At 70.9% G+C, this 56,043-nt stretch carries 52 protein-coding genes, 1 tRNA gene and 2 pseudogenes (1 of these 55 only partly in view); 32 read left to right on the top strand and 23 right to left on the bottom strand.

All coding sequences use genetic code 11. The annotated features are described in order from the left end of the window. Both AC1DWC_RS20720 and AC1DWC_RS20715 read left to right on the top strand, forming a co-directional pair. Positions 1-113 carry the final stretch of an aspartate kinase gene (locus AC1DWC_RS20720; RefSeq protein WP_072846631.1) on the top strand. The gene continues 1,153 nt to the left of window position 1, outside the view, so only the last 113 of its 1,266 coding nucleotides appear in the window; the start codon falls outside the window, past its left edge; its stop codon occupies positions 111-113. Positions 114-115: 2 nt separating this feature from the next. Further along, the gene (locus AC1DWC_RS20715) at positions 116-1,156 is read left to right on the top strand and encodes an aspartate-semialdehyde dehydrogenase (protein ID WP_477911060.1); all 1,041 of its coding nucleotides are present in this window, start codon (positions 116-118) and stop codon (positions 1,154-1,156) included. A 78-nt stretch (positions 1,157-1,234) separates the two neighbouring features. Here the strand turns inward: AC1DWC_RS20715 and AC1DWC_RS20710 are convergent, their stop codons facing one another. Both AC1DWC_RS20710 and AC1DWC_RS20705 read right to left on the bottom strand, forming a co-directional pair. Next, positions 1,235-2,104: a hypothetical protein gene (locus AC1DWC_RS20710; protein WP_477911088.1), complete on the bottom strand. Its 870-nt coding sequence runs from the start codon at positions 2,102-2,104 to the stop codon at positions 1,235-1,237. Between the two features lie 139 nt (positions 2,105-2,243). Then, complete coding sequence (locus AC1DWC_RS20705) at positions 2,244-2,648, bottom strand: DUF7144 family membrane protein (RefSeq protein WP_477843967.1); 405 nt, start codon at positions 2,646-2,648, stop codon at positions 2,244-2,246. Between the two features lie 304 nt (positions 2,649-2,952). On the opposite strand from AC1DWC_RS20705, the gene AC1DWC_RS20700 reads away from it, so the two are divergent. After that, positions 2,953-4,176: a CaiB/BaiF CoA transferase family protein gene (locus AC1DWC_RS20700; protein WP_477911058.1), complete on the top strand. Its 1,224-nt coding sequence runs from the start codon at positions 2,953-2,955 to the stop codon at positions 4,174-4,176. Position 4,177: 1 nt separating this feature from the next. After that, a complete protein-coding gene (locus AC1DWC_RS20695; RefSeq protein WP_477911056.1) occupies positions 4,178-5,092 on the top strand; it encodes a hydroxymethylglutaryl-CoA lyase in 915 nt (304 codons plus the stop codon). Between the two features lie 18 nt (positions 5,093-5,110). On the opposite strand, the gene AC1DWC_RS20690 is transcribed toward AC1DWC_RS20695, so the two are convergent. Continuing rightward, positions 5,111-5,872: an IclR family transcriptional regulator gene (locus tag AC1DWC_RS20690; RefSeq protein ID WP_477911054.1), complete on the bottom strand. Its 762-nt coding sequence runs from the start codon at positions 5,870-5,872 to the stop codon at positions 5,111-5,113. 68 nt (positions 5,873-5,940) lie between these two features. On the opposite strand from AC1DWC_RS20690, the gene AC1DWC_RS20685 reads away from it, so the two are divergent. The 6 genes from AC1DWC_RS20685 (at position 5,941) to AC1DWC_RS20660 (ending at position 12,698) form a co-directional block, all read left to right on the top strand. Continuing rightward, complete coding sequence (locus AC1DWC_RS20685) at positions 5,941-6,759, top strand: 2-keto-4-pentenoate hydratase (RefSeq protein WP_477911052.1); 819 nt, start codon at positions 5,941-5,943, stop codon at positions 6,757-6,759. Continuing rightward, entirely contained in the window at positions 6,756-7,700 is a 945-nt protein-coding gene (locus tag AC1DWC_RS20680; protein ID WP_477911050.1) for an acetaldehyde dehydrogenase (acetylating), read from the top strand. The genes AC1DWC_RS20685 and AC1DWC_RS20680 overlap by 4 nt, the downstream gene beginning before the upstream one ends. Beyond that, positions 7,697-8,662: a 4-hydroxy-2-oxovalerate aldolase gene (gene dmpG, locus AC1DWC_RS20675; RefSeq protein WP_477911048.1), complete on the top strand. Its 966-nt coding sequence runs from the start codon at positions 7,697-7,699 to the stop codon at positions 8,660-8,662. The genes AC1DWC_RS20680 and dmpG overlap by 4 nt, the downstream gene beginning before the upstream one ends. A gap of 123 nt (positions 8,663-8,785) precedes the next feature. Further along, positions 8,786-10,186 carry a hypothetical protein gene (locus AC1DWC_RS20670; protein ID WP_477911046.1) on the top strand — a complete coding sequence of 467 codons (1,401 nt, stop codon included), beginning with the start codon at positions 8,786-8,788 and terminating at the stop codon, positions 10,184-10,186. A gap of 102 nt (positions 10,187-10,288) precedes the next feature. Continuing rightward, positions 10,289-12,094 (top strand): hypothetical protein, encoded by a 1,806-nt coding sequence (locus tag AC1DWC_RS20665; protein ID WP_477911044.1) that lies wholly within the window; start codon positions 10,289-10,291, stop codon positions 12,092-12,094. Next, positions 12,072-12,698, top strand: a complete 627-nt coding sequence (locus tag AC1DWC_RS20660) for a class F sortase (RefSeq protein ID WP_477911042.1) — start codon at positions 12,072-12,074, stop codon at positions 12,696-12,698. Before AC1DWC_RS20665 ends, AC1DWC_RS20660 begins: the two co-directional genes overlap by 23 nt. Positions 12,699-12,710: 12 nt before the next feature. Here AC1DWC_RS20660 and AC1DWC_RS20655 read toward each other — a convergent pair whose 3' ends face one another. Next, on the bottom strand, positions 12,711-13,070 hold the full coding sequence (locus AC1DWC_RS20655; protein ID WP_477911040.1) for an Rv2640c family ArsR-like transcriptional regulator: 360 nt from the start codon (positions 13,068-13,070) through the stop codon (positions 12,711-12,713). Positions 13,071-13,633: 563 nt separating this feature from the next. On the opposite strand from AC1DWC_RS20655, the gene AC1DWC_RS20650 reads away from it, so the two are divergent. Next, positions 13,634-15,133 (top strand): catalase, encoded by a 1,500-nt coding sequence (locus AC1DWC_RS20650; RefSeq protein WP_477911038.1) that lies wholly within the window; start codon positions 13,634-13,636, stop codon positions 15,131-15,133. Between the two features lie 243 nt (positions 15,134-15,376). Beyond that, complete coding sequence (locus AC1DWC_RS20645) at positions 15,377-15,838, top strand: Fur family transcriptional regulator (RefSeq protein WP_477911036.1); 462 nt, start codon at positions 15,377-15,379, stop codon at positions 15,836-15,838. Positions 15,839-16,003: 165 nt separating this feature from the next. Here AC1DWC_RS20645 and AC1DWC_RS20640 read toward each other — a convergent pair whose 3' ends face one another. The 3 genes from AC1DWC_RS20640 to AC1DWC_RS20630 all read right to left on the bottom strand — a co-directional run bounded on the left by AC1DWC_RS20640 (position 16,004) and on the right by AC1DWC_RS20630 (position 21,865). Beyond that, complete coding sequence (locus AC1DWC_RS20640; protein WP_477911034.1) at positions 16,004-17,470, bottom strand: pyridoxal phosphate-dependent decarboxylase family protein; 1,467 nt, start codon at positions 17,468-17,470, stop codon at positions 16,004-16,006. Further along, entirely contained in the window at positions 17,470-18,813 is a 1,344-nt protein-coding gene (locus AC1DWC_RS20635; RefSeq protein ID WP_477911032.1) for an MFS transporter, read from the bottom strand. The genes AC1DWC_RS20640 and AC1DWC_RS20635 overlap by 1 nt, the downstream gene beginning before the upstream one ends. A 157-nt stretch (positions 18,814-18,970) precedes the next feature. Continuing rightward, positions 18,971-21,865, bottom strand: coding sequence for a beta strand repeat-containing protein (locus AC1DWC_RS20630; RefSeq protein ID WP_477911030.1), 2,895 nt, complete (start codon positions 21,863-21,865; stop codon positions 18,971-18,973). A 352-nt stretch (positions 21,866-22,217) separates the two neighbouring features. On the opposite strand from AC1DWC_RS20630, the gene AC1DWC_RS20625 reads away from it, so the two are divergent. After that, positions 22,218-22,598, top strand: a complete 381-nt coding sequence (locus tag AC1DWC_RS20625; protein ID WP_477842137.1) for a VOC family protein — start codon at positions 22,218-22,220, stop codon at positions 22,596-22,598. A 112-nt stretch (positions 22,599-22,710) separates the two neighbouring features. On the opposite strand, the gene AC1DWC_RS20620 is transcribed toward AC1DWC_RS20625, so the two are convergent. Next, positions 22,711-22,784 (bottom strand) — tRNA-Pro (locus tag AC1DWC_RS20620). Between the two features lie 39 nt (positions 22,785-22,823). Continuing rightward, positions 22,824-23,786, bottom strand: a complete 963-nt coding sequence (locus AC1DWC_RS20615) for a metallophosphoesterase (RefSeq protein ID WP_477911028.1) — start codon at positions 23,784-23,786, stop codon at positions 22,824-22,826. 69 nt (positions 23,787-23,855) lie between these two features. On the opposite strand from AC1DWC_RS20615, the pseudogene AC1DWC_RS20610 reads away from it, so the two are divergent. Next, positions 23,856-24,248, top strand: a pseudogene (locus tag AC1DWC_RS20610) (GatB/YqeY domain-containing protein); the annotation flags it as partial. 60 nt (positions 24,249-24,308) lie between these two features. Here the strand turns inward: AC1DWC_RS20610 and AC1DWC_RS20605 are convergent. Further along, a complete protein-coding gene (locus AC1DWC_RS20605; RefSeq protein WP_477911026.1) occupies positions 24,309-26,693 on the bottom strand; it encodes a penicillin-binding protein in 2,385 nt (794 codons plus the stop codon). A 273-nt stretch (positions 26,694-26,966) separates the two neighbouring features. Between AC1DWC_RS20605 and AC1DWC_RS20600 the strand changes: the two genes are divergently transcribed. Further along, complete coding sequence (locus AC1DWC_RS20600) at positions 26,967-27,290, top strand: WhiB family transcriptional regulator (protein ID WP_092775827.1); 324 nt, start codon at positions 26,967-26,969, stop codon at positions 27,288-27,290. A 92-nt stretch (positions 27,291-27,382) separates the two neighbouring features. Here AC1DWC_RS20600 and AC1DWC_RS20595 read toward each other — a convergent pair whose 3' ends face one another. Next, positions 27,383-27,832 carry a cupin domain-containing protein gene (locus AC1DWC_RS20595; protein WP_477911024.1) on the bottom strand — a complete coding sequence of 150 codons (450 nt, stop codon included), beginning with the start codon at positions 27,830-27,832 and terminating at the stop codon, positions 27,383-27,385. Positions 27,833-27,955: 123 nt separating this feature from the next. Here AC1DWC_RS20595 and AC1DWC_RS20590 point away from each other — a divergent pair, with 123 nt between their 5' ends. Together AC1DWC_RS20590 and AC1DWC_RS20585 are read left to right on the top strand one after the other, a co-directional pair. After that, positions 27,956-28,441, top strand: coding sequence for a MarR family winged helix-turn-helix transcriptional regulator (locus AC1DWC_RS20590; protein ID WP_477911022.1), 486 nt, complete (start codon positions 27,956-27,958; stop codon positions 28,439-28,441). Next, positions 28,438-29,685: an MFS transporter gene (locus AC1DWC_RS20585; RefSeq protein WP_477911020.1), complete on the top strand. Its 1,248-nt coding sequence runs from the start codon at positions 28,438-28,440 to the stop codon at positions 29,683-29,685. Before AC1DWC_RS20590 ends, AC1DWC_RS20585 begins: the two co-directional genes overlap by 4 nt. Positions 29,686-29,704: 19 nt before the next feature. Here the strand turns inward: AC1DWC_RS20585 and bagB are convergent, their stop codons facing one another. Then, entirely contained in the window at positions 29,705-30,817 is a 1,113-nt protein-coding gene (gene bagB / locus AC1DWC_RS20580; RefSeq protein WP_477911018.1) for an ATPase BagB, read from the bottom strand. After that, entirely contained in the window at positions 30,814-31,830 is a 1,017-nt protein-coding gene (bagA, locus tag AC1DWC_RS20575; protein ID WP_477911015.1) for an ATPase BagA, read from the bottom strand. The genes bagB and bagA overlap by 4 nt, the downstream gene beginning before the upstream one ends. Before the next feature lie 104 nt (positions 31,831-31,934). On the opposite strand from bagA, the gene AC1DWC_RS20570 reads away from it, so the two are divergent. From AC1DWC_RS20570 to AC1DWC_RS20555, 4 genes are all read left to right on the top strand, one after another. Continuing rightward, positions 31,935-32,099 (top strand): DUF4177 domain-containing protein, encoded by a 165-nt coding sequence (locus tag AC1DWC_RS20570; RefSeq protein WP_092775768.1) that lies wholly within the window; start codon positions 31,935-31,937, stop codon positions 32,097-32,099. 5 nt (positions 32,100-32,104) lie between these two features. Then, positions 32,105-32,563 carry a RidA family protein gene (locus AC1DWC_RS20565; RefSeq protein WP_072845437.1) on the top strand — a complete coding sequence of 153 codons (459 nt, stop codon included), beginning with the start codon at positions 32,105-32,107 and terminating at the stop codon, positions 32,561-32,563. A gap of 81 nt (positions 32,564-32,644) precedes the next feature. Then, positions 32,645-33,430, top strand: a complete 786-nt coding sequence (locus tag AC1DWC_RS20560; protein ID WP_477911013.1) for an MBL fold metallo-hydrolase — start codon at positions 32,645-32,647, stop codon at positions 33,428-33,430. A 67-nt stretch (positions 33,431-33,497) separates the two neighbouring features. Further along, positions 33,498-34,391, top strand: a complete 894-nt coding sequence (locus AC1DWC_RS20555; RefSeq protein ID WP_477911011.1) for an LLM class flavin-dependent oxidoreductase — start codon at positions 33,498-33,500, stop codon at positions 34,389-34,391. A 76-nt stretch (positions 34,392-34,467) separates the two neighbouring features. Here AC1DWC_RS20555 and AC1DWC_RS20550 read toward each other — a convergent pair whose 3' ends face one another. Beyond that, positions 34,468-35,142 (bottom strand): Crp/Fnr family transcriptional regulator, encoded by a 675-nt coding sequence (locus AC1DWC_RS20550; RefSeq protein WP_072845440.1) that lies wholly within the window; start codon positions 35,140-35,142, stop codon positions 34,468-34,470. A gap of 191 nt (positions 35,143-35,333) precedes the next feature. After that, positions 35,334-35,597 carry a hypothetical protein gene (locus tag AC1DWC_RS20545; protein ID WP_072845441.1) on the bottom strand — a complete coding sequence of 88 codons (264 nt, stop codon included), beginning with the start codon at positions 35,595-35,597 and terminating at the stop codon, positions 35,334-35,336. Positions 35,598-35,783: 186 nt separating this feature from the next. Between AC1DWC_RS20545 and nth the strand changes: the two genes are divergently transcribed. Genes nth through marP form a run of 4 tightly spaced genes read left to right on the top strand, consistent with a single transcriptional unit; the run spans position 35,784 to position 39,058 of the window. Next, complete coding sequence (nth, locus tag AC1DWC_RS20540; protein ID WP_477911086.1) at positions 35,784-36,464, top strand: endonuclease III; 681 nt, start codon at positions 35,784-35,786, stop codon at positions 36,462-36,464. Positions 36,465-36,471: 7 nt separating this feature from the next. Beyond that, a complete protein-coding gene (locus AC1DWC_RS20535) occupies positions 36,472-37,149 on the top strand; it encodes a TlpA family protein disulfide reductase (protein WP_477911009.1) in 678 nt (225 codons plus the stop codon). Continuing rightward, a complete protein-coding gene (locus AC1DWC_RS20530; protein ID WP_477911007.1) occupies positions 37,146-37,871 on the top strand; it encodes an NUDIX hydrolase in 726 nt (241 codons plus the stop codon). The genes AC1DWC_RS20535 and AC1DWC_RS20530 overlap by 4 nt, the downstream gene beginning before the upstream one ends. Then, positions 37,868-39,058, top strand: coding sequence for an acid resistance serine protease MarP (gene marP / locus AC1DWC_RS20525; protein ID WP_477911005.1), 1,191 nt, complete (start codon positions 37,868-37,870; stop codon positions 39,056-39,058). The genes AC1DWC_RS20530 and marP overlap by 4 nt, the downstream gene beginning before the upstream one ends. Before the next feature lie 118 nt (positions 39,059-39,176). Here marP and AC1DWC_RS20520 read toward each other — a convergent pair whose 3' ends face one another. The 3 genes from AC1DWC_RS20520 to nhaA are packed head-to-tail and all read right to left on the bottom strand — an operon-like array spanning position 39,177 to position 41,906. Then, the gene (locus tag AC1DWC_RS20520) at positions 39,177-40,106 is read right to left on the bottom strand and encodes an alpha/beta fold hydrolase (protein WP_477911003.1); all 930 of its coding nucleotides are present in this window, start codon (positions 40,104-40,106) and stop codon (positions 39,177-39,179) included. A 27-nt stretch (positions 40,107-40,133) separates the two neighbouring features. Then, complete coding sequence (locus AC1DWC_RS20515) at positions 40,134-40,670, bottom strand: phage holin family protein (protein WP_477842185.1); 537 nt, start codon at positions 40,668-40,670, stop codon at positions 40,134-40,136. A gap of 33 nt (positions 40,671-40,703) precedes the next feature. After that, complete coding sequence (gene nhaA / locus AC1DWC_RS20510) at positions 40,704-41,906, bottom strand: Na+/H+ antiporter NhaA (RefSeq protein WP_477911084.1); 1,203 nt, start codon at positions 41,904-41,906, stop codon at positions 40,704-40,706. Positions 41,907-42,121: 215 nt separating this feature from the next. On the opposite strand from nhaA, the gene AC1DWC_RS20505 reads away from it, so the two are divergent. After that, positions 42,122-43,501 carry an MFS transporter gene (locus tag AC1DWC_RS20505; protein WP_477911001.1) on the top strand — a complete coding sequence of 460 codons (1,380 nt, stop codon included), beginning with the start codon at positions 42,122-42,124 and terminating at the stop codon, positions 43,499-43,501. Positions 43,502-43,522: 21 nt separating this feature from the next. Here the strand turns inward: AC1DWC_RS20505 and AC1DWC_RS20500 are convergent, their stop codons facing one another. The 4 genes from AC1DWC_RS20500 to acs form a co-directional block, all read right to left on the bottom strand. After that, entirely contained in the window at positions 43,523-44,668 is a 1,146-nt protein-coding gene (locus AC1DWC_RS20500; RefSeq protein WP_477910999.1) for a N(5)-(carboxyethyl)ornithine synthase, read from the bottom strand. A gap of 60 nt (positions 44,669-44,728) precedes the next feature. After that, the gene (locus AC1DWC_RS20495) at positions 44,729-44,863 is read right to left on the bottom strand and encodes a hypothetical protein (protein WP_255312539.1); all 135 of its coding nucleotides are present in this window, start codon (positions 44,861-44,863) and stop codon (positions 44,729-44,731) included. 104 nt (positions 44,864-44,967) lie between these two features. Further along, positions 44,968-47,292: an ATP-binding protein gene (locus AC1DWC_RS20490; protein ID WP_477910997.1), complete on the bottom strand. Its 2,325-nt coding sequence runs from the start codon at positions 47,290-47,292 to the stop codon at positions 44,968-44,970. Positions 47,293-47,485: 193 nt separating this feature from the next. Further along, entirely contained in the window at positions 47,486-49,432 is a 1,947-nt protein-coding gene (acs, locus tag AC1DWC_RS20485; RefSeq protein WP_477910995.1) for an acetate--CoA ligase, read from the bottom strand. A gap of 185 nt (positions 49,433-49,617) precedes the next feature. On the opposite strand from acs, the gene AC1DWC_RS20480 reads away from it, so the two are divergent. Together AC1DWC_RS20480 and AC1DWC_RS20475 are read left to right on the top strand one after the other, a co-directional pair. Continuing rightward, positions 49,618-50,064 carry a VOC family protein gene (locus tag AC1DWC_RS20480; RefSeq protein WP_477910993.1) on the top strand — a complete coding sequence of 149 codons (447 nt, stop codon included), beginning with the start codon at positions 49,618-49,620 and terminating at the stop codon, positions 50,062-50,064. Positions 50,065-50,140: 76 nt separating this feature from the next. Next, positions 50,141-50,890 (top strand): Fic family protein, encoded by a 750-nt coding sequence (locus tag AC1DWC_RS20475; protein ID WP_477842173.1) that lies wholly within the window; start codon positions 50,141-50,143, stop codon positions 50,888-50,890. A gap of 527 nt (positions 50,891-51,417) precedes the next feature. Here the strand turns inward: AC1DWC_RS20475 and AC1DWC_RS20470 are convergent. Beyond that, entirely contained in the window at positions 51,418-52,236 is an 819-nt protein-coding gene (locus AC1DWC_RS20470; RefSeq protein WP_477910991.1) for an HAD-IB family hydrolase, read from the bottom strand. Between the two features lie 407 nt (positions 52,237-52,643). On the opposite strand from AC1DWC_RS20470, the gene ssd reads away from it, so the two are divergent. The 4 genes and pseudogenes from ssd to AC1DWC_RS20450 all read left to right on the top strand — a co-directional run. Further along, on the top strand, positions 52,644-53,741 hold the full coding sequence (ssd, locus tag AC1DWC_RS20465; protein ID WP_477910989.1) for a septum site-determining protein Ssd: 1,098 nt from the start codon (positions 52,644-52,646) through the stop codon (positions 53,739-53,741). Beyond that, a complete protein-coding gene (locus AC1DWC_RS20460; protein WP_477910987.1) occupies positions 53,738-54,922 on the top strand; it encodes a TadA family conjugal transfer-associated ATPase in 1,185 nt (394 codons plus the stop codon). Before ssd ends, AC1DWC_RS20460 begins: the two co-directional genes overlap by 4 nt. Further along, positions 54,919-55,701, top strand: a complete 783-nt coding sequence (locus AC1DWC_RS20455) for a type II secretion system F family protein (protein ID WP_477910985.1) — start codon at positions 54,919-54,921, stop codon at positions 55,699-55,701. Before AC1DWC_RS20460 ends, AC1DWC_RS20455 begins: the two co-directional genes overlap by 4 nt. Further along, a pseudogene (locus AC1DWC_RS20450) lies at positions 55,698-56,043 on the top strand (type II secretion system F family protein); the annotation flags it as partial. The gene AC1DWC_RS20455 and the pseudogene AC1DWC_RS20450, both read left to right, overlap by 4 nt.

The raw sequence follows: 56,043 nt of genomic DNA, 5'->3' as shown, positions 1-56,043 counted from the left end.
TCTCGGTGCTGGTCAAGGACTCGGATCTCGACGACGCGGTGCGCGCGATCCACAAGGCATTCGATCTGGGCGGCGCCGAAGAGGCTGTCGTCCACGCGGGAACGGGACGCTAGACATGGGTCTGACAATTGCAGTGGTCGGCGCCACCGGACAGGTCGGCGCCGTCATGCGCGGCCTGCTCGAGCAGCGGAACTTCCCCGCGGACAAGGTGCGCTTCTTCGCGTCCGCGCGCTCGGCCGGCAGCACGCTGACCTTCCGCGGCGAGGAGATCGTCGTCGAGGACACCGCGGCCACCTCCGACGAGGACCTCGCGGGCATCGACATCGCGCTGTTCTCGGCGGGTGCGACCCTCTCGCGCGCGCAGGCCCCCCGATTCGTCGCCGCCGGCGCCACCGTCATCGACAACTCGTCCGCGTGGCGCAAGGACCCCGAGGTCCCGCTGGTGGTCAGCGAGGTGAACCCGGAGGAGGCGAAGAACCCGACGAAGGGCATCATCGCCAACCCGAACTGCACCACCATGGCCGCGATGCCGGTGCTCAAGGTGCTGCACGACGAGGCAGGCCTGCAGCGGCTGATCGTCAGCAGCTACCAGGCGGTGTCCGGCAGCGGACTCGCCGGCGTCGAGGAACTGGCCTCCCAGGCGCGCGCCGTCATCGACGACGCCGAGAAGCTGGTGCACGACGGCGGCGCCGTCGCGTTCCCCGAGCCCAACGTGTACGTCGCGCCGATCGCGTTCGACGTGATCCCGCTGGCCGGTGCGCTGGTCGAGGACGGCAGCGGCGAGACCGACGAGGACCAGAAGCTGCGCAACGAGAGCCGCAAGATTCTCGGCCTGCCCGACCTGCTGGTCAGCGGCACGTGCGTGCGCGTTCCGGTGTTCACCGGGCACTCCCTGGCGATCAACGCCGAGTTCGGCAACCCGCTGTCCGTCGAGCGCGCCAAGGAACTGCTGGCGGACGCACCGGGCGTCGAGCTCGTCGACGTCCCGACCCCGCTGAAGGCGGCCGGTTCCGACCCGTCGCTGGTCGGCCGGATCCGTCAGGACCCGGGCGTCCCCGGCGGTCGCGGACTGGCGCTGTTCGTCTGCGGCGACAACCTGCGCAAGGGTGCCGCGCTCAACACCATCCAGATCGCCGAGCTGCTCGTCGCGCAGTAGCCAACCGCTTTCCGTTTCTCCCCAATGTCACATCGGGTACTCATGGGGTATCCAATGTGACATTGGGGAGAAGTCGTTTCAGGGTGCGGCCATGAGGGCGGGGCCGCGGAGCAGACGCCCGAGCGGGCCCTCGTCCAGGGCCAGGGCCTTGACGATCGCGGCGGCCGCGACGATCACCCCGGACAGGACGAACATCCAGCTGATGGTGGTGAACACCAGGCCGAGCGCACCGAACTTGCGCTGCGCCGAGTCGGCCGCCAGCGGCAGGTAGATCCGGCCCCCGATCCGGACCAGCGCCAGTCCGGCGGCGGTCAGCGCTGCGGTCGCCCACAGCAACCGCCCGGCCAGCCGACCCTCGGTGAGCAGGTACGGCACCGCGGTCCACAGCGCGAACCAGATGCCCAGTTCCAGGGCGAAGGCCAGTGGCACGTCGAACCAACGAACCCCGGTCAGGTGCTGGGTGCCGCTGATCAGGCCGACGGAGATCGCCACCGCGAACAGCACGGCCACCCAGCGCCAGCCGCGGCGGACCGACAGGGTCGGGATCTCCCAGACCCGGCCGTAGAGCCGGCCCAGCGCGCGGGCGAAGGAGGTGCCGGACAGGATCACCATGAGCAGGCCGAACACGCCGAATGTCGCGAACGTGGGGGCGTCGGCGGTGACGGCGTCGACGGTCGTGGTGGTCAACCCCATCGAATACGGGTCGATACCGAGCTGCTCGGACATGGAGTCCGCGACCGGGTCGAGGTTTGAGATGGTGCCGACCGCGATGATCACCGGCAGCACCGAGATGAACTCCTGCGCGGCGAGAGTCATGGCACGGTCGGCCAGCTCGATGTCGACGATCGCCTTGATCACCCGCGCGACCGTCCGGCCGACCGAGGTCCGCTTCAACCAGCCCCGGGCCGTCTGCTTCTGGACCTCGAGGGCCTCCTTGGCCACGGCCATCGAGAGCTTGGACGACTTCCGCGCCCGGTTCGGGGACCTCACCGGGTTCCTCGGGCGCTCCACGGGGTTCGCGGTCACGGGGACGTGGACCTCGGCGTCAGCGACGCACGGACCGCCGTGGTCGGGGGGATCGTCCAGGTCAGGCGACGACATTCGATGTGCGGACCCGGTCCGCCGGCCAGCCCACGGTCAGGCCCCAGATGACGCCGACGTTCAGGGCGATCAGGATGACGGAGAGCCACGGCTGGGTACCGATCCAGGCAACCTGACCGATCGCGTTGAGCAGGGCGAGTGACACGCCGAAGACTCGCGCCCAGGTGGCGCCGGCCAGCAGACCGATTCCGGCGATCAGGAGCAGGATGCCCCAGATGATCAGCACCCAGCCGGCGCGGTCGTAGTCGAGGATGATCAGCTTCTCCTCGCCGGCGAAGATCCGGCTGGGCGCCGTGAGTGCGACGATGCCCTCGATGGCGTTGAAAGTGCCGATCATGACGAGCATCAGGCCGGCGAATACGCCCCAGCCTCCGGGGGTCTTGTCGTCCATGGGGTTCCTTCGTTCTGGGAATGCGTGACGGCGTCGGTCGGATCAGGCGTCGGTCGGATCAGAGGAAGAGCGCGATGATGACCGGCGCGGTGGTGAGGATGAGGGCGACCAGCGCGACGATGGCCACAGCCTTCGTGCTGCCCTCGGACGACGTGCGATGTTCGTTCGACATGGCGTCGACGCTATGGGCCTGCCGGCGGTTGGGCGTCACCCGGAACGGGTGAGGACGTCTCGGGCCCGCGCCGAGGGCGCATCTGCGGGGGCATCGCCCGAGTGGGGCGGGGAACAGGTGCACACTCGACGCATGAACGGTGGACAGGACGCATCGACGACGGGGGCGCTGGACGGGATCCGGGTGCTCGAACTGGGGTCGCTGATCGCCGGGCCCTATGCCGGCCGGCTGCTCGGGGACCTGGGCGCGGACGTCATCAAGATCGAGGCGCCGGACCGGCCGGACCCGCTGCGCACGTGGGGCCAGGCCGAGCAGGACGGCTACCACTTCTTCTGGACGGTGCACGCCCGGAACAAGCGGTGCATCACCCTGGACCTGCGGGTGCCGGACGGCCAGCAGGTGTTCCTGGACCTGGTGGCGCAGTCGGACGTGGTGATCGAGAACTTCCGGCCGGGCACCCTCGAGCGGTGGGGCCTGGGATACGACGTACTCGCGCAGCGTAATCCGGGCATCGTGCTGGCGAGGGTCTCGGGGTACGGCCAGACCGGACCGCTGGCCGGCCGCGCGGGGTACGCCTCGGTGGCCGAGGCGGTCAGCGGGTTCCGGCACCTCAACGGCTACCCGGACCAGCCGCCGCCGCGGATCGCGTTGTCACTCGGGGACACCCTCGGCGGCATGTTCGCGGTGCAGGGGGTACTGGCGGCCCTGGTCGCGCGCCACGCCACCGGACGCGGCCAGGTGGTGGACGTCGCGCTCAACGAGGCCTGCCTCGCGGTGCAGGAGTCCACCATCCCCGACTACGACCGCGGCGGAATCGTGCGCGGGCCGTCCGGGACCCGGCTCGAGGGCATCGCGCCGTCCAACCTCTACGCCACCCGCGACGGCAGCTGGGTGGTGATCGCCGCCAACCAGGACACCGTCTTCGCGCGGCTGTGTGCGGTGATGGGGCAGCCGGAGCTGGCCGCCGACCCGCGGTACGCCGACCACGTGGCCCGCGGCCGGAACCAGGACGAGCTGGACGACCTGATCGCGCAGTGGGTGGCGGTGCAGGACAGTTCGACCCTGGTGGACCGGCTCACCGACGCGGGGGTGGTGGCCGGGCCGGTGAACACCGTCGCCGACGTCGTCGAGGACCCGCAGCTGCTGGCGCGGGAGATGATCGTCGACCACTACGACGAACGGATCGGCGCGGCGGTGCGGGGCCCGGGGGTGGTGCCCAAGCTCAGCGCGACCCCCGGCTCGGTGCGGTCCGCCGGCGCGCCGACCCCCGGCACCCACAACGCCGAGGTGTACCGCGAACTGCTCGGCCGCGATGCCGAGGACCAGGCCCGACTGCACGCCGCGGGGGTGATCTGAGATGGCCGGATCTGCAGCGGAACCCCCTGTGCGCGTGGAGATTCGGGAGGTCGGCCTGCGCGACGGGCTGCAGAACGAGGCGCCGGTGAGCCTGGAGGCCAAGGCGCTGCTGCTCGACGCCGTCGTCGCGACCGGGGTGCGACGCGTCGAGGCCACCGCCTTCGTCTCGCCGCGGGCGGTGCCGAGCATGGCCGACGCCGAGCAGGTCGCGGCGCTGCTGCACCGGTGGCCGGACGTGCGGTTCTCCGCGCTGGTCGCCAGCCCGGGCGGCGCGCGGCGGGCCGTCGCGGCCGGAATCACCGACCTCGAGTACGTGGTGTCCGCGGGCGACGGGCACAGCCGCGCGAACGTCCGGATCGGCACCGAGGAGGCGACCGAGCAGGTCGCGGAGGTCGCCGCCGTGGTGCACGACGCCGGCGGCAGTGTCGAGGTCATCGTCGCCACTGCCTGGGACTGCCCGTTCGACGGGCCGACACCGCCGGAGCGGGTGCTCCGAGTCGTGGAGCGGGCATGCGAACTCGGCGCCGACGAGCTCGCGATCGCGGACACCATCGGCACCGCCACCCCGGTGCGGGTGCAGCGGCTGATCGGCGCGGTGCGCGATCGCGTCGGCCCGGTGACGTTGGGTGCGCACTTCCACAACACCCGCGGCGCGGGCCTCGCGTGCGCCGTCGCGGCGGTCGGCGAGGGCGTGCTCCGGCTCGACGCGTCGGCCGGGGGACTGGGCGGCTGCCCGTTCGCCCCGGGGGCCAGCGGCAACATCGCGACCGAGGAACTGGTCTACCTGTTGCAGGACATGGGCATCGAGACCGGCGTCGACCTGCAGCGCTCGATCGACGCCGCCCGGGTGGCGCAGGACGTGGTGGGGCACCCGGTGCCCAGCAACCTGCTGCGCGCCGGGGACCGGAAGCGGTAGGCGGCCGCCGGGTCGTCGCTAGCGGAGCTGGTCGCGGCGGACGTAGGTGCTGCCCAGGCTCGCGGCCGCCGCGCGCACCGCGGAAACCTGCATCTCGGGTCGAAACCGGCTCGTCGGGCCGGTGACGCTGATCGCCGCGACCGGCTCGTCGTCGCGCCCGAGGACCGGAGCGGCCACACACGTGATGCCCAGCGCCGATTCCTCGCGCTCGAACGCGACCCCGGTCTCGACCACCTTGGTCAGCTGTCTGCGCAGGATGCCGGGTGCCACCACGGTGTGCGGGGTGCGCCGGACCATCGGTGCCGAGAGCACCTCGCGCTGCAACTCCGGATCCGAGTAGGCGAGCAGCGCCTTGCCGATCGCGGAGCAGTGCAACGGAATCCGGCCCCCGGTGCGGGACGGGGCGTTCGCCTGGCGGTGGCCGCCGATCTTCGCGACGTACACGACGTCGTGGCCGTCCCGGATGCCGAGGTGCACAGTTTCGTGGGTCCGCTCGTACAGGTCCTGCAGGAACGGCATCGCCATCTCGAGGAGGCTGCGCTCGAGCGAGGCGAGCATGCCGAGTTCGAACAGGCCGCCGCTGAGCCGGTAGCCGCTGTCGACGCGGTCGAGGAGCCTGTTCGCGACCAGTTCGCCGGCGAGGCGGTGCACCGTCGCCTTGTGCAGTTCGGTCCGCCGGACGAGTTCGGCGAGGGGCAGGGCCTGGTCCTCCGGGCGGAAGGAGCGCAGGATCGTCACCGCCTTGCCGAGGACGGTGTCGAGGTTCGCGGGACCGGGCATCGTTCGAGCGTATCGCTGAGTGAGACGAATGGCTGGTTTGCTCGACCGAGTGCAGTAACAGTGTGTTCATGAGTACGAATTCCATCGCGGCGAGCGAGTCCGACCTCGCCGCCGCCGCGGACCGCCTCGCGTCCGCCGCCGCGTCCGGCGTGCCCTGCGCGCCGGTGCGGGACCTGATCGGCGCCGACGACCTCGCCGCCGCCTACGCCGTGCAGCAGCGGGTCAACGATGGCCGGCTGGCCGCGGGCGCCGTCGTGGTGGGCCGCAAGATCGGCCTGACCTCGGTGGCCGTCCAGCAGCAGCTCGGCGTCGACCAGCCCGACCTCGGCGTCCTGTTCGGCGACATGGACTTCGCCAACGGCTCCGACATCCCGATGAGCCGGCTGATCCAGCCCAAGATCGAGGGCGAGGTCGGGTTCGTGCTGGCCGCCGACCTCGCGGAAGGCCCGTTGGACGCGGCCCAGGTCCGCGGCGCGATCGACTACGCCGTCGCCGCCCTGGAGATCTGCGACAGCCGCGTCGAGAACTGGGACATCCGCTTCGGCGACACCGTCGCCGACAACGCGTCGTCCGGCGTCTACGTCCTCGGCACCGAGCGTCGCACCCTCGACGAGGTGACCCCGGTGGACGTGACCATGTCGATGGAGGTCGACGGCGTCGAGGTCTCCAACGGCACCGGCGCCGCCTGCCTGGGCGACCCGATCGAGGCCGTCGTGTGGCTCGCGCGCGCCGCCCGCGACCTCGGCCAGCCGCTGCTCGCCGGTCAGGTCATCCTCTCGGGTGCACTCGGCCCGATGGCGCCCGTCGCCGCCGGCAACACCGTCACCGTCACCGTGTCCGGACTCGGAACCGTCACCGCCCGATTCGTGGAAGAGAAGGAAGCATGAGCAAAGTCAAGGTCGCGATCATCGGATCAGGCAACATCGGCACCGATCTGATGATCAAGGTGCTCAACCATTCGGACCACCTGGAGATGGGTGCCATGGTCGGCATCGATCCCGCGTCGGACGGCCTGGCCCGCGCCGCCGCCCTCGGCGTGCCGATCACCGCGGAGGGCGTCGAGGGTCTCGTCGCCCTGCCGAACTTCGACGAGATCGAGATCGTCTTCGACGCGACGTCGGCGAAGGCGCACGTCGTGAACAACGACCGTCTCGTCCCCCTCGGCAAGCGGATGATCGACCTCACCCCGGCTGCCATCGGCCCGTTCGTGATCCCCGCGGTCAACGGCGACGACCACCTCGACGCCCCGAACGTCAACATGGTCACCTGCGGTGGCCAGGCCACCATCCCGATGGTCGCGGCCGTCTCCCGGGTGGTCCCGGTGGCGTACGCCGAGATCGTGGCGTCGATCGCATCCAAGTCGGCCGGCCCGGGTACCCGCGCCAACATCGACGAGTTCACCGAGACCACGTCCAGCGCGATCGTGTCCGTCGGCGGCGCCAAGCGCGGCAAGGCGATCATCATCCTCAACCCCGCCGAGCCGCCGCTGATCATGCGCGACACGGTGTTCTGCCTGGTCGACGCCCCGAACCCGGAGACGCACGACGAGATCCGCCAGTCCATCGAGAAGATGGTCGGCGACGTCTCCGCGTACGTGCCCGGCTACCGGCTCAAGCAGCAGGTCCAGATCACCGAGATCCCCGCCGACCAGCCGGTCGAGACCCTGGTCGTCGAGGGCAACCGCCCCACCCACCAGGTGTCGATCTTCCTCGAGGTCGAGGGAGCGGGCCATTACCTGCCCGCCTACGCGGGCAACCTCGACATCATGACCTCCGCTGGACAGCAGATCGCGGAGCGGATCGCCCAGAAGAAGGAAGCCACCCGATGAGCACCAACCCCACCATCTTCGTCCAGGACGTCACCCTCCGCGACGGCATGCACGCGGTGCGCCACCGGATCTCGCCGGCGGACGTCAAGCGGATCGTGTCGGCCCTCGACGCCGCCGGTGTCGACGCCATCGAGGTCGCGCACGGTGACGGCCTCGCCGGCGGCTCCGTCAACTACGGCCCCGGCTCGAACACCGACTGGGAGTGGATCGAGGCCGCGGCCGAGTCCATCCAGAACGCCCGGCTGACCACCCTGCTGCTGCCCGGTGTCGGCACGATCGAGGAGCTCAAGCACGCGTACAAGCTGGGCGTGCGCTCGGTGCGCATCGCCACCCACTGCACCGAGGCCGACGTCTCCGCGCAGCACATCGAGACCGCCCGCGAGATCGGCATGGACGTCTCCGGCTTCCTGATGATGAGCCACATGGCGCCCGCCGAGGAGCTCGCGAAGCAGGCCAAGCTGATGGAGTCGTATGGCGCGCACTGCGTCTACGTCACCGACTCCGGCGGACGCCTGACGATGAACGGGGTCCGCGACCGCGTCCGGGCCTACAAGGAGGTCCTCAACGAGGGCACCGAGATCGGCATCCACGCCCACGAGAACCTCTCCCTGTCGGTGGCCAACAGCGTCGTCGCAGTCGAGGAAGGCGTCTTCCGCGTCGACGCGTCGCTCGCCGGGCACGGCGCCGGCGCGGGCAACTGCCCCATCGAGCCGTTCATCGCGGTCGCGGACCTGCACGAGTGGAAGCACGGCTGCGACGTGTTCGCCCTGCAGGACGCCGCCGACGACATCGTCCGGCCGCTGCAGGACCGGCCGGTCCGCGTCGACCGCGAGACCCTCACCCTCGGCTACGCCGGCGTGTACTCGAGCTTCCTGCGGCATGCGGAGACGGCGTCGCAGCGCTACGGCATCGACGTGCGCACCCTGCTGCTCGAGGCCGGCAAGCGCAGGTCACGATCATGACCGGTGCGCCCCGGGCCTGACGGCTGCAGCACGTGAATGCGTCGCCGGCGCCCTCATCCGCAGAGGGTGAAATCGGCATCTGGGCCTGCCCGCGGTCTCCGCCACCGGGGGATCATCCCTGGTATGGCGTCGACTGAGGGATCTCAACCGCTGGACACGTCGGAGAGAGCGGAGCTGCTGCGACTGCGGGCGCAGGTGGCCGAGAGCGCGGGGGTGCGGCGTCGGGGGCTGCACAATGCGCTGCGGTGGACCCTGTCGGGGTTCCTGATCCTGCTGGTCGCGCTGCTGACGGTCGGGTCGCTGGTCGCGCGGTTCACCAACAGCCAGATCATGGACACCGACCGGTACGTGCAGACGGTGGCCCCGCTCGCGAGTCAGCCCGAGGTGCAGGCCGAGATCGCGGACCAGGTCACCGACCAGCTGTTCGGCCGGCTGGACATCGAGAAGATCACCGCGGACGCGCTGACCGCGCTGACCGAGACCGCGCCGCGGGTGCCGCAGCAGGTCGTGGGCCTGGCCCCGGTGATTGCCGGCCAGGCGAAGAGTTTCATCCACGAGACCGTGCTCTCGGTCGTGCAGACCGACCAGTTCGAGCGTGCCTGGGTGGAGGCGAACCGGATCGCCCACCAGAAGCTCGTCGCGGTGGCGACGGGCGACACCAGCGTGGTGGAGATCGACGAGAAGGGCACGGTCAGCGTCCCGCTCGGCCCGATCCTGACGAACGTCGGAGACCAGTTGGTCCAGCGGGGTTTCGCCTTCGCGGACAAGATCCCGGACATCGACGTCGAATTCGTCCTCTTCCAGTCGTCCGACCTGGTCAAGGCGCAGAAGGCGGTGCGGGCCCTGAACAGCGCCGCGACCTGGCTGCCCTGGCTGGCCGTCGTCGCCGCCATCGGCGCGGTGTTTGCGGCGCCGCGCGGCCAGCGACTGCGGGCACTGGCCCTCGTCGGCCTCGGGGTCGCCGTGGCGACGGCGTTGCTCGGGCTGGCGCTGAACGTCGCGCGGTCGGTCTACATCGACGACATCCCCAGCGACGTGCTCTCACCCGCCGCTGCCTCGGCCATCGTGGACACGCTCAGCGTGCCGCTGAAGACGACCGTGCGGGCCTTCTTCGCGCTCGGAGTGGTGGTCGCACTGGTCGGCTACCTCACCGGCGGGTCCCGCTCGGCGTTGGCGGTCCGCAGCGGATTCCGTCGCGGCGTCGACGCGCTCCGCCGGCTCGGGGCCGACCGTCCGCCCCGGCCCTACGAGGTGTGGGCGGCCAGGTTGCGGGTGCCGCTGCGGGTGGCGATCGTCGCCGTGGCGGTGGCGATCCTCCTGTTCTGGCGCTACCCGACGGGGCTCGTGGTCGGATTGATCGCGTTGTTCGCGGTGGTCGCGCTGGTGGCGCTCGAGGCGGCCGTCACATCGTGTGAGGACGGCCGACGGCAGGTGCACACTCGGCATGCCGCCGCGCGGCCCGGTCGCGCCGTCTCAACCCTTCGGACTACATCGGTAACGCTCCGGCTGTCAACGCCGAAGTAAAGGCAAGCCCATGGCGGAACTGCCCACAGCAGAACCGTTTTCGGCTACCACGATCGTCGTCGAATCACCGTCTTCGCAAGAAGGCCGAAAGAGGTTGAGACTATGTCAGAGCAGTCCATTGTCAGTACTCGGAGGGCTCGGGCCGCGGCGGCCGGGGCGGTGCTGGCGCTCGGAATCGCGGTGAGTGCCACCGGCATCGCGTCGGCTGATCCGGAGGTCAAGTGCATCCCGGGCGCTGACCCGGCCGTCACCTGCAGTGAGGAAGCGGTCACGGGGGATGCGGTTGCGGAAGGCACGGAGAGTGTCGCCACCGATCCGGTGAAGCAGGAGGCGGGGGCCGACAGCACAGACACCGGAGCCGGAACCGCGACGGAGGAGCAGGAGACCGGAACCGCGACGGAGAAGCAGGAGACCGGGACCGGGAGCCTGGGGACCGGGAGCCTGGGGACCGGGAGTTCGGGAACCGGGAGCGCCGGGTCCTCGGAGCCGGACAAGGCCGCGATTGCCGACGCCGAGGCGAAGGCCAAGGCCGCGGCCGACGAGGCCAAGAAGGCTGCCGACGCGGCGACCAAGGCGGGCACGGATTCGGCTGCGGCGAACGAACTTTCCGCGAGCGCGACCGAGGCGATGACCAAGGCGAGCGTCGAGGCGACGAAGGCCGCCGTGGAGTCGAACCAGGCCAAGGAGCAGGCCGCGACCGCCGAGCAGACGGCTAAGCAGGCCGAGGGCGAGGCCAAGGTTGCCGACGCCGCTGCGGTCGAGGCGAAGCAGGTCGCCGAGACCGCCCAGGCCGCGGCGGATGCGGCCGCCGCGCGCGCGGCGGAACTGGAGGAGGCCGCGAAGGCCGCCGGATCCGGCACCAAGACGGCGGAGGCCGAGCGGGCCCGCGCCGAGGCCGATGCGCTGCAGGCCAAGGCGGACGAGGCCAAGACCGCCGCCGACGCCAAGGCACGGCAGGTCGCGGACAAGGAGAAGGAGGCCGAGGAGGCCTGGAAGGAGCGGGATTTCGCGAAGGCGGCGGCCGCGAAGCTCGAGGCGCTGGCGGCATCCTGGGAGGCCAAGCGCCTCGCCGTCGCGGTGAGGGACACACAGCAGAGGGCGAGCGCCGCCGAGACCGAGGCGAAGAAGGCCGAGTCCGCGGCGAGCGCCGAGACCGAGGCCGCCGACGCCGCGACGAAGGCGGCAGCGGACGCGGCCGAGGCCGCCGAAGCGGCCAGGCGCGAGGCCGCTGAAGCCGCTGAAGCGGCCGAGAAGGCCCGCGCCGCAGCGGTCGCCGCCGGGGAGTCGGCGACCGACAAGCGGGCAGAGGCCGACGCGAAGGCGGCGGAGGCGACGAAGAAGGCGGCCGCGGCCGACGCGGCGAGCGCGAAGGCACAGGACCTCTACCTCGCCGCCGAGAACGCCAAGGTCGCGGCCGACGCGGCCGCGGCCAAGGCCAAGGAGGCCACGGCGAAGGCCGAGGCCTCGGAGGCCGAGGCGAAGAAGGCGACGAAGGCTCTCGAAGAGCTCAAGGCCAACGCCGCGAAGGACATTGCGGACGGCGTCGGCGTCGGCGGTGACGTCGTCATCGGCGACCACACCTCCGACGGGGAGGGCGTCACCAAGATCGACGACACCACCGCGGTGGTCGACGGGACCGGTGTGAAGCTGGTCGGCTACTACACCAGCAAGGGCGCATTCGACGTGGTCGACTACTACGTCACCGACGCCGACGGCGACGAGGCGCTGGCCGGCGGACTGCCCCCGGTCGACCTCGCGCTGGGGGATTCGTCGACCGGTACCCAGTCGATCGGGGTGAGCGTCCCGGCCGTGCTGGTCGGTGTCGGTGTCCTCGGTGCGGCCGCCGCCGCGGGGACGGTCCTCGTGCGTCGCCGGCGCGCCGACGATGCGTCGAACACCGCCTCGTAGCGCCGGCCGCCTGCTGGTCGCAGCGGCCGTGCTGGCTCTGGCGCCCGCATGCTCGGGTGCCGAGGCCGGGCCGCCGCCCGACCGGTCGCCGGTGGAGTCGCACATCGCTGCGGCTCCACCGGCGGACGCGGTTGTCGCGCCGGCCGAGCCGACGCGGATCGAGCTGCGGACACCCGCCGGGACCACCTATCTGAGCAGTCCGCTCCACCCCGAGGAGTTGATGCGGGGAGGGCCCGGCGGGCAACGGTTGGACCCGATCGACGAGCGTCCGGTCTGGTGGGGCGAGAGTGGCCTCCCCGGGACCGGGACCCGGCAGACCGTCGTGGTCGTGGGGCACAACTACGCCAAGCGGGAGGCGCCGTTCCGGGCGCTGCGGGTGGTCGAACCCGGGGACCGCGTGGTGCTCCGCACGACCGCGGGCGTCCTGGAGTACGCGGTCGAGACCGCGGGCCCGTTGCCGAAGGGATCTCTGCTCGGTGCCCACGAGCTGCGCGAGTCGGTGGCCGGGCGGCTGCTCCTCGCCAATTGCGATGTCCGGGAAGGGGAGTCCACCGACGACAACTACGTCGTGGTGGCCCAGCTGGTTCGGCCGGTCGGCACCTGACGGCCGCGGCCCTCAGGTACAGCAGTGCGGGTCGAGGACCAGCCGCAGCGCCTCGAGGGCGTCCCGGTGTGCGCTGTAGTAGACGTTCATGCCGCGTCGCGTCGGGCGGACCATGCCGGCCTTCCTGAGCTGGCCGAGGTGGTGGCTGATCGTCGACTCGGCCAGGCCGACGGCGGTGGCGAGGTCGCACGTGCACACCTCGCCCTCCTTCGCGGTCAGCAGGATCGACATCAGCTTGATCCGGACCGGGTCGGCGAGCGCCTTCAGTCGCAGCGCGACGTGCAGCGCGGCCTCGTCGGTCAGAGGGGCGGCGGAGACGGGCGCACAGCAGACCGGAGCGGTCACGTCGAGGGTCGGCAACGTCTTCGGCATGCACCCGATCCTGCCACCCTCTTGACATATGTCAATTAAGAATTGGCGCGCTGCGCGGCTCCGGCCGCGTGCGGGGTCGGTTGTTGCTTCGTCGACCTACTTCGGCGGCATGTTCATCATCGGCGGCATGTTCATCATCGGTGGCGTCACGCCCATCTGCTGCAGCCACATCATGAACATATGCATCATGTCCACGGCCCTCGCCTCCTCTCGTGAGTTGGGCCCGCAATCACCACTCTCCTCCGGAATTCGCCTCGGCGGCAGGGGTGCCGTGCCGAGTTCGGGCCTCGAATTCGTTTCCGGGGGAACAATGCGTGAACGCCCCACGGCGGACGCCGCGATGGGCGAGCATGGGCGGGAGTCGGCCGCGCGACAGGCCGCGTCTAATCTTGACTAATTCCAGAAAAGGTGTTGCAGTGTTGGTGTGACCGAGAAGCAGCCCCCACGCCGCGAGCCACGGTTCGCGGCGGGTCACGCCCACCTTCGGATGTAGCTCCGACCGAGGTTCGCAGTCCAACGTGGCCGACGCCCCCGGGCTCGGCCAGTAAGGAAGGGATCCACAGATGACTCAAGGCACTGATCCTCAGAACACCTCGGCGACCGACTCGAAGCTGACCACCGCGGTCGGCGCGCCGGTGCCGGACAACCAGAACGTGCAGACGGCCGGTCCGCGGGGACCGCAGCTGCTGCAGGACGTCTGGTTCCTCGAGAAGCTCGCGCACTTCGACCGTGAGGTCATCCCGGAGCGCCGCATGCACGCCAAGGGTTCCGGCGCCTACGGCACGTTCACCGTCACCAACGACATCACCAAGTACACCAGCGCGAAGATCTTCTCCGAGGTCGGCAAGAAGACCGAGCTCTTCGCTCGGTTCTCCACCGTCGCGGGTGAGCGCGGCGCGGCCGACGCCGAGCGTGACATCCGGGGATTTGCCGTCAAGTTCTACACGGAGGAGGGCAACTGGGACCTCGTCGGCAACAACACCCCGGTCTTCTTCTTCCGTGATCCGCTGAAGTTCCCGGACCTCAACCACGCCGTCAAGCGGGACCCGCGCACCAACCTCCGCAGCGCCAACAACAACTGGGACTTCTGGACGAACCTGCCCGAGTCGCTGCACCAGGTCACCATCGTGATGAGCGACCGCGGCATCCCGTCGTCGTACCGGCACATGCACGGCTTCGGCTCGCACACCTTCAGCTTCATCAACGACGCGGGCGAGCGGTTCTGGGTCAAGTTCCACCACCGTGTGCAGCAGGGCATCGAGAACCTGACCGACGCCGAGGCGGGCGCGCTGGTCGGCAACGACCGCGAGAGTCACCAGCGCGACCTCTTCGACGCGATCGAGGCGGGCGACTTCCCGAAGTGGAAGCTGTGCGTGCAGATCATGCCGGAGGCCGACGCGGCGAAGGTGTCCTACCACCCGTTCGACCTGACCAAGGTGTGGCCGAAGGGTGACTACCCGCTGATCGAGGTCGGTGAGTGGGAGCTCAACCGGAACCCGGACAACTACTTCGCCGAGGTGGAGCAGGCCGCGTTCAACCCGGCGCACGTGGTGCCCGGCATCAGCTTCTCGCCGGACCGGATGCTGCAGGGCCGGCTGTTCTCCTACGGCGACGCGCAGCGCTACCGGCTGGGCGTGAACAACTACCAGATCCCGGTGAACTCGCCGCGCTGCCCGGTGAGCAACTTCCACCGGGACGGGGCGATGCGGGTGGACGGCAACAACGGCGGCTCCCTGCACTACGAGCCGAACAGCTACGGGCGGTGGCAGGAGCAGTCGCAGTACCGCGATCCCGCGCAGGCCGTCGGCGCGGTCGCGGACCACTTCGACTACCGCGCGGACGACGACGACTACTTCTCGCAGCCGCGGGTGCTCTTCAACAACATGAGCGCCGAGCAGAAGCAGGTGCTCTTCGACAACACCGCCCGCGCCATCAACGGGGCCTCCGAGCAGGTGGTGCAGCGTCACATCGACAACTGCACCGCATGTGACCCGGCGTACGGCGAGGGCGTCGCCAAGGCGATCAGGGCCACCCACACACGGGGGGGCGGCCCTTCGCGTTGACGTCCCACAGGCGCCTCTCGGCGAGTGGTCGCACGTGGCGACTAAAGGGGTGAGGCCCGGGGCATGTCCGGACGCCAACGGTTCGTTCAACGGCGGCGGTCGGGAGTTTGTTCCCGGTGTCCGACTGTCTCCGACAGTTCCCCCAATGTCACATCGGGTTCCCCAGGGTTCCCCGATGTGACATTGGGGAGGTGCGGGGCCGTGTTTTCTTGACTTGTTCCAGAGAAGGGGGATACTTGGCTCATGCAGCACGGCGACGACCACCTCGACCCCCAGGCGCAGTTGCGTTCGGCGGGCCTGCGGGTGACCGCACCGCGGGTCGCAGTGTTGAATGCGGTTGCCGCGCAGCCGCATTCCGACGCCGATGGGGTTGCGGCCGCTGTTCGGCGGGAGCTCGGGTCGGTGTCCACGCAGGCTGTGTACGACGTGCTCAGGGCCTGCGTGAACGCCGGGATCCTCCGCCGCATCGAGCCGGCCGGCTCCCCGGCGCGGTTCGAGACCCGGACCGGGGACAACCATCACCATCTGGTGTGCCGCGGGTGCGGCCTCGTCGTCGACGTCGACTGTGTCGTCGGGCATGCGCCCTGCCTGCAACCCTCGGACCCGCACGGATTCGCGATCGACGAGGCCGAGGTGGTGTTCTGGGGCCTGTGTGAGCGGTGCCGGGCAGCCGACGACGCGCGCCCGGAGCCGACCCCGCGCTGACCGAGGACGTCAGGTCAGAGCAGGGCCCACCAGTAGACCGCGCACGCCAGCAGGAACAGGACCACGGTGTCCATTTGGTGCCTCCCCTCGTTGTCCGACCTGCCTCCATCATCCCCCACCGGTGACCGCGGCGCCCGTGGGTGGGGACGAGCCGGGTTCGGTCGACTACTCCATGAAGCGGGCCAGGAACTCGACCAGCAACCGCTCCGCGACGTGCTCGGGCAGCGCCTCGATCAACGCCAGCAGCTCGGCCATCGGGCCGTCCAGCCCACCCTCCGGGTCCAGGCCGGCCAGGCCCAGCACCGCGGCACAGTTCTCGCTGGTGAGGTCCTCCGGGCGGATCTGTCCGGCCGCCGCCACGAACTCCGCGGGGGCGGTGGCCCCGGGGACGCCGCGGACCGAATCCGCGGCTGCGGCAAGCGCATCGCCCAGTTCGGCGCAGACCGACTCGGTGACCGGGGTGATCGTCAGGTGGGTAGTGCGCGGCAACGCGGTGCCGTCGGACTGGACGCGTCCCGGCTGCGGTTGCAGCACCCAGCCCAGCTCCTTTGCGGCGTCCGCCCAACGGTGCGGGTCCACCCGCCTCGACTCGTCGACATCGGGGTCGGTGGCCACCGCGAGCAGCGGGCCCACCGGGTCGCCGACCACTCGCAGGCCCTCGACGGCGTCCACCACCTTGTGGAGCTGTTCGACGGCCCCGGCGATCTGGCCGGTGAGTTCCGCGAACCCGCTGCGCCCCAAGGCCTGTGACACCGCCCAGCCGGCGGCGATGGGCATCACCGTCCGAGAACCCAGCATGGTGGGGTTGACGACGGCGTACCCCGGCCAGGCGCTGGTGGCGAACCACTGCCGGCGGTGCCGGTCCCGGTCGCGGTAGAGCAGCACCGAGACGCCCTTCGGCGCGTAGCCGTACTTGTGCAGGTCCACCGACAGGCTCGCGACCCCCGGCACCCGGAGGTCCCAGGCGGGACGGTCCTGCGCACCCGGCCACCAGGGCAACACCCAGGCGCCGATGCATCCGTCCACGTGCACCGGAATCGACTGTGCAGCACAAATTCCTGCGATCTCCGCGACCGGGTCGAGGGCTCCGTGCGGGTACGACGGCGTCGACACCACCACCAGCGCCACGTCCTCGTCCAGCGCCGCCGCCACGTCCGCGGGCCGGAGCCGGCAGGTGTCCGGGTCGACCGGCAGCACCCGCAGCCGCAGGTCCAGGTAGTGCGCGGCCTTGATGAACGCGGCGTGCGCGGTGGACCCGATCACGAGTGTCGGCCGGTCGTCCCGGCCGGTCGCCGCTCGCCAGCTGTCGCGGGCGGACTTCACCGCGAGCAGGCAGCTCTCGGTGCCCCCGCTGGTGACGGAGCCGACGACGCCGTCCACCCCGTCGGCGAGCACGTCGCGGGCCAGCCCGACGAGGTCCCGCTCGAGCGCCGCGACGGAGGGGAACGTGGTCGGATCGAGTCCGTTGAGCGACTGCGCCTTCCGTGCCGCGGCACCGGCCAGGTCGTGGAGCTCGGCGACGCCGGGGTCGTAGACGTAGGACAGCAGCCGCCCGCCCTCGGTGGGGGCGTCGGCCGCGCGTAGCGCGTCGAGGCGGGCGAGGATCTCGGTGGGGGTGTGTTCGAACTGCATCAGTGGTTCCTGTTCCGTTCCTCGGCGGCGAGACGATAGCCGCGCAGTGCCCACATGCTGGCGGCCACCAGCAGGGCAGGCACCAGCGCGAAGGCGAGCACGATCCCGGTGATCGCGGTGTCGGACTGGGGGGCCGGGTCTGCGCCCGCGGACGAGACGAATCCGGTGGCGGCGAGGACGAGCAGCACCACCGCCGGTCCCAGCGCCATGCTCACCGTCTCGGCGGCCGTCCACACCCCACTGAAGGCGCCGGCCCGGACGGCTCCGGCGGACCGCGTCTCGTGGTCGCTGATCACGTCCGGCAGCATCGACATCGGCAGCATCTGCATTCCGGCGTAGCCGATCCCGGCGAGCGCCACCACCGCGTACACCCAGCCGCCGGGGCCGGAGAGCAGCCCCAGCAGGGCCAGCGCGGCGACCAGGAACAGCCCCGAGGCGAGGAAGAAGGCGCGCTGCTTGCCCCACTGGCGGACCAGTCGCGTCCACAGCGGCATCACCGCGACCGCGGGGCCCACCAGGGCGACGAACAGAAACGAGACCGCGTCCTCGGCGTCGAGCACGTAGGTGGCCACGTACTGGGCGCCACCGAGCATGCAGCCGGTTGCCAGGGCCTGCAGCACGAAGGTGCCGAGCAGGAACCGGAAGGCCGAACTCGACCGCACCGCAGCGAGGCTTTCGGAGATGCCGTGCGAGGCAGTCGAATCGACGTTGGTGGCGGGACCGCGCGGTGCGATCCGCCAGCTGGCCAGCATGCCGAGTCCGAGGATCAGCCCGGCGACGACACCCATCACCAGGTAGCCGGGGCGGCCGCCGCCGCCGAGTTCGCGCAGGGCCGGGCCGCCGGCCCCGAACAGCAGGATCGCCACCCCCAGCAGGGCGACGCGCCAGGACATCAGCCGTGACCGCTCGTGGTAGTCGTCGGTCAGCTCCGCGGGCAGCGCGATGTACGGCACCTGGAAGAGGCTGAATGCGACGGCGGCGGCGATGAAGGCCGTACCCACCCAGAGGCATCCGGCCAACGTGGACAGGCCCGTCGGGACCGCGAAGGTGAGCGCGAAGAAGACGGGCAGGGTGAGCGCACCGAGCAGGAGGAACCGCCGCCGGGTGCCGGTGCGGGCGGCCTCGGCGTCGCTACGGGACCCGATCAGCGGGTTCACCAGGAGGTCGAGTGCCTTCGGCGCGAACACCACCACGCTGGCCGCGGCGGCCGCCACCCCGAGGGTGTCCGTCAGGTAGTAGGCGAGGACCAGCCCGGGGAGGGTGGCGAAGCCGCCGGTGCCCACCGAGCCGAGGGAGTACCCGGCGACGGTGGACCGGCTGAGCCGGGAGACGGCGATGGTCATCCGGTCAACATAGGGCAATTGCCGACCCTCCGCGGGTGGTTGGCATGGAAGCAGGCGCGGCGTCGATTCGCGTGAAATCGACGCCGCCGCACGGCGAACGCCCCTCACCGTTTCGGTGAGGGGCGTTCGTCATGGTGTTGTCACGTTGCGCGTGGAACTAGGAACCGAAGATGCTCCCGAGCGATCCCAGCGAACCCGTGCCACCGGGGTTGGTGCCGCCGGCGGAGACGGTGACCGTGGAGGCGGCCGAGGTCGACTCCTTCAGGCCCGACGCACCGCTGTAGACGGCGGTGATGTGCCGGTCGCCGGTGAGGGCGAAGGCGTGCGACAGGGTCGCCTGGCCGTTGACCACGTCGACGGCGGTGCCGATCGCGGTGGCGCCGTCCATGAAGGTGACGGTGCCGGAGGTGACCGGGTCACCGGCCTGGGTCTTCACGGCCGCGGACAGGTTCACCGCGTCGCCCTTGGTGGCGGTCGCCGGCGCGGTCAGCGTGGTGACCGTGTCGAGCTCGACCGGCGCCGGATCGGTGACGTTGACGGACGCAGCCGTCGCGGTCGAGCCGTTGAACGTCGCGGAGCCGCTGTAGACGGCGCCGACGGTGTACGCGCCACTGGCGGCGAAGGTGTGGTCGAGCTTCGCGCCGCCGTCGACGAGGGCGATCGCGCCGCCGACGTTGGTGCCGTTGATCGTGAACTGGACGGTGCCGCCGACGGCGGGGTTGTTGTCGCCGTCCTTGACCAGGGCGAAGAGCTCGACCTGGTCGCCCGTGGTGGCCTCACCCGGCACGTTCATCGTGGTGGTGGTGTCGGCAACCACGACATCCGTGGAGACCTCGACGTTCGAGGCCGTGGAGGTGGAGGTGCGGTTGGTGGCGTCGCCGGAGTAGACGGCGGTGACGGAGTGCGTGCCATCCGTGGTGAAGGTGTGGTTCAGCGTGGCGGTGCCGTTGTTGACGGGGATCGCGCTGCCGATGTCGGTGGCGCCGTCCTTGAACTGGACGGTGCCGGTGGCGTCAGACGGGCTGACGGTGGCGGTGAGGTCGACGGCGGTGCCGGTCTTGGCGGTGCCGGGGACGTTCAGGGTGGTGGTGGTGTCGACGATGACCGGGTCCGTGGAGACGTCGACGTTGGAGGCTGCCGAGGTGGACGTGCGGTTGGTGGCGTCACCGGAGTAGACGGCGGTGACGGAGTGTGCACCGTTGGTGGTGAAGGTGTGGCTCAGCGTCGCGACACCGTTGGCGACGGGGGAGCTGCCGAGGACGGCGGTGCCGTCCTTGAACTCGACCGTGCCGGTGGCGTCAGACGGGCTGACGGTGGCGGTGAGGTCGACGGCGGTGCCGGTCTTGGCGGTGGCCGGGACGTTCAGCGTGGTGGTGGTGTCGACGATGACCGGGTCAGTGGTGACGTCGACGGTGCCGGCAGCGGAGGTGCTGGTGGCGAAGCCATTGGCGCCGCTGTAGACGGCGGTGATGGAGTGTGCGCCGTTGGTGGTGAAGGTGTGGTTCAGCGTCGCGGTGCCGTTGTTGACAGGGGAGCTGCCCAGGACGGCGGTGCCGTCCTTGAACTCGACCGTGCCGGTCGCGCCGCTCGGGGCGACGGTGGCGGTGAGGTCGACGGCGGTGCCGGTCTTGGCGGTCGCCGGAACATTCAGCGTGGTGGTGGTGTCGACAACGTTGACCGACACGTCGACGGTGGACGCCGCCGAGGTGGACGGACGGTTGGTCGCGTCACCGGAGTACACGGCGGTGACGGAGTGCGCACCGGTCGTGGTGAAGGTGTGGTTCAGCGTCGCGGTGCCGTTGTTGACGGGGATTGCGCCGCCGATGTTGGTGGCGCCGTCCTTGAACTGGACGGTGCCGGTGGCGCCGGCGGGGGCGACGGTGGCGGTGAGGTCGACGGCGGTGCCGGTCTTGGCGGTGGCCGGGACGTTCAGGGTGGTGGTGGTGTCGACGATGACCGGGTCCGTGGAGACGTCGACGTTGGAGGCTGCCGAGGTGGACGTGCGGTTGGTCGCGTCGCCGGAGTACACGGCGGTGACGGAGTGTGCACCGTCGGTGGTGAAGGTGTGGTTCAGCGTCGCGACACCGTTGTTGACGGGGGTCGCGCCGCCGATGTTGGTGGCGCCGTCCTTGAACTGGACGGTGCCGGTGGCGCCGGCGGGGGCGACGGTGGCGGTGAGGTCGACGGCGGTGCCGGTCTTGGCGGTGGCCGGGACGTTCAGCGTGGTGGTGGTGTCGACGATGACCGGGCCCGGGTTGCTCACCGTGATGGTGGCCAGGGGGCCGGCGCCTGCGTTGGCTGCGCTCTTGTTGTCGCTGGGGATGCAGCGGGTGGGTGCCCACTGGTTGCCGAAGAAACTGGCCAGCGGCAGGAAGGTGTAGTAGTTCATGTCGTTGCTGTAGGCGGAGGCGTTGCCGCCACCGCGAACCTTGGGGGTGATCACGCCGGGTGCACCCGCGGTCATCGTCACGTCGACGGCGGGCAGCCGGAACCAGCTGTCGCCACTGGTGGCGTTGCCGTTGAGGTCCTTCTTCAGCTTGGGCGCAATGATGCCGCCCTCGGAGTTGGTGCTCGAGGACGGACCGTTGCCGATGGTCTGGTTGTTGCCGGACAGTCGGAGGAGGCCGCCCGAGGCGCTCGGATTGCCCGCGTCGTCCACCCGAATCACGCTCGGTGTTGCGCCGGTCAGGTTGATGCCGGTCCCCACGACCGCAGCGCTGACGAAGGTGGCGTTGGCAGGGATCGCGTAGTCGACCTTCAATCGCGAGACACTGGTGGTGGTCGCTCCGGAGTCGCTGTTCGGGTACGACCCTCCGCCGGGCTGGATTCGGTAGGTGAACGTCTCGCCGGGTGCGACGGTGGCGGGCGCGTCGACCGTCATCGAGGTGTCGGCCACCTTGTCGACAGTGAGTACCGCCTTGGCCTGGCAAGAATTCTTGAACGGAGTCGTGGTGGTCGCGGCGTTCGCCGGGGCTCCGATCAGCATCATTCCGGCGACGACCGCCGCGCTGGTGACCGGTACGGCAACACGCCGCACTTGGGATCTCGACATGGAAACTCCTTGCGCTCGGCCCGGGGATGGCCTAGCCGAACATCGGGGGTGGGTGAAATCCACCACACTCTGTCACCGGAAACCGGAACTTGTTGCAGTTATCTGAAAAGGGCCAATAAGTTACCAAAGGGTAACGGGATAGGGTCAAACGCCAGTTGAGAGCGACTGGCCTCTGTTACGGGTCGGTATCGAGCGAACCATCGTGTGAGGTTTGACGCATCTTCTGGAACGCGTTCGCCGGGTTCTTCGGGGTTGCCTCAGGAGTCGGATGCGGGTAGGCGGGGGTGCGGACGCGGGGGCGTCGTGGCGACAGTCGAGGGCTGATGTCGGCGGTCGCCGTTAGCGTCGGGACATGCGAATCAAGATGTGTGGAATCCATGTCGTCGACCCGGCCGCGGCCTTCGAGTTCTACCGCGACGTCCTGGGCTTCGAGGAGTTGATGGCAATGCCGGAGTACAACCTGTACATCGTGCGGTCGCCGCAGGATCCCGACGGCGTGGGACTGCTGCTCGAGCCGAGCGACAACCCGGTCGCCGAGGCGTACCGCAGGGGCGTCTACGAGCAGGGCCTGCCGATCATCGTGTTCGGCACCCCGGACGTGCGTGCGGAGTACGAGCGCCTGTCCGCGCTGGGCGTGCGGTTCACCGGCGAGCCGACCGCGGACCAGTCCGGCACCTCGGCGGTCTTCGACGACACCTGCGGAAACCTGATCCAGATTCACCAGGACGAGTGACCGGCGCCGTCTGGCACAGCCGGCGGCACTGAACGGTCCGGGAGCGCGCGAAAGAGTCCCGGAAACAGCGAAGGCGCCATCCGAATGAATCGGAKGGCGCCTTCGAGCACTGTCGGGGTGGCGGGATTTGAACCCACGACCTCTTCGTCCCGAACGAAGCGCGCTACCAAGCTGCGCCACACCCCGTGCCCTGCTCACTGCCGTTGTTTTGGCAGCCAGCGAAGTCTAGCGCACGACTGCCGAAGAACGCGAAACGCCTGGTCGGACGCCCTGTTTTGGCCCTCTGGAGGGGGATGCGACCAGTGTCAGCAGGGTCGCCTCCGGGCGGCAGCAGAACCGCGCCGGGGCGTACGGGGAGGTGCCCACGCCGGCGGAGACGTGCAGGCGCGTGTGGGCGCCCCACTTCGACGGACCCTTGACCCGGGACCGGTCCAGCTGGCAGTTGGTCACCAGCGCGCCGTAGAACGGCAGGCACAGCTGGCCGCCGTGGGTGTGGCCGGCGAGCACCAGGTCGTAGCCGTCGTCGGCGAACCGGTCCAGCACCCGGGGCTCGGGCGAGTGGGTGATGCCGAGCCGCAGGTTCGCCATCGGGTTCGGCCGGCCGGCGATGGTGTCGTAGCGGTCCCGCTTGAGGTGCGGATCGTCGACGCCTGCCGTCGCGATGCGGATGCCGGCCACCTCGAGCTCCCGGCGGGTGTGCGTCACGTCCAGCCAGCCGCGCTCGGTGAACGCCGCCCGCAGGTCCTTCCACGGCAACGGCTCGCCGTGCGTCCGCTTGTGCTCCTTGTTGAAGTACTTGAGCGGGTTCTTCGGCTTCGGTGCGAAGTAGTCGTTGCTGCCGAAGACGAACAGGCCCGGCCGGGCCAGCAGGCTGCCGAGCGACTGCACGACCGCGGGCACCGCCCGCTGGTGCGAGAGGTTGTCGCCGGTGTTCACCACCAGGTCGGGGTCGAGACGGTCCAGTTCGCGCAGCCAGTTCTGCTTGAGCTTCTGCCCGGGCATCATGTGCAGGTCGCTGATGTGCAGCACCCGCAGTGAGGGGGACCCGGGCTCGAGCACCGGCATGGTCGCCTCACGCAGGGTGAAGGCGTTCCGTTCGATCAGAGAGGCGTACCCGACGCCGAGCGCCGCGGCTCCGACCACACCGGCCGCGGTTCCGCGGAGGACGTTGCGAGGGTTGTCAAACACCACTCAAGGATACGCAGCGGGCGCAATCGACATGCGCCTCACCGCCTGAGGCGCGTAGCGTTCGGCACCATGTCCGATTCCACAGCCAGCCTGAAGAGCACCCTGCGCGCCGACCTGACGACCTCGATGAAGGCCAAGGACACGCTGCGCACCCAGACCCTGCGAATGCTGCTCGCCGCTATCCAGACCGAGGAGGTCGCGGGCAAGGAGTCGCGCGAACTCACCGACGACGACGTGCTCAAGGTACTGGCCAAGGAGTCGAAGAAGCGCGGCGAGTCCGCCGAGATCTACACCGAGAACGGTCGCGGGGAACTGGCCGCGAAGGAGCACGCCGAGGCGCGGATCATCGACGAGTACCTGCCCACCCCGCTGACCGACGCCGAACTGGCCGACGTTGCGGACACCGCGATCGCCCAGGTCGCGGAGGAGCTGGGGGAGCGTCCCGGTATGCGTCAGATGGGTGCGGGCGGGAGTCGAGTGCTCCCGCCCGCACCCGGGCGGCTTCATGTCAGCGGCGCGGTGTCAGCGCGGCACCGGCAGGGTGATCGGGGGCAGGCCGGGCAGCTGGATCGTCGCCTGTCCGTCCGGGGCGCCGGGGCCGCCGGGAGCGCCCGGTGCCGGTGTGGGCGCCGTCTTCTTGGCGGTCCCGTCGCTCACGTAGAGCGTGATCGACGAGCCCGGGACCGCGAGCCCTGCCGGTGACGTGCTCAGCGTGGTGCCGCGCGCGCTCTCCCCGGACATGGACACGGCGTTCACCGTGAACCCGGCGGCCTGCAGGGCGCCGGTCGCCTGCGCCTGGCTCATCCCCACCACCTCGGGGACCTGCGCGTTCTGCGATCCACGCTGGTACTTCGGGTCCAGGGGCGGCAGCGACGTCGGGCCGAATTCGTTCACGATCGGTTTCATCGCCAGGAACCAGGCCCGGGCGGGTTCGGTGCCGCCGTAGACGTTGCCCTCACTGCACTGGCGCAGCGGCGAGGTGCAGATCTCGCGGGGCGTCGGCGAGTCCGCGTAGACGTACACGCTGGCCGCGAGGTTGTTGGTGAAGCCGAGGAACGCCGAGGACATGTGCGACTCGGTGGTACCGGTCTTGCCGGACATCGGCAGCGTCCAGCCGACGGAACCGGCCGCGCCGGCGGAGGTGCCGCCGGGCTTGTCGTCGTGGCTGAGTGCGTTCGCCAGCGTGTCCGCCAGGCCGGGGGCGATGACCTGCTCGCAGGCCTGCTGGGTGACGGACACCGGCTTGCCGGTGCGGTCGACGATCGAGTCGATCGGCGTCGGCGGGCACCACTTCCCGTGCGAGGCCAGGGTCGCCGCGACATTGGACAGCTCCAGCGGGTTCACCCAGGTCGGGCCGAGGGTGAACGAGCCGAGGTTCTGCTGCTTCTGCATGTCGGCGAGGGACTGACCGTCGCCCTGCCCGGAGGTGCCGGGCTGTGCGTAGGACCGCAGGCCGAGGCGGACCGCCATGTCCACGGTCGGGGTGACGCCGGCGGCCTCGATCAGCTTGACGAAGGCGGTGTTCGGCGACTGGGCCAGCGCGTCGGTCACCGACAGCGCGGGCGGGTACTTGCCCGCGTTCTCCACGCAGTAGGTGGCGGGCGGGCAGCCCTTGGCGCCGCCGTATCCCATGCCCTTGACGTCGACCCGGCCGGGAACCTGCAGGACCGCGTCGGTGCCGAGACCCTTCTCCATCGCCGCGGCCGTGGTGAAGATCTTGAAGATCGAGCCGGCGCCGGTGCCGACGAGCGAGTACGGCTGCGGCTGGACGGTCTCGTTGATCTCGCCGTTGAGTCCGTAGTTGCGGCTGCTGCTCATCGCCAGCACCCGGTGCTGGTCCTGGCCGGGCGCGATCACGTTCATCACCTGCGCGACGCCCTCGACGGTCGGGCTGGCGGTCGCGGTCAGCGCGCTGTGCGCGGAGTTCTGCACCTTCGGGTCGAGGGTGGTCTTGATCAGGTAGCCGCCCTTCTCGACCTGCTCGCGGCTGATCCCGGCATTCGCCAGGTACTGCAGCGCGTAGTCGCAGAAGAAGCCGCGGTCGCCGGCGGCGATGCACCCGCGGGGCAGAGTCTGCGGCTCCGGCAGCACCCCGAGGGGCTCGTCCTTGGCAGCCCGGATCTCGCCAGCGCGGTCCGGGATGTTCGCGATCATGGTGTCGAGCACGGTGTTGCGGCGTTCGAGCACGCCGTCCGGGTTGGTGTACGGGTTCAGCGCGGAGCTGGACTGCACCATCCCGGCCAGCATCGCGGACTGCGTCAGGTTGAGGTCCTTCGCGTCGACCCCGAAGTAGGTGCGGGCCGCGTCCTGGATGCCGAACGACGCGTTGCCGAACGGCACCAGGTTCAGGTAGCGGGTGAGGATCTCGTCCTTGGTGAGCTTCTTGTCCAGCGTCAGCGCCATCCGGATCTCCCGGATCTTGCGCGCCGGGGTGGTCTCGATGGCGGCCCGGCGCTCGGCGTCGGTCTTCGCCACGACCAGCAGTTGGTAGTTCTTCACGTACTGCTGGTCGATGGTGGACGCGCCCTGCTGAACCTGCCCGCTGGTGGTGTTGGTGAGGAAGGCGCGCACTGTGCCCTGCCAGTCCACCCCCTGGTGGTCGGCGAACCGCCGGTCCTCGACGGAGACGATCGCCAGCTTCATGTCGTTCGAGATCTTGTCGCTGGGCACCTCGAACCGGCGCTGCTCGTAGAGCCAGGCGATGGGGTTGCCGTCGACGTCGACCATGGTCGACACCGCCGGCACATCGCCTTCGATGAGTTCTGCGGACACGTTGTCGACGGCGTCCGCGGCCCGGTTCGACGCGATTCCGAACCCGCCGGCCAACGGGAACATCACGCCCGCCAGGAGCGCCCCGGCAAGGGCAGAGCATCCGGCGAGTTTCGCGACTGTCTTTGCGATTGGCACCCCGACAGAGTACGTGGCCGTGCGTGCTCGGGCCCCGAGCGCGGGTCGTGCCACCTCGCGCGATGGCTGACGAGTGTCCTGGATGCACGTCCGTACCAAAAAAGTGGGCCCAGCACCTTGCGCAAACCGTTGTACATTGCCTAAATTGGGAGGCGGTGTGATTCAGATAACACTAGATCAGGAATGTGGTGAGACTCGCTCATGATAGGGCGCGCCCACCACATCCCAAGAGCGTCAGCGAGGGCGACGCTCGTATTGCAGGAGGGGCAGAAGATGACCGTGATCACCTCGGGAAACCGGCTGGATGTCGAAGAGGCAGAGGCTCGTATTGCGTGGGTTACGCAGGCGCGATGCCGAGCGGTCGATCCCGATCAGCTGTTCGTTCGCGGTGCCGCGCAGCGCAAGGCCGCCACGATCTGCCGACACTGCCCGGTCCTGATGCAGTGCGGCGCGGACGCCCTGGACAACCGTGTCGAGTTCGGCGTGTGGGGCGGAATGACCGAGCGCCAGCGCCGTGCGCTGCTCAAGCAGCACCCCGAGGTCGAGTCCTGGGCGGACTTCTTCGAGGCGCAGCGGCACCAGGCCCCTGTCATCTGAACGGACTAATTCTCTCGTCGCTGGCCGGGACCCCGTCAACGGGCCCGGCCAGTGCGCTGTCCGGGTCGGCCGCGTGGGGCGCCGCGGCCGGGTCACCCGCCGTGAAGCCGAAAATCCGCAAAGTCGAATCCCGGTACGACGGCGCAGCTGACGAGCACCGCTTCGTGCCCGGCCGGGCGGGCCCGTTGCCAGTGTCGCGCCGGCACCACGAACTGGGGCGACTGTCCGGCGAGGACGTCGGCGCCGAGGGCGTGTCGGTTCGGCGAGCCCGGCTCCGTCCCGTCGCCGCCCAGGTCGAGGTGCAGTGCCCCGCCGCGGTGCCAGAACCAGATCTCGTCGCTGCGCACGCAGTGCCACGCCGACTGCTCGCCGGGCATCAGCAGGAACAGGATCGCGGTGCCCGCGGAGCGCGAGTGCGGGTAGTCGGCCGGCAGGGCCCCGGCCGGGACGGTGACGTCGCTGCGCCAGGTCTCCCGGTACCAGCCGCCCTCCGGGTGTGGGGCCAGCTCCAGTGCCTGTGCCCAGTCGGGCAGTGTCGCCATGGCAGTCAGCATGGCACCGCCGCCGCCTTCCTGTCCGGAGGTCGGCGGCCGTCCGCGGATTCGGGGGAGTGCGACCACCCGGGCGTATGCTTGCCGATAGGCAAGTAAAACGGAGGTGGTCGCATGCCCAGGACGCTCACCGACGACGAGGTCACCAGACTCAAGGTCGCCCTGGCCCGGATCTCGCGGCTTGTCGACCGGCAGGTCTCCGGGGGTGGGCTGACCCGGACCCAGCTCTCCGTGCTCGGCACCGTGAGCAGGCTCGGCCCCCTCGGGGTCGGCGAGCTGGCGGCGACCGAGGGCCTCAACCCCACGATGCTCTCCCGCGTGATCGGCAAGCTCGAGGCGGACGGGCTGCTGGCCCGCTCACCGGATCCCGCCGACCGCCGCGCCGTGCTGGTGCAGGTGACCCCGGCCGGCGAGGAGCTGCACGAGGGGCTGCGCCGCGACAGGACCCGGCTGTTCGCCTCCGGCCTCGCCGCGTTGCCGGACGGTCAGGCCGACCGACTGCTGCTGGCGTTGCCCGCGATCGAGGCGCTGGCCACGCAGATGCGGGCGCCGGTCGAGGCGGCGTCGGCGAGCGACCGCGACCGGATGGACGTGCGGTGACCGCCCTCGCCGACATCCGGCGGGACACCTTCGCCTCGCTGTCCAACCCCAACTTCCGGCTCTACTTCGGCGGCCAGGCGGTCTCGATGGTCGGCACCTGGATGCAGGCCGTCGCGCAGTCGTGGCTGGTGCTGCAGCTGACCGGTTCCGGCACCGCACTGGGGTTCGTGGTGGCCCTGCAGACGCTGCCCGTCCTGCTGTTCGGGCCGTACGGCGGCGTCGTCGCGGACCGGCTCGACAAGCGCCGGCTGATGATCGGGCTGCAGGCCATGATGGGGGTGCTGGCCCTGGTCCTGGGCCTGTTGACGGTCACCCACACGGTCACCCTCTGGCAGGTGTACCTGCTCGCGTTCCTGCTCGGCATGAACAACTGCTTCGAGAATCCCGCCCGGCAGGCGTTCGTGCTCGAGATGGTCGGCCCCGCGGACCTGCGCAACGCCGTCAGCCTCAACTCGGTGCTGGTCAACGCGGCCCGCGCGGTCGGACCGGCGGTCGCCGGGATCGTGATCGCCGCGGGCGGACTCGGGATCTGCTTCCTGCTCAACGCCCTGAGCTTCGTCGCCGTCGTGGTCTCCCTGGTCCGTCTCGACGTCGCCGCGCTCTGTCCGTCGCCGCCGGTGCGGCGCAGTCCCGGGCAGCTGCGCGAGGGCCTCGGCTACGTCGGCCGCACGCCGGAGCTGCTGATCCCGCTGCTGATGATGGCGCTGGTCGGTGCCCTCGCCTACGAGTTCCAGGTGGTGCTGCCGGTGCTGGCGCGGGAGACCTTCGGCGGCGGCGCCGAGGTGTACGGCTTCATGACCGCGGCGATGGGGGCCGGCGCGGTGGTCGGCGGGCTCTACGTCGCGGCCCGCGGACGGACCGGGGTGCGGGCGCTTTCGACATCGGCGGTGGTGTTCGGGGTGCTGATCGCGGCCGCGGCCTTCGCCCCCACGCTCTGGCTCGAACTGGTCGCGTTGGCCTTCGTCGGGGCCGCCAGCGTCGGCTTCATGGCGACCGGCAACAGCACCCTGCAGCTCGGGGCGGACCCGAGCATGCGAGGTCGGGTGATGGCGCTGTGGTCCGTCGCGTTCCTCGGCTCGACCCCGATCGGTGGGCCGATCGCCGGCTTCGTCGCCGAGGAGTTCGGCGGCCGGGCCGCGTTGGCGATGGGCGCGGCGTCCTGCCTGGTCGCGGCGGGGCTCGCGTTGCTGGTCGCGCGCCGGCGGGCGGCGGCCGCGCCGGAACCCGTCCCCGGCGCGGCTTGAGCCCGCGCCCGACCTGCCGTCAGACCTGGCCGGTGAGCTGGTCGGCGACGGCCCGCAGGGCCTCGAGGTCGGACACCTCGAAGGGCAGCGACGGCACGCCGACCACCGGGACGCGCGGGTGCGCCTTGGAGAAACGGCCCAGCATCCGCAGCTCGCGCTGCGCGGTCCGGGCCCGTTCCGCGTGGATTCGCAGCACCGCGGCCGCCAGCGGGTGCTCCGCGTTCTCCTTCAGCTGGTCCGCCGCCGCCACCGCGCGATCGGCGGACAGCGAGCTGAGCGTCGGGTGTGTGCGGTTGAGCACCAGTCCGGCCAGCGGCATCCCGTCGGAGGTCAGCCGCTCGACAAAGAACGACGCCTCCCGCAACGCGTCCGGCTCCGGCGCGGCGACCACCATGAAGTGGGTGCCGTCGGCCCGCAGCAGCTCGTAGGTCCGGGCGGCGCGCTCCCGGAACCCGCCGAACATGGACTCGAAGGACTGCACGAACGCGGACGCGTCGGCGAGCATCTGGCTGCCGACGACGGTGTTCACGGCCTTGAGGGCCAGGCCCATCGCGCCGGTCACCAGGCGTCCGATGCCACGCCCCGGGGCGGAGAGCATCCGGATCATCCGGCCGTCCAGGAAGGCACCGAGCCGCTGCGGGGCGTCGAGGAAGTCCAGCGCGTTGCGCGACGGCGGGGTGTCGACCACCACCAGGTCCCACTCGTCGCTGGCGGCGAGCTGCCCCAGCTTCTCCATCGCCATGTACTCCTGCGTGCCGGAGAACGAGGTGGCCACGGTCTGGTAGAAGGGGTTCGCCAGGATCTGCTGGGCCTTCTCCGGTGTCGAGTGCTCGAGCACCATGTCGTCGAAGGTGCGCCGCATGTTCAGCATCATCGCGTGCAGCTCGCCGGTCGCGCCCGGCCCCAGCTGCACCGGCTGCGGGGTGTTGCCGAGGTCCTCGACGCCGAGCGCCTGCGCCAGCCTGCGAGCCGGGTCGATGGTCAGTACCACCACGCGTCGGCCCTGCTCGGCGGCCCGGAGCGCCATCGACGCGGCGGTGGTGGTCTTGCCCACGCCGCCGGACCCGCAGCACACCACGATCCGGGACTTCGGGTCGGCGAGGATGCCGCCGACGTCGAGCGGGGCCGTCACCGGACGCCCTGTTCGGCCAGCTGCTCGGCGAGTTCGTACAGCCCGCCGAGGTCGACGCCGTCGGTCAGCGCGGTCAGGTGCAGGCGGGCGACGTCCAGCGCGTCGAGGCTCTCGGCGCTGTCGTCCTGCGCGCGCAGCGTCGACGCGTTCTCGATGGTCTCGGTGAGCAGGCCGGCGAAGTCGTCGTCGGAGAGCGTGATGCCCGCCGCGGCGAGACCGGCCCGGACCGCGTCGGCGTCGATGACGCCCGCGGCCGCGTCGGCCATCTCCTTGGTGGGCAGGTACGCGGTCGCGCTGCGGTTGACGATCACGGCGCCGATCCGCAGGTCCGCGGCCTCGAGTTCCACGACGGCGTCCGCGGTTTCCTGCACCGGGAGGGCCTCGAGCACCGTCACCAGGTGCACCATCGTCTCGTCGGAGTGCAGCAGGCGCACCACCCCTTCCGACTGGGAGTGCACCGGCCCGCCCTTGGCCAGGTCCGCCATCGCCTTCGTCACGTCGAGGAAGCTACCGATCCTGCCGGTCGGCGGCGAGTCCACCACCACCTCGTCGTACACCCGGACACCGGACTTGTCGGTGCGGATCACGCACTCCTTGATCTTTCCGGTGATCAGGACGTCGCGCAGGCCCGGCGCCAGCGTGGTCGCGAACTCGACGGCGCCGATCCGGCGCATCGCGCGGCCGGCGAAGCCCAGGTTGTAGAACATGTCGAGGTACTCGAGGAACGCGGTCTCGATGTCGAGTGCCAGCGCGAACACCTCGCCGCCGCCGTCGGCCGTGGCGATCTTGGTCTCCGCCGGGGGCAGCGGCGGCATGTCGAACTGCTGCGCAATGCCCTGCCGTCCTTCGACCTCGACGAGCAGTACTCGCCGCCCGCCCGCGGCCAATGCCAGGGCCAAAGCCGCAGCAACGGTTGACTTTCCGGTGCCGCCCTTGCCTGAGACAAAGTGGAGGCGGGCCTTGTCCGCCTTGGCCGGCCATTCGAATGCGGGTGTGCTCGCAGGTGCTGCCACACCCGGAGCCTATAAGTCGCGGCCCCGCATTGTGCCGGGGCCGGTTGCCCGCGTCGGAAATCTGCGTCGGTGGACTTCGGCGGCGGGGCACTAGGCTCTCCCGCATGAGTGAATTGACCACCTGGGAGTACGCGACCGTTCCGCTGCTGACCCACGCGACCAAGCAGATCCTCGACCAGTGGGGAGCCGACGGCTGGGAACTGGTGTCGGTGCTGCCCGGCCCCACCGGTGAACAGCACGTGGCGTACCTGAAGCGCCCGAAGGGCTGACCGCGATGGGACAGTGGAAGGCGCGTCTGGCCGAGCTGGGCCTCGAGCTGCCCGCCGTGGCGGCCCCCGTCGCGGCGTACGTCCCGGCGGTGCGGACCGGCGACCTCGTCTACACCTCGGGGCAGCTCCCGTTCGTGGACGGCGCACTGCCGTTGACCGGAAAGGTCGGCGGGCCCGTCGACGCGGACGAGGCGAAGGCCGCGGCCCGGACCTGTGCGCTCAACGCGCTGGCCGCGATCGACGCGCTGGTCGGACTGGACTCCGTCGTGCGGGTGGTCAAGCTCGTCGGGTTCGTCGCGTCCGTGGAGGGCTTCACCGGCCAGCCGGGCGTCATCAACGGCGCCTCCGAGCTGATGGGTGAGGTCTTCGGCGACGCGGGCGTGCACGCCCGGTCCGCGGTCGGGGTGGCCGAGCTTCCGCTCGCCGCGCCCGTCGAGGTCGAGGTCATCGTCGAGGTTCGCTGAACCGGCCGGGATCGTCCGAACACGCTGCGCGGCTGCGCCGCCCGCAAGGGGTGGCGCAGCCGCGGTTTGTAAGGTGAGCCCATGACCCCAGCACATCCGGCGTACGCGCAGCTCCGACAGGTCACCGACATCGCCGCGGTGATGCTGGAGGACAACCCCGGGATGATGACGCTCGACGGGACCAACACGTGGATCCTGCGGGCCCCGGGCCGCGAGGAATGCGTCGTGGTCGACCCCGGCGAGGCCGACGAGGAACACCTGCTGCGGGTCGCGTCGGTCGGCCCGGTGGCCCTGACGCTGATCACCCACCGGCACCGGGACCACACCGGCGGCATCGACCGGTTCGTCGAGCTGACCGGCTCCCCGGTCCGGTCCGTGGACCCGAAGTTCCGCCGTCGCACCGACGCCGGCCTGCCCGACGGCGAACTCATCGAGGAGGTCGGGCTCGCGATCCGGGTGCTGCGTACGCCCGGGCACACGCTCGACTCGACGTCGTTCGTGATCGAGGGGGAGGGCTCGGTGCTCACCGGCGACACCATCCTCGGCCGCGGCACCACCGTCCTCGACTCGACGGACGGCGACCTCGGCGACTACCTGGCCTCGCTGCGGTCGCTGATCGACCTCGGCACCGGCCGCACGGTGCTCCCGGGTCACGGCCCGGACCTGCCCGACCTGCAGACCGTCGCCCAGCAGTACCTCGACCATCGCGAGGACCGGCTCGACCAGGTCCGCGCCGCCCTGGAGGCGCTCGGTGCGGACGCGAGCGTGCGCAGCGTCGTCGAGCACGTGTACACGGACGTCGACGAGAAGCTGTGGCCGGTGGCCGAGCAGTCCGTTCGGGTGCAGCTGGACTATCTCCGCCGCTGACGTTGCGTTTCCGGTCCCGGTGGGCGAGCGTGGAACTCGGTGTTCCCGCGAACCGAGGAGCTCGTCGATGACCGACTACGGACGTCCGCTGCAGTTCGGCATGTTTCCCACCCCGGAGTCGGGTCGGGCGGACGAGGTCCTCGACCTGGTCGAGATGGCCGACGAGGAGGGGCTGGACCTCGTCGGGATCCAGGACCACCCGTACCAGAAGGACTTCCTCGACACCTGGTCGCTGATGGCGTTCGTGCTGGCCCGGACCACCAGCATCCGGGTGTTCCCCGACGTGGCCTGCCTGCCCCTGCGGCCCCCGGCGGTGATGGCGAAGGCGGCGGCGAGCCTGGACGTGCTGTCCGGCGGACGGTTCGAACTCGCGCTCGGCGCCGGCGCCTTCTGGTCGGCCATCACCGCGATGGACGGGCCGGAGCGCACACCGGGGGAGGCGGCGGGGGCGTTGTCGGAGGCCGTCGACGTGATCCGGCTGATGTGGTCCGGGGAGCGGTCGGTGCGCTACGACGGCACCCACCACCGGCTGGCCGGGGTGCACCCGGGGCCGCGGCCCGCCCACGACATCGGGATCTGGCTGGGGGTGGGCGGTCCACGGATGCTCGGTGTGCTCGGCCGCAAGGCCGACGGCTGGGCGCCGTCGAACAGCTACTTCCCGCCGCCGAAGCTGCCCGACATGCACGCGCGGATCGACGAGTCCGCGACGGCCGCCGGCCGCGACCCCGCCGACATCCAGCGCATCTACAACGTCTTCGGCGCCATCACCGACGGCCCCGGCGGCGGCTTCCTGGGCGGCCCGGTCGGGCAGTGGGTCGAGGAGCTGACCGGACTGGTCGTCGAGACGGGTATGGACACCTTCGTCTTCGGTGCCGAGGGGGACGACCCGCACCAGCACCGCCGGTGGGCGGTCGAGGTGGTGCCCGCGGTGCGCGAGGCGGTCGCGCGGCACCGGGCCTGAGGCCGCGACGGGCCGGGAACGACGAAGCCGCCCGCCCCCGAGGGGGACGGACGGCTCGGTCAGATCTGCGGTGGTGTCAGCGCGCGCGGCGGGCCAGACGCTCCGAGTCGGAGATCAGCACGCTCTTGCCCTCGAGACGCAGCCAGCCGCGGTGCGCGAAGTCGGCGAGCGCCTTGTTCACGGTCTCGCGGGAGGCGCCCACGAGCTGGGCGATCTCTTCCTGGGTGAGGTCGTGCGTCACTCGCAGCGAGCCGGCTTCCTGGGTGCCGAAACGCTGGGCGAGCTGCAGCAGCGCCTTCGCGACCCGGCCGGGGACGTCGGTGAAGATGAGGTCCGCGAGGTTGTTGTTGGTGCGGCGCAGGCGGCGGGCCAGCACACGCAGCAGCTGCTCGGCGATCTCGGGTCGCTGGTCGATCCAGGACTTGAGGGCGTCGCGGTCCATCTGCACGGCTCGGACCTCGGTGACGGTGGTGGCCGTCGAGGTGCGGGGACCGGGGTCGAAGATGGACAGCTCGCCGAACATGTCGGACGGGCCCATGATGGTCAGCAGATTCTCGCGACCGTCGGGGGAGCGGCGACCGAGCTTGATCTTGCCGGACACGATGATGTAGAGCCGGTCGCCGGGCTCGCCCTCGTTGAAGATCACGTGCCCACGGGGGAAGTCGACTGGCTGGAGCTGCTTGACCAGTGCGGCCACTGCCGACGGCTCGACTCCCTGGAAGATTCCGGCTCTGGCCAGGACCTCGTCCACGTGCGCTCCTTCATAGGGATCTTGATTCTGACGTCCGGGTGCCCGTCGTGAGGCTCCCGGCCGTGCTTCGGCACTTTGGCTGTGCCGACGGTTTTGTAGCTTGTCCAAGTAAGTCTAGCTGTCCGCGCTCGAACATTAGTGACCGGCGACACCCCGCGCACGTCGAATGGTCACGGATCGTCGGGCAGCGGTCAGCTGGCGCGCTGTGTGGACAGCGGCGGCTCGTCCTCCGCGTCGACGCCGCCGCGCTTGCGGCGACGGTGGAATCGGGCCAGTGCCCGGGGCAGACCCTCTTCGGCGAGGGTCGCCACCTCGGCATGACTTGCCTGGTCCAGGAACTCCTGGACCTCCTGCTCGCGCACCGTCAGCCGGCGTAGGCGGCATTCCACCCGCTCCATCGCCAGCGCAAACAGCATGAGCAGCACTGGGAAGAGCACCACAGCGAGACCTTGCATACCGGGAAGTAAACACGGCGAATGTCTCAGAAGCGAAACGATCGGTGAGGCCTTCACCTACTCGTCCGTAGAGTTGTCCGGGTGTCCTCAACTGTTTCGCAGACCCCGGTTCCGCGTCGGGTCGCGTCCGCCGGAAGTCGCCGTCGCGACGAGACCCAGCTCGGTCTCGTGCGCCGCGCCCGACGGATGAACCGGCGGCTGGCCGAGGCGTTCCCGCACGTCTACTGCGAGCTGGACTTCGCCACGCCGCTGGAGCTGTCGGTCGCGACGATTCTGTCCGCGCAGTGCACTGACGTGCGGGTTAACCAGGTGACGCCCGCGTTGTTCGCGCGGTATCGCACCGCCGCGGACTACGCCGGGGCGGAGCGCGCGGAACTCGAGGAATACATTCGCAGCACCGGCTTCTACCGGAACAAGACCAACTCGCTCATCGGCCTCGGGCAGGCGTTGGTGGAACGTTTCGACGGTGAGGTGCCTCGCACGATGAAGGAGTTGGTGACGCTGCCGGGCTTCGGTCGCAAGACCGCCAACGTGGTCCTCGGGAACGCCTTCGATGTGCCCGGTATCACCGTGGACACCCACTTCGGCCGGCTCGTGCGGCGCTGGGAATGGACGCAGGAGGACGACCCGGTCAAGGTCGAGCACGCGGTCGGGGAACTGATCCCCCGCAAGGAGTGGACCCTGCTCTCGCACCGGGTGATCTTCCACGGGCGCCGGGTGTGCCACGCCAAGAAGCCGGCCTGCGGGGTGTGCGTGCTGGCGAAGGACTGCCCGTCGTTCGGCGTCGGCCCGACCGACCCCGAGGTGGCCGCGGCCCTGGTGAAGGGCCCCGAGACCGAACACCTGCTCGACCTGGCGGGTCGGTGAGCTGAGCGTGCACGTGTCCAACGCCGGCCGCTGGAGCCTGGCTGCCCTCGTCGTCGTCGCCGCGCTGGTCGTTGCGATCTGGCCGCGGGGCGGGCCGGACGAGTCCCTCCCGCGCGGTTACGCCGACTACGTCGGCGGTGGGGCAACCCCGTCGCTGCAGGAACGTGCCCCCGGCGACACCGACGCCGCGCTGGCCGGTCCCCGGGCGCGAGCCGCGATCGACCCGTGTCCGACGCCGGTCCCGGGCGCGGTCGCGTCGGGCCCGCTGGCCGGCCTCGGCCTCGAGTGCCTCGCCGACGGCGCCCGGATCGACGTCGGCGCGGCGCTGGCCGGCCGCCCCGCGCTGGTGAACCTGTGGGCCTACTGGTGCGGCCCGTGCGCCAAGGAACTGCCCGCGCTCGACGAGTACGCCCGTCGTGCGGGGGACCAGGTCGCGGTGCTCACCGTCCACCAGGACGCCAAGGAGGGCAACGCGCTGACGGCGCTGGCCGACTACGGCGTGCACCTGCCGGGAGTGCAGGACGGCACCGGCCGGGTCGCCGCCGCGCTCGGCGCGCCCAACGTACTGCCCGTGACCGTGCTGGTCCGGGCCGACGGCACGGTGGCCGCGGTGCTGCCGCAGCCCTTCGACAACGCGGACCAGATCGCCGACGTGGTCCGAGAGAAGCTGGGTGTGACGACGTGAACCTGACCGACCACCAACCGCCCGAGTGGCTGCGCCGGGTCGCCACCCTGCCGCCGTCGGACGGCAACGCCGTAAATCCGGTGCTGCTGCGCCGGACCCCCGCCGGGGTGTCGGCCCGCGACGCCGCCGTGCTGGTCCTCTTCGGCGGTTCCGCCGAGGCCGACCCGATCGCCGTCGGCGGCCTGCCCGAGGACGCCGACGTGCTGCTCACCCAGCGGGCGTCGACGCTGCGCCAGCACGGCGGACAGATCGCCTTCCCCGGCGGCGCCGCCGACCCCGGGGACAACGGACCGGTCGGCACCGCGCTGCGTGAGGCGCAGGAGGAGACCGGCCTGGAGCCGGACGGGGTGCGCACCATCGCGGTGCTGCCCGGGATCTTCGTGCCGCCGTCGGGTTTCGACGTGACCCCGGTGGTCGGGTACTGGGACCGGCCGTCGCCGGTGCGGGCGGTCGACCAGGGCGAGACCGAGCGGGTGGCGCGGGTGCCGATGCGTTCGCTGCTCGATCCGGACAACCGATTCGTCGTCAAGCACCGGCTCGGCTACCAGGGTCCGGCGTTCCTGGTCGACGACATGCTGGTGTGGGGTTTCACCGCCGGCGTCCTCGCCGGCCTGATCGCGGTCTCCGGCTGGGAGATCGACTGGGATCGCGGCGACGTCCGCGACCTCGAGGTGGCATTGGCGGAGGTCGAGGCAGGAGTGGTCGAGGTGCACGAGCGGTGACCGGATCCGCCTGGATAGACATCGCGATTCTCGCGGTCGCGGTGCTGGCCGCCAGTTCCGGCTGGCGGCAGGGCGCGGTGGCGTCCGCGCTGGCGTTCCTGGGAGTGGTCCTCGGCGCGGTCGCCGGCATCCTCATCGCACCGCACCTGCTGGTGCACGTCGACGCCGGCCGGACACGGGTGCTGGTCGGCGTGCTGCTGATCGTCGGGATGGTGATTGTCGGCGAGGTGGCGGGCATGGTGCTCGGCCGCGCCGCCCGCGGCGTGATGCACAGCCCGGTCACCCGGTCGGTGGACAGCGTCGTCGGCGCCGGGCTGCAGTGCGCGGCCGTCCTCGTCGCGGCCTGGCTGCTGGCCATCCCGCTGACGGCGTCGTCGCAGCCCGAGGTCGCGACCGCGGTACGCGGGTCCAAGGTGCTCACGCAGGTCGACGACGTCGCGCCCAACTGGATGCGGCGTCTGCCCAGCGAGTTCTCGGCGCTGCTCGACACCTCCGGCCTGCCCGACGTGATCGGCCCGTTCGGGCGCACCCCGATCGCGGTGGTGGACCCGCCGGACCCGAGCATCGCGGCGAGCCCCGTCGCGGCCCGGCTCGAGCCCAGCGTGTTGCGGATACGCGGCGTGGCGCCGAGCTGCCAGCGGGCACTGGAGGGGTCCGGTTTCGTGGTCGCACCCGAACGGGTGATGACCAACGCGCACGTGGTCGCCGGGACGTCGCAGGTGGTGGTGGACACCTTCGACGGACCGCTCGACGCCCACGTGGTGCTCTTCGATCCGGAGGTGGACATCGCGGTGCTCGCGGTGCCCGGCCTGGACGCACCGGTGATCCCGTTCGCCCCGGAGCCCGCACGGTCCGGGGACAGCGCGATCGTGCTGGGCTATCCCGGCGGCGGCCCGTACACCGCCAGCGCGGCCCGGGTCCGCGAGATCCTGGACCTGTCGGGACCCGACATCTACCGCACGTCCGACGTCACCCGCGAGGTCTACACGGTGCGCGGGTCGATCCGGCAGGGCAACTCCGGCGGCCCGCTCGTCGACGAGCAGGGCCGGGTGCTGGGCGTCGTGTTCGGCGCGGCGGTCGACAACAGCGACACCGGGTTCGTGCTCACCGAGGCGGAGGTGTCGCGGCAGCTCGCGCAGGCGTCCGGCGCGTCCGTCATCGTCGGCACCGGGAACTGCATCCTCTAGTTCGCGCGTCGAACCTGGACCCCTCCACCTGCAGTCCCCAATGTCACATTGGGTATCCCAGAGATACCCGATGTGACATTGGGGACGGAGGTGGGGGACTGGGGACTGGTGGGGCGGGTCAGCGGGTGAGGAACTCCGCCAGCTCGGCGGTCACCTCGGCGGGGCGCTCCCGGTGCGCGTAGTGACCGGCGCCGGCGACGGTGTGCAGGCGCCGACCCGGCGCCCACCGGGTGTCGTGGCGCAGGGCGGCGGCGAGCACGTACGGGTCGTCCTGCCCGTGGATCTGCAGGACCGGGATGGTCAGCGCCTTGTTCATCGCCTTCATGAACCGGCGGCCGTCGGGACGCCACTGGCTGCGGAACGCCCAGCGCTGGTACTCCAGCGAGCAGTGCGCCGCGCCCGGGATCTGGATCGCCGTCCGGGCCCGGTCGACGACCTCTGTGAATTCGTCCGAGCGCTGCCATTGCTCGCCGGACCGTTCGCGGAGCAGGCGCTCCACCTCGGCGCCGCCGTTGCGGGTCAGTACCCGCTCCGGACGCCACGGCAGCTGGTAGCTCAGGAACGACGGCAGGAGGGCGCCGCGCTGGGCGCGGTCACGCAGGACCGCCCGCTTGAGGGCGATCGGGTGCGGCGAGCTGACCAGGGCGATCGACCGGACCAGTCGGGGGTGCAGGACGGCCGTCGACCAGCAGACCAGGCCGCCGTCCGCGTGCCCGACCAGCGTCGCGTCGGTGTGGCCGAGGGCCCGGATCAGTCCGGCGACGTCGCCGGCGAGCGTCCAGCCGTCGTAGCCGCGGGGCGGCTTGTCGGTGTCGCCGTAGCCTCGCAGGTCCATCGCTACGGTGCGGTACCCGGCGTCGGCGAGCGCGGTCAGCTGGTGCCGCCACGACCACCAGAAGTCGGCGAAACCGTGCAGCAGCACCACCAGCGGCGCGCTGGGGTCTGCCGGGCCGGCCTCCACGGCATGGAAACGGATGCCGTTCGCGTGCACGTCGAGATGCCGCCACGGACCGTCGACGCGGGCGGTTGACGGGTCTGGGGCGGTCACGGGCGGCGTGGCGGGCTTGATGGCCGTCTAGCCGGTGGTCCGGCGGGCGTACTCGCCGGGCGTGTAGTCGCCGTGCCGGTAGCTCGACTCGGCGGCGCTGGGCAGCACCGACGCGGCCTGCCGCAGCGAGTCGATGGTCTTCGCCGGTGCCCGGAGCTTGCGCACCCGCAGGTATCCGAGTCCGGCCAGCGCCGCCGTCATCAGCAGCATCAGCAGGAAGACGATGAGGAAGGCCAGCCAGCGGACGACCCACACGTCGAGCAGTTCGGCGAGGAAGAAGAAGAAGAAGAACGCGCTGAACACGAGCACCGAGATCGCGAGGATGAAGAACAGCGAGCCCTGCAGCCCCTTCTTCACCTCGCCGGTGACCTCGGCCTTGGCCAGCTCGACCTCGGCGCGGACCAGCGTGGAGACCTGTGCGGTGGCGTCCTTGACCAGGTTGCCGATGCTGGCGGTGCCCGGTGCCAGCGAGTCGACGTCGGTGAGCGGGATCGACGAGATCGAGTTCGGGACTCCGTCTCCGGTCAGCCGCTCGGTCCTGTTGCTGCCGTTGCGGTCGCTGATGCTCACGTCTCGCCCCTGTCTCGTCGTCGTTCGTCAGCCGTTGTCGGCCGGTTCGGCCTGGGTGCGGGCGTCGTGGACGCGCCCCCGGCGCAACAGTAGCGCCGACCCGATCAGTGACGCAGCCAAGGACGTCAGCAGCACCGCCGCCTTGGCCTTCTCCTGTTCGGCGCCCTCGAGTGCGAGTTCGGCCACGAGAAGGCTAACGGTGAAGCCGATCGCGCCGAGCACCGACAGGGCGAACATGTCGCGGAAGTCGAGCCCGGCCGGCTTGACGGCGATCCGCAGCCGGACCACGAGCCAGGAGACGCCGAAGATGCCGATGGTCTTGCCCAGCAGCAAGCCGAGGATGATCGCCAACGTCAGCCGGTCGGTGAACATCGTGCCGAGCACCTCTGCGTTCACCGGGACACCCGACGCGAACAGGGCGAACACGGGCACACAGAACCCGGCCGAGTACGGCTGGATGCGGTGTTCGAGCCGGGTGGCGGGGGCCTCGTCCTCGCCCGGGTCCGGCCGCACCCGGGTCAACAGGCCGAGCACCACGCCGGCCAGGGTGGCGTGGATCCCGGCCTCGTGCACGGCGTACCAGACGAACATCGCCAGCGGGACGTACAGCAGTGGCGTGGTGATCCGGCGGTGCTGCGCGAACCAGTACAGGGCCGCGCCGGCGACCGCGGCGAGCAGCCAGAGCATCGCGATGGACGCGGTGAACACGGTCGCGATGATGATGATGGCCAGCAGGTCGTCCACGACGGCGAGGCTGAGCAGGAACACCCGGGCGCCGGCCGGGATCCGGGAGCCGGTCAGGGCCAGCACACCCAGCGCGAACGCGATGTCGGTGGCGACCGGGATCGCCCAGGCCTGTTCGATGCCCGGCTCGCCCCAGCCGACTGTCAGTGCGATCAGCGCGGGGGTGACGACGCCGCCGACCGCCGCGATGATCGGGAGCATCGCCTTCTTGCGGTCGGAGAGTTCGCCGACGACCAGTTCTCGTTTGAGTTCGAGGCCCGCGACGAAGAAGAACACGGCGAGCAGCGCGTCCTGGGCCCACGTGCCGAGGCTGAGGTTGAGGTGCAGTGCGCTCGGCCCGACCTGGAAGTCGCGCAGCGAGAAGTAGGCGTCGGACCAGGCGGAGTTCGCCCAGAGCACGGCGACCGCGGCGGCGATCAGGAGGATGGACCCACCGACCGTCTCGGTCCGTAGGTAGCGGGAAAGTTCGGAACGCACTTGCGTGATCACGTGGCCGGTCTCCTGTGGTGAAGAGGGCGTGCAGGGGCTGTTTGCCGACCAGACTTCCCGGCGCTCCGGCTGGAATCTTAACGCTTTCCTGGCGTGACGGTGGCGACGGCGCGGACCTGACAGTTCGTTCCGCTAAAGGTTCCGATACTGTATTTCCCACAGTGTGGACGGTCTTGGTCCACGCCTTAGAGATTTTGTGCAGGAGATTCCGGATGAGTCAGGCCCCCGACGTCGTGATCGACCCGCCAGTGAAGGCGGTCGCGGAGGCCAAGGAGGTGCCGCGCAGCCGCATCGTGGTGGCCAGCACAATCGGCACCTCGATCGAGTTCTACGACTTCTACATCTATGCGACCGCGGCCGTCTCCGTGTTCCCGCATCTGTTCTTCCCCAAGGGCAACGACACCACCGCGCTGCTCGCCTCGCTGGCGACGTTCGGACTGGCCTTCGTCGCCCGGCCGCTCGGCTCGATCGTCTTCGGACACTTCGGTGACCGCATCGGCCGCAAGGCCACCCTGGTCGGCTCGCTGCTAACCATGGGCATCGCGACGTTCCTCATCGGCCTGTTGCCCACCTACCACCAGATCGGCATCGTCGCGCCGGCGCTGCTGGCGCTGATGCGGTTCTGCCAGGGCCTCGGCCTCGGCGGGGAGTGGTCGGGCGCCGCGCTGCTCGCCACCGAGACCGCGAAGAAGGGCAAGCGTGCCTGGGCCGCGATGTGGCCGCAGCTGGGCGCACCGATCGGGTTCTTCCTCGCCAACGGGCTGTTCCTGATCATCACGCTGTTCATGGACCACGACACCTCGAATCCTGACCTGGACGGCGCGTTCCTCAGCTGGGGCTGGCGGATCCCGTTCCTGCTCAGCGCCGTCATGGTCATGATCGGTCTCTACGTGCGTCTCAAGCTGGAGGAGACGCCGGTCTTCGCGCGGGCCGTGGCCAACGGGGAGAAGGTCAAGACCCCGCTCGCCGAGGTGTTCAAGACCAGTTGGCGCCAGCTGATCATCGGCACGTTCGTGATGCTCGCGACGTACACGCTCTTCTACATCATGACCACCTGGGTGCTCAGCCACGGAACCGGAAAGACCCCGGCGCACGGCGGCACCGGGGTCGGCTTCCAGTACACCGACTTCCTGGTGCTCCAACTGGTCGCGGTCTTCTTTTTCGCGGGCGCGATCCCGATCTCGGGCTGGCTGGCCGACCGCTACGGCCGGCGCATCACCCTGCTGGTGATCACCGGGCTGATCATGGCCTTCGGCCTCACCTTCGGGCTGCTGCTCGACCCGGTGGGCATGGGCGAGGGCAGGATGCTGGTCTTCCTCGTCATCGGCATGGTGCTCATGGGTCTGACCTTCGGACCGATGAGCGCGGTGCTGCCCGAGCTGTTCCCGACCAACGTCCGCTACACCGGGTCGGGCATCGCCTACAACACCGCGAGCATCCTCGGGGCGGCGGTGGCGCCGTTCATCGCCACCTGGCTGGCGACGTCGTACGGCGTCGGCTGGGTGGGCATCTACCTGCTGATCGCCGCGGCGATCACGTTCGTCGCGCTGCTGGTGATGCGCGAGACCAAGGACGCCTCCATGGACAGCTGACCCCTCGACAGCTGACCCTGGTCAGGCAGCGTCCTCGACCGGGTGCGGGTACTGCGCGGCGCGGTGCTGGAACGAGACGATGCTCGGGTTCTGGATCACCCCGTCACGGATCTCGATGGCCCGGGAGATGGTCGTGTCGGCGTCCCAGGCCTCGGCGCCGGAGATCACGGTCCGCAGGTGCGGCAGCAGTGCCTCGCTGATCTCCCAGGTCGCGGAGTTCCACAGGTGCGACGGGCTGTGGTCGACGGCGTAGTAGTGCACGTTGTCGCCGACGACGAAGCTGGGCTGCGCGAACGTCGTCGGGCGGGCCCAGCTGAAGCCCATGCCCTCGTCGCAGGACACGTCGACGATGACGCTGCCGGCGGCGAACCCGGCGAGGTCGTCCTCGTCCAGGAACGTCAGCGGCGCGTCGGTGTCCTGCAGGGTGCAGTTGACCACGATGTCGTTGGCGGCGAGGAAGTCCGCCAGCGGCACGGGGCCGCCGTCGGTGACGACGCAGCTGCGGGTCGGGTCGTCCGGGTCGTGCGCGACGTGGACGATCCGCGCCGAGTGGATCGGCGAGCCGACCGCGGCGGCCTTCCGGTTGGTCAGGACCTGCACCTCGTCGACGCCGAGGGCGTTCAGCGCGGTCACTGCGCCGCGGGCGGTGGCGCCGAAGCCGATGACGACCGCTCGCAGTCGACGGCCGTAGTCGCCCGTCGACCCGACGAGCTCGAGGGCGTGCAGCACCGAGCAGTACCCCGCGAGCTCGTTGTTCTTGTGGAAGACGTGCAGGCCGAAACCGCCGTCGGCGGTCCAGTGGTTCATCGCCTCGAAGGCGATCAGCGTCAGCTTCTGGTCGATCGCGAGCTGGGTGATGCCGGCGTCCTGGACGCAGTGCGGCCAGCCCCACAGGGTCTGCCCCTCGCGCAGTTCGGCCAGGTCCTCGCGTTGCGGCTTGGGTAACAGCACGACGTCGCAGTCGGCGATCAGCTCCTCGCGGGAGCGGATCCCCGCGACGAGGGGCGCCAACGCGTCGTCGCTGACGCCGAACGGCGTTCCGTAGCCGCGTTCGAGGTAGAGGTGCGCACGCAGGTCGGGATCGATACGCGGGAAGTGCATCGGATGGATGGGCAGCCGTCGCTCGTTCTCCTTGTGGGAGTGCGCGAAGACGCCAAGGTCAATCATATGCAGTTGTCTCCTGAAGGTGTCGATCGTAAGTGGTTGAAAATCAACACTTTTGGTGCGTCAGCGCTTCTTTGCCTTCGCGACGATCTCGACGTCTGGCACGCCGTCGGTCTTCGACCGCTTCTCTGCGCGCTTTTCCTTCAGTGACTTGCCGGATTTCTTCGTCATGGTGTTGCGAGGTGACTTGTCCGACATGGTGGTCCCTTGATTGGGAACCTGAACGGTCCCGGGCCACCGACCCTACGCGCCATTCGGGGTTCCCGTCGCCGAGTGCCCTGGTCCGCCGCCCGCCGGACCGTTCAGTCCGGCGGCTCGTGGCTCTGTTCGACGACCCACGCGGCGATCTGTGCGCGCGAGGTGAACCCGAGTTTCGACAGCACGTGCTCGACGTGCCCCTGCGCGGTGCGTTGCGAGATCACCAACTGTTCGGCGATGGCCCGGTTGGTCAGGCCGCGGGCCACCAGGTCGGCGACCTCCTGCTCACGGGGGGTCAGGTCGGCGGCAGGATGGCCCGTCGCCGGCTCGGCGGGCGGCGGCTCGTCGCCGACCGCGAACGCGACGATCTCGTCGAGTGTGAGTCCGGCGCCCTGCCGCAGCGCCGTCTCGAAGGCGCGTTGGCCGAGTGCGCTGCGGGCATGCTGCTCGCACTCGTCGTGGAAGGTCCGCAACCCCGGGATGACCACGCCCGAGTTGCCCCCGGCCTGCCACAGGACCTGCGCGCCGCCGAGCATCACCGTGGCGCGCTGGAACTGGTGCGTGTCGGCCGTGATCCACGCCAGCGTCTCGACGCAGACGGCCGAGCCGAGCGGGTCGTCCACCACGCCGCTCAGTCGTAGTCCCTGCTCGAGCAGCGGTCGCGCCCGGTCCGGATCCTGTTGCCACAGAGCAAGTCCCAGTGTGCACAGCGCGTACGAGCGGTACACCGACTCCTGATGCGGCTCGGTGATCGCGAGGACTTCCTCGGCGGCCGCGGTGGCCCGCGGGGTGTCGCCGAGCAGGGCCGAGGCCATGGAGAGCCCGAGCAGGGTGGACACGTGGCGCAGCCGGTCGTCCTCGCCCCGAACCGTGTCGAGGATCCCGTCGAGGAACCGGACGGCCTGTTCCGGGTCACCGGTGTAGATCGCGAGGTGCCCGGTGGCATGCGCGACAAGGGTGTCGGTCTCGGGGTCGCCGAGGGCGGCGGCGGCCTCGCGGGCCTGCTCCACCATCGCCGCCCCGGTGACGATGTCGTCCTGGTTGCCGGCCAGGACCGCGCCCGCGCACAGCGCCTTGACCCGGTCGAGCGTCGGTGCGCCGCCCTGGGCCTCGAGGGTGCGGTCGAGCCAGCGCCGGCCCTCGCCGAGCAGGCCGCGGGAGAGCCAGAACAGGTAGGCGGCGTTGATGATTCGCAGCCCGGCCTCGGCCTCGCCGGGCTCCGCGATGCAGTACTCGAGCGCGTCCCGGAGATTGGCCTGCTCCCGGGCCAGCCGGGCGATCCACTCCGGCTGGGCCGGACCGATCCACTCGTCCGCCGCCCGGGCGGTCAGTCGGGCGTACCAGTCGCGGTGCCTGCGGCGCAGGTCGGCTTCCTCGCCGGCCTCTGCCAGCCGCTCGAGGCCGTAGTCGCGGAGGGTTTCGAGCAGTCGGTAGCGCACCACCCCGTCGGGCTGCTCGCGGATGAGGATCGACTTGTCGACGAGGGACGCGACGAGGTCGAGCAGCTCGTCCGGCGTCAGGTCCCCGGCCGCGACGCCCTCCGCACCGTCTAGTTCGAAGCCGCGGGCGAACACGGCCAGCCGACGCCACAGCCGACGCTCGGTCCCCGTGCACAGGTCGTGGCTCCAGTCGATGCACATCCGCAGCGTCTGCTGCCTGCTCGGCGCACCGCGACTGCCCGCGGTCAGCAGCCGGTACCGGTCGTTGAGCCGGTCGAGGATCTGGTCCGCCGACAACGCCCGCAGCCGGGCGGCGGCGAGTTCGAGTGGCAGCGGCAGCCCGTCCAGTTTGTCGCAGATCCGGGCGATCGTCGTCTGGTTGTCGGCGGTGAGTTCGAATCCGGACACCGCGGCGGCGGCGCGTTCGACGAACAGCGTCACCGCCTCGTACTGCGCGAGCCCCTGCACGCTGCCGGTCCGGTCCGGGGCCGGGACCGTCATCGGCGGGACGCGCAACGTCGTCTCGCCGCCGATCAGCAGCGGCTCCCGGCTGGTGGCCAGGATGCGCAGCTCGGGGCAGGTGCGCAGCAGCGCCTCCGCGAGCTTCGCGACCGCGTCGACGAGGTGCTCGCAGTTGTCGAGGACGAGAAGCACCCGGTGGTCCCCGACCAAGTCGGTGAGCAGCCGCAGCGGGGAGGGGGCCGACTGCTCCCTCAGCCCGAGGGCCGCGGCGACGGTGTCGGCCACGAGCTCCGGGTCGGTTTGTTCGCCGAGTTCGACCAGCCACACGCCGTCGTCGAACGCGCGCTGAGACTCGGCCGCGACCCGGAGGGCGAGCCGGGTCTTGCCCACTCCGCCCATCCCGGTCAGGGTCACCAGGCGCGAGAGGGCGAGGAGCCGTCTGGCCTCGGTCACCTCGCGGCGCCGCCCGACGAAACTGGTCAGGTCCAAGGGCAGGTTGCCGACCCTGCCCCGCACGGAGGGCGCCATCGATCAGTGCCTCCAGCCTCGCGCTCCCCTGTGGTCACGGTACCCCGCGGCGGGTGTCGAGCGGTGGGATCTTGTCGCCGCACCGGCCGTCGCGGAGGTCGGGTCGGGAGCTGTTCGGCCCGTCGTCGGGCGGAGACGAAGGTGCCCTCCGCGCGACTGCGCGAAGGGCACCTGCCGGCGTCGCCGCGGCGGGCTACTTGCCGCGGATGGCGTCGAACACCTTGGGGTCGACCAGGGTGGAGGTGTCGCCGAGGTCGCGGCCCTCGGCCACGTCGCGCAGCAACCGGCGCATGATCTTGCCGGAGCGGGTCTTCGGCAGCTCCGGGACGATCGTGATCTGGCGCGGCCTGGCGATCGGGCTGATGTCGGTGGAGACCTGGGCCTTGAGCTCCGCGATCAGGGTCTCGCCCGTGTTCTCCACGCCCTCGCGCAGGATGACGAAGGCGACGATGCCCTGTCCGGTGGTCTCGTCGGCGGCGCCGACTACCGCGGCCTCGGCCACGCCGTGGTGGTTGACCAGTGCCGACTCCACCTCGGAGGTGGAGATGCGGTGACCGGAGACGTTCATGACGTCGTCGACGCGGCCGAGCACCCAGAGCGCGCCGTCGTCGTCGTACTTGGCGCCGTCGCCGGCGAAGTACCAGCCCTCCTGGGCGTACCGGGACCAGTAGGTGTCCTTGAACCGCTCCATGTCGCCCCAGATGCCGCGCAGCATCGCCGGCCACGGCTCGTCCATGACGAGGTAGCCGTTGCCGCCGTTGCCGAGCGGCTTGGCGTCGTCGTCGACGATCTTCGCGGAGATGCCCGGCAGCGGTGCCATCGCGGATCCCGGCTTGGTCGCGGTGATGCCCGGCAGCGGGGAGATCATGATCGCGCCCGTCTCGGTCTGCCACCAGGTGTCGACGATCGGCGCCTTGTTGCCGCCGATCACCTCACGGAACCAGCGCCAGGCCTCCGGGTTGATCGGCTCGCCGACCGAGCCGAGCAGCCGGATCGAGGACAGGTCGTGGGTGTCCGGGATCGCCCGGCCCCACTTCATGAAGGTGCGCACCAGCGTCGGTGCCGTGTAGTAGATGCTGACGCCGTACTTCTCGATGATCTCGAAGTGCCGGTGCTCGGTCGGCGAGTTCGGGGTGCCCTCGTAGACCACCTGGGTGACGCCGTTGCTGAGCGGGCCGTACACGATGTAGGTGTGCCCGGTGACCCAGCCGATGTCGGCGGTGCACCAGTACACGTCGCTCCCGGCCTTGTGGTCGAAGACGTTGTGGTGGGTGTACGAGGCCTGGGTCAGGTAGCCGCCGGAGGTGTGGATGATGCCCTTCGGCTTACCGGTGGTGCCGGAGGTGTAGAGGATGAACAGCGGGTGCTCGGCGTCGAACGGCTGCGCCTCGTGCTCGGGGGAGGCCTGCTCGACCGTCTCGTGCCACCACAGGTCACGGCCCTCGGTCCACGCGACGTCGGTCCCGGTTCGGTTGACCACCAACACGTTCCGCACCGATGCGGCGCCCTCGACGGCCTCGTCGACGGCGGCCTTGAGCGGCGCCGCCTGACCACGGCGCCACTGGCCGTCGACGGTGACGACGAGCTTGGCCTCGGCGTCGTCGATGCGCGAACGCAGTGCCGAGGCCGAGAATCCGGCGAACACCACCGAGTGCGTCAGGCCGAGCCGGGCGCAGGCCAGCATGGTGACCACGGCCTCCGGGATCATCGGCATGTAGATGGCGACGCGGTCGCCGGCGACCAGACCCAGTTCGGTGAAAGTGTTTGCGGCGCGGCTCACCTCGGCGAGCAGGTCGTTGTAGGTCAGGTCGCGGCTGTCGCCGGGCTCGCCCTCGAAGTGGATCGCGACGCGGTCGCCGTTGCCGGCGAGGACGTGCCGGTCGACGCAGTTGTAGGCGACGTTGATCTTGCCGTCGACGAACCACTTGGCGACGGGGGCGTCGGACCAGTCGAGGACCTGCGACCACGGCTCGTGCCAGTGCAGTCGGGCGGCCTGGTCGGCCCAGAACCCGAGTCGGTCGGCGTCGGCGGCGGCCTGCAGCTCCGGGCCCGCATTGGCTGCTGCGGCGAACTCCGCGCTCGGCGGGTAGCTCTCGGTCGCCTGCTCGGCCACGTTGGCGTCGGCGGTGCTGCTGGTCATGTCGCCCGTACCCCTTTCGGTGAGTCGTCGGCGCGCATTTGCGCTGCTGTGAGCGTAGTCACATGTGACGGGTGGCGCACCGTTGCACCCGGCTGCAACCCCCGTTGCTGCGGCAACCGGTCGAATTCACACGACCGACGGTTGGCCGACGCGACGAGTGGCCGGCGCGGTGTTGTGATGGATGGATGAGGCAACGGTTGAGCGTGGTCACCCTCGGTGTGGCCGACCCGGCGACGGCGCACTCCTTCTACGTGGACGGGCTCGGCTGGAGCCCCACGCTGTACGTGCCCGGCGAGGTGCTGTTCCTGCAGATCGGGCCCGGCGTCGTGCTGTCGCTGTGGTCGCTGGCCGAGATGGTGCGCGAGGCCGGGCCGACTCTGCCCGCCGCCGGGGACGAGGGCCGGGCGCCGATCACCCTCGGGCACAACGTGGACAGCCCGGCGGAGGTGGACGAGGTGCTGGCGGCCGCGGACCGGGCCGGTGGGACCGTGCTCGCCGCCGGGGAACGGCGCAGCTGGGGTGGGTACAGCGGGTACTTCGCCGACCCGGACGGGTACCGGTGGGAGGTGGTGCACAACCCCGGGCTGGTGGTGCACGATGACGGCCGGGTGGAGATCGGGCCGGCGCAGTGACCCGGACCCGGCTCCTCGCGCACGGGACCCGGCTCGCGCGCGGGACCACCGCGGTGGACGGGTAGCGTTGAGCAGCGTGAACGACCCACTGCAGCCACTGGTGGACCTGCCTGGAGTGCTCGAGGCCGCCGATCGGGCGCGCGACGCTCTCGGTGCGGTGCACCGGCACAAGTCCAATCGCCGCGGCTGGCCGACGACGGCCGCCGAGGCCGCCGTCCGCGCCGCCCGCGCGTCCGCGGCCCTGGACGGCGGAAGCACCGAGCTGCCGGGCGCGGGCGAGGCGGGCGATCCCGTCCTCACCGGCGCCCTGCGGGTGGCGCAGGCCCTGGACGGCGACGCGCTGCCGATCATGGTCGGTACCTGGCAGCGTGCCCCGCTGCAGGCGTTGGCCCGGCTGCACCTGCTGGCCGCGGCCGGGCTGGTGCCGGACGAGGCGGACCTCGGCCGGCCGCGCACCGCGGCCGGGGTGGGGGAGCGGCTCGACGCACTCGCCCAGCTGATCACCGGTGGCACCAAGGCGCCGGCGCCCGTGCTCGCCGCGGTGGTGCACGGAGAGCTGTTGTCGCTGAGTCCGTTCGGGACAGCGGACGGAGTCGTGGCCCGCGCGGCGTCCCGGCTGGTGGCGGCGTCCAGCGGGTTCGACCCGCACAACCTCGGCGTCCCGGAGGTCAGCTGGCTGCGTCGGCAGCAGGCGTACCGTACCGGCGCCGAGGGCTTCGCGTCGGGCACCGCGGAGGGGGTCGGCAGCTGGGTGATCCTGTGCTGCGGCGCCTTCGAGGCGGGCGCCCGCGAGGCGACCTCGATCGCGGAGGCCGCCGCGGGCTGAAGGTCGGCCGCCCGCCCGCCGTCGGGGGGAGTGTTGTCGAGCCCCGTCCGCGCACCCGCGGGTATCCGATTCCGGCTGGGCCGCAACGGCATCGGCCGTCGGCCTCCGTCGGGTGTGTAGGACTGCGTGCGGGGTGGCCCCACATGTAAAAGCGGGCGGTGCTGTCGACTCTCGTCGACCTCGCCGCCCGCTAGCACGGACTACCGGGTTACCAAGCGTGCTAGGTGGGTTGTGTGTCCGGCCTCGGCGTCGGCTCGACTACCGCAAGTTCGCCTCTGCAACTCGTGCAAGGTTCTCGCTCACGTGTGATCGAGTCTCGCAGGCCCACAACGCTTCTGCCCTTGAGTGGCTTGAGCTCCGCGTGGGTGCCTGGTGTCCGTGCTGGGAATTCCTGACCGGGAGATCGACTCTTCTCTTCCGATTCGACCTTGGCCTGTCGTTCATTCCGTAACTCCTTTGTACCCTGTGGCCCGGCCCACTTCAAGGGGCAAACCGACTGGAACGACCCCAGTGTCGGGGACCCGTCGTCAGTGCCGTCGGTGCAATACCCTGTACGTCAATGCGCCCGCGAGCAGGGCGCCCAGACTCACCGCCGCGGTGGTCGCGACGGCCGTCCCGGACGGCGTCTGGATGCGTGCGCGCAGGGGCACCGGGTTGGAGAAAGTCAGGATGGGCCAACCGTTTCCGGCCGCCTCCTTGCGCAGCGCCCGGTCGGGGTTGACGGCCGTCGGGTGCCCGACCGCGCCGAGCATGGGCAGGTCCGTCGCCGAGTCCGAGTAGGCGTAGCACAGTGCCAGGTCGTAGTTGTTCGCCTCGGCCAGCTCGCGGATGGCCTGCACCTTGCCCTCGCCGTAGCAGTAGAAGTCGAGATCGCCGGTGAACTTGCCGTCCTCGACGGCCATCCTGGTGGCGCTGTAGTGGGTTGCGCCGAGGGCCTGGGCGATCGGCGCCACCACCTCCTCGCCGGACGCGGAAACCACCACCACGTCGTGGCCGCGAAGTTTGTGATCGGCGATCAGGTCCGCCGCCTCCGCGAACACGAGCGGGTCGACGATGTCGTGCAGGGTCTCCGCGACGACGGCGCGCACCTGCTCGACATCCCAGCCGGCGCACATGTTCGTCAGGTGCGCCCGCATCCGTTCCATCTGGTCGTGGTCCGCGCCGGAGAGCATGAACAGGAAGTGTGCGTAGCTGCTCTTGAGGACGGACCGTCGGTTGATCAAACCCTGGTCGAAAAAGGGCTTGCTGAATGCGAACGTGCTCGACTTGGCGATGATGGTCTTGTCCAGATCGAAGAACGCCGCCACTGTTCCGTGCTCGGATTCCCTGCTCGCCGCTGCGGTCACGGGTCCACAATAGGACTTCCGCCGGTTCCGGGCGCGGTCGCGGAGCGGCAACCTGGTCGTCCGTCCAAGTGGGCGACTTGCCGCCGGTCGAATTTGCGAATATGCGCGGGTCCGGGTGTAGTATCGGGTTCACCTGGACTTGATCTAGGTGTGTTCAGCCCGACCCCCCGGGGCTGAACGCCGAAGACCCCCGCCTCCTCCCCCCCTGGCGGGGGTCTTCCTCTAAATTTGCAGGCCGTCGGTGCGCGTCGCCGACGGCCCTTTCTGTTTCCGGGGCCGGGTCGCTCGGGCTCCGCGGACTCTGAAATCGGTTCGCTCGTACCGGAATTCATCCACAGGCCCCGATCTGTCCACAATCGGTCGCGGTCGTCTTCCCACGGCGGCGTCGGCCGCGCAGGCTCGACGGCATGGACACCTCCGGACTCCCGGCCGCCCGCCGCGTACTCGCGGTGACGGACGACGCAGAGCTCTCTCTCAGCATCCGGCGCGCCGCCGCGGCCGCCGACCGCGAGGTCAGTGAGCACGCCGCACCCGTGCCGCGGCAGCTGTGGGACGGCGCTCCGCAGGTGCTGTTGGACACAGCCTCCGCCGCGGCCTGTGCGGGGGCCGGGCTGCCGCGGCGCCCCGACGTCGTGGTGCTGTGCGCCGGGGAACCCGCGCTGCCGCAGTGGCGGGCCGCGGCGGCTGCCGGTGCGGAGGCGGTGCTGACCCTGCCCGAGGACGAGGCGGAGCTGGTCGCACTCCTGACCCGCAGGTCGGAGCCGGTGGCGCCGGGTGGCGCGGTGATCGCGATGATGGGCGGCCGCGGGGGTGCGGGCGCCTCGGTGCTGGCGGCCGCGACCGCACTGACCGCACCACGCCGACGGCCGGACCGCCGGGCGCTGCTGGTGGACTGCGACAGCCGCGGTGGCGGTCTCGACCTGCTGCTCGGTGTCGAGCAACGCCCGGGGCTCCGGTGGTCGGGGGTGGCCGTCGAGGGCGGCCGGGTGTCGGCCTCGGCCCTGCACGACGCCCTGCCCCGGGCCGGCGACGGGGTGGCGGTGCTCTCCTGCGGGCGGGGCGCGGCGGCCGTGGCGCCGGGACCGGCGGCGCTCGCCGCGGTGATCGAGGCGGGGCGCGGCGCCGGCGAGCTGGTGGTGTGCGACGTGCCGCGCCAGCCGGACGTCACGGCCCACGGGGCCGTCGACCTCGCGGACCTGGTGGTCGTGGTGGTGCCGGCGCAGGTACGTGCGGCCGCGGCCGCCGAGTCGCTGGCGGCCGCGCTGCGCGATGCGCACCCGAATGTCGGTGTGGTGGTTCGCGGTCCGGCGCCGGGTGGCCTGCGGGGCCGCGACATCGCCGACCTGTTGGGTCTGCCGCTGCTCGCATCGATGCGGCCGGAGCCGGGCCTGGCCACCTCGCTCGACCGCGGCGGTCTTCGGCTGGGGCGGCGGTCGCCGTTGGCCGGCGCGGCGTCCGCGGTGCTCGCCGTGCTCGACGCCGCCCCGGTTCGGGCGGCGTCGTGAGCGCGCTCGTGTCGCCGGACCTGCTGGACCGGGTGCGATCCCGGCTCGCCCGGACGTCGGTGGCGCCGAGTCCCGCGACCGTGGCGGCGGCGATCCGGGCGGAGTCCTCCGGGGTGCTGGGCGACACCGACCTGCTCGACGCGCTCCGGGTGCTGCAGACCGAACTCACCGGTGCCGGCGTCCTCGAACCGCTTCTCGGGCAACAGGACATATCGGACGTTCTGGTCACGGCGCCGGACGAGGTCTGGGTGGACCGTGGGGCGGGGCTCGAGCGGTCGACGGTCACCTTCGCCGACGAGGCCGCGGTCCGCCGGCTCGCCCAACGGCTGGCGTTGGCCGCGGGACGCCGGCTCGACGACGCACAGCCCTGGGTGGACGGGCGGCTGCCGGGGGTGGCGGGCTCGGACTTCGGGGTGCGCCTGCACGCCGTGCTGGCTCCCGTCGCGCAGGCCGGGACCTGTCTGTCCCTCCGGGTCCTGCGACCGGCGACGCAGGGGCTCGACGCGCTCTGCGCGACCGGCACGGTGCCGCCCGACGCGCGGGAGCTGTTGCGGCGAATTGTCGCGGGACGCCTGGCCTTCCTGGTGGTGGGCGGGACCGGCGCGGGGAAGACGACGCTGCTGGCGGCCTTGCTCGGGTCGGTGCCCGCGCACGAACGAATCCTCTGCGTCGAGGACGCTGCCGAGCTGGCCCCGGCCCACCCGCACGTGGTGCGACTGGTCGCGCGGGCGCCGAATGTCGAGGGCGTCGGCGAGGTGACGGTGCGACAGCTGGTGCGGCAGGCCCTGCGGATGCGGCCGGACCGCATCGTCGTCGGGGAGGTGCGCGGGGCCGAGGTGGTGGACCTGCTCACCGCCCTCAACACCGGTCACGACGGCGGCGCCGGCACCGTGCATGCCAACTCCCCGGAGGAGGTGCCGGCCCGGCTCGAGGCGCTCGCGGCGCTCGGGGGAATGGACCGGGCGGCCCTGCACAGCCAACTCGCCGCCGCCGTCCAGGTGGTGCTGCATGTGCACCGTTCGGCCGACGGCGGCCGGCGTCTCGCCGAGATCGGGGTGCTCGAACGTGGGGAGCGGGGCGAGGTCACCGTGGTGTCCGCCTGGTCGGCGGACCGGTCGGCGGGCCCGGCGCCGGGAGCGGACCAGCTGGCGCGACTGCTCGCCCGGCGGGGGACGGCATGAGCGCGGCGCTGCTGGCCGCCGCTGCCGCGCTGTTGCTGCTGCCGGCCAGGGCTGCCGCGGTCCGGTTGCGGCCACCGGGACCACGGCGACGGACCGTCGGGCGGGCCAGGTCGATCCGGATCGCGGGTCTCGGGCTCGTCGCCGCGGCGGCGCTGGTCGGGCCGGGCGCGGGGATCGCGGCCGCCATCGCGGCAGGCACCGTCGCCCGGCGCCACCGGGACCGTCGCCGCGCCCGGGAACGCGACGTCGAACTGCGCGCCCTCCTCGCCGGCCTGGATGTCACGGTAGGAGAGCTGCGGGTGGGTGCACACCCGGCGACCGCCTGTCGGGCGGCCGCCGAGGAGACGAAAGGCGCTGCGGCGGAGGCATTCCGATCCGCCTCGGCCACCGCACGGCTCGGTGGCAGCGCGGCGCACGGGCTGCGCGCGTCCGGCAGCGTGATCGAGGCGGACCTCGACCGGATGGCCGCCGCGTGGCGGGTCGCCGACCGCCATGGCATCGCGTTGGCCGAGTTGCTCGACGCGGTCCGCTCGGACCTGTTGGGGCGCATCAGGTTCCGCGCTCGGGTGGAGTCGGGGCTAGCGGGTGCCCGGGCGACGGCGACGGTGCTGGCCGGGTTGCCGGTCCTGGGCCTGGCGCTGGGGCAGCTGATGGGCGCGGCCCCGGTGCGGGTGCTGCTGTCCGGCGGACTGGGGGCGGTGCTGCTGGTGCTCGGGACCGCGTTCGTGTGTGCGGGCCTGCTGTGGACCGACCGGATCACCGGGCGGGTGCTCGGATGAGCGCCCTGGCCGCGGGGGTGCTCGCGCTCGCGCTGGTCGCGGTGCCCGGCGCGGGCGCCGCCGCGGACCGACTCCGGCCCGCCCGGCAGGTCGGCGGGGACGGCGCCGCCCGCGCGGTCGCCCCGGCGCGCGGCGCCGACCCGATGAGCGGCGCTGCCGGGTACGACCTGCTGGCCGCGTGCCTGCGGTCTGGACTACCCGTCGGCACAGCCGCGGCGGCGGTGGCGCCCACCAGCCCGGAACCGCTCGGCGGCGCGCTCGACTCGGCGGCGAGCCTGCTGGCGCTGGGCGCCGACCCCGAGGTCGCCTGGGCCAGGGCCGCCGCGGACCCGGACACCGAGG

This window comes from Rhodococcus sp. P4_C10, from assembly GCF_056402135.1.
The sequence above is the reverse complement of the archived record's forward strand: the minus strand, read 5'-3'. Positions and strand labels throughout refer to the sequence as shown.

Excerpts from the sequence above, each read along its gene's own strand:
- AC1DWC_RS20715 (WP_477911060.1), top strand. The coding sequence starts at position 116 with ATGGGTCTGACAATTGCAGTGGTCGGCGCCACCGGACAGGTCGGCGCC.
- AC1DWC_RS20710 (WP_477911088.1), bottom strand. The coding sequence starts at position 2,104 with ATGGCCGTGGCCAAGGAGGCCCTCGAGGTCCAGAAGCAGACGGCCCGG.
- AC1DWC_RS20705 (WP_477843967.1), bottom strand. The coding sequence starts at position 2,648 with ATGGACGACAAGACCCCCGGAGGCTGGGGCGTATTCGCCGGCCTGATG.
- AC1DWC_RS20700 (WP_477911058.1), top strand. The coding sequence starts at position 2,953 with ATGAACGGTGGACAGGACGCATCGACGACGGGGGCGCTGGACGGGATC.
- AC1DWC_RS20695 (WP_477911056.1), top strand. The coding sequence starts at position 4,178 with ATGGCCGGATCTGCAGCGGAACCCCCTGTGCGCGTGGAGATTCGGGAG.
- AC1DWC_RS20690 (WP_477911054.1), bottom strand. The coding sequence starts at position 5,872 with ATGCCCGGTCCCGCGAACCTCGACACCGTCCTCGGCAAGGCGGTGACG.
- AC1DWC_RS20685 (WP_477911052.1), top strand. The coding sequence starts at position 5,941 with ATGAGTACGAATTCCATCGCGGCGAGCGAGTCCGACCTCGCCGCCGCC.
- AC1DWC_RS20680 (WP_477911050.1), top strand. The coding sequence starts at position 6,756 with ATGAGCAAAGTCAAGGTCGCGATCATCGGATCAGGCAACATCGGCACC.
- dmpG (WP_477911048.1), top strand. The coding sequence starts at position 7,697 with ATGAGCACCAACCCCACCATCTTCGTCCAGGACGTCACCCTCCGCGAC.
- AC1DWC_RS20670 (WP_477911046.1), top strand. The coding sequence starts at position 8,786 with ATGGCGTCGACTGAGGGATCTCAACCGCTGGACACGTCGGAGAGAGCG.
- AC1DWC_RS20665 (WP_477911044.1), top strand. The coding sequence starts at position 10,289 with ATGTCAGAGCAGTCCATTGTCAGTACTCGGAGGGCTCGGGCCGCGGCG.
- AC1DWC_RS20660 (WP_477911042.1), top strand. The coding sequence starts at position 12,072 with ATGCGTCGAACACCGCCTCGTAGCGCCGGCCGCCTGCTGGTCGCAGCG.
- AC1DWC_RS20655 (WP_477911040.1), bottom strand. The coding sequence starts at position 13,070 with ATGCCGAAGACGTTGCCGACCCTCGACGTGACCGCTCCGGTCTGCTGT.
- AC1DWC_RS20650 (WP_477911038.1), top strand. The coding sequence starts at position 13,634 with ATGACTCAAGGCACTGATCCTCAGAACACCTCGGCGACCGACTCGAAG.
- AC1DWC_RS20645 (WP_477911036.1), top strand. The coding sequence starts at position 15,377 with ATGCAGCACGGCGACGACCACCTCGACCCCCAGGCGCAGTTGCGTTCG.
- AC1DWC_RS20640 (WP_477911034.1), bottom strand. The coding sequence starts at position 17,470 with ATGCAGTTCGAACACACCCCCACCGAGATCCTCGCCCGCCTCGACGCG.
- AC1DWC_RS20635 (WP_477911032.1), bottom strand. The coding sequence starts at position 18,813 with ATGACCATCGCCGTCTCCCGGCTCAGCCGGTCCACCGTCGCCGGGTAC.
- AC1DWC_RS20630 (WP_477911030.1), bottom strand. The coding sequence starts at position 21,865 with ATGTCGAGATCCCAAGTGCGGCGTGTTGCCGTACCGGTCACCAGCGCG.
- AC1DWC_RS20625 (WP_477842137.1), top strand. The coding sequence starts at position 22,218 with ATGCGAATCAAGATGTGTGGAATCCATGTCGTCGACCCGGCCGCGGCC.
- AC1DWC_RS20600 (WP_092775827.1), top strand. The coding sequence starts at position 26,967 with ATGACCGTGATCACCTCGGGAAACCGGCTGGATGTCGAAGAGGCAGAG.
- AC1DWC_RS20595 (WP_477911024.1), bottom strand. The coding sequence starts at position 27,832 with ATGGCGACACTGCCCGACTGGGCACAGGCACTGGAGCTGGCCCCACAC.
- AC1DWC_RS20590 (WP_477911022.1), top strand. The coding sequence starts at position 27,956 with ATGCCCAGGACGCTCACCGACGACGAGGTCACCAGACTCAAGGTCGCC.
- AC1DWC_RS20570 (WP_092775768.1), top strand. The coding sequence starts at position 31,935 with ATGAGTGAATTGACCACCTGGGAGTACGCGACCGTTCCGCTGCTGACC.
- AC1DWC_RS20565 (WP_072845437.1), top strand. The coding sequence starts at position 32,105 with ATGGGACAGTGGAAGGCGCGTCTGGCCGAGCTGGGCCTCGAGCTGCCC.
- AC1DWC_RS20560 (WP_477911013.1), top strand. The coding sequence starts at position 32,645 with ATGACCCCAGCACATCCGGCGTACGCGCAGCTCCGACAGGTCACCGAC.
- AC1DWC_RS20555 (WP_477911011.1), top strand. The coding sequence starts at position 33,498 with ATGACCGACTACGGACGTCCGCTGCAGTTCGGCATGTTTCCCACCCCG.
- AC1DWC_RS20545 (WP_072845441.1), bottom strand. The coding sequence starts at position 35,597 with ATGCAAGGTCTCGCTGTGGTGCTCTTCCCAGTGCTGCTCATGCTGTTT.
- nth (WP_477911086.1), top strand. The coding sequence starts at position 35,784 with ATGAACCGGCGGCTGGCCGAGGCGTTCCCGCACGTCTACTGCGAGCTG.
- AC1DWC_RS20505 (WP_477911001.1), top strand. The coding sequence starts at position 42,122 with ATGAGTCAGGCCCCCGACGTCGTGATCGACCCGCCAGTGAAGGCGGTC.
- AC1DWC_RS20500 (WP_477910999.1), bottom strand. The coding sequence starts at position 44,668 with ATGATTGACCTTGGCGTCTTCGCGCACTCCCACAAGGAGAACGAGCGA.
- AC1DWC_RS20495 (WP_255312539.1), bottom strand. The coding sequence starts at position 44,863 with ATGTCGGACAAGTCACCTCGCAACACCATGACGAAGAAATCCGGCAAG.
- AC1DWC_RS20490 (WP_477910997.1), bottom strand. The coding sequence starts at position 47,292 with ATGGCGCCCTCCGTGCGGGGCAGGGTCGGCAACCTGCCCTTGGACCTG.
- acs (WP_477910995.1), bottom strand. The coding sequence starts at position 49,432 with ATGACCAGCAGCACCGCCGACGCCAACGTGGCCGAGCAGGCGACCGAG.
- AC1DWC_RS20480 (WP_477910993.1), top strand. The coding sequence starts at position 49,618 with ATGAGGCAACGGTTGAGCGTGGTCACCCTCGGTGTGGCCGACCCGGCG.
- ssd (WP_477910989.1), top strand. The coding sequence starts at position 52,644 with ATGGACACCTCCGGACTCCCGGCCGCCCGCCGCGTACTCGCGGTGACG.
- AC1DWC_RS20455 (WP_477910985.1), top strand. The coding sequence starts at position 54,919 with ATGAGCGCGGCGCTGCTGGCCGCCGCTGCCGCGCTGTTGCTGCTGCCG.